Source organism: Cytobacillus mangrovibacter, assembly GCF_042865275.1.
Classification (GTDB): domain Bacteria; phylum Bacillota; class Bacilli; order Bacillales; family Cytobacillaceae; genus Cytobacillus; species Cytobacillus mangrovibacter.
Map to the genome: position 1 here is coordinate 1 of NZ_JBIACJ010000015.1, position 57671 is coordinate 57671.

General features: G+C 38.9%; 49 protein-coding genes, 10 tRNA genes and 2 rRNA genes (1 of these 61 running past the window's edge). 52 read left to right on the top strand and 9 right to left on the bottom strand.

Going from position 1 to position 57671, the window contains the following annotated elements:
• The 12 genes from ACFYKT_RS19290 to ACFYKT_RS19345 form a co-directional block, all read left to right on the top strand.
• Nucleotides 1–173: ribosomal RNA gene (locus tag ACFYKT_RS19290) — 23S ribosomal RNA — on the top strand; the annotation flags it as partial.
• Nucleotides 174–229: 56 nt separating this feature from the next.
• A 5S ribosomal RNA gene (rrf, locus tag ACFYKT_RS19295) occupies nt 230–346 on the top strand.
• 44 nt (nt 347–390) lie between these two features.
• Nucleotides 391–465: transfer RNA gene (locus ACFYKT_RS19300), tRNA-Glu, on the top strand.
• Between the two features lie 33 nt (nt 466–498).
• A tRNA-Val gene (locus ACFYKT_RS19305) sits at nt 499–574 on the top strand.
• Between the two features lie 33 nt (nt 575–607).
• A tRNA-Met gene (locus ACFYKT_RS19310) sits at nt 608–681 on the top strand.
• 11 nt (nt 682–692) lie between these two features.
• Nucleotides 693–785 (top strand) — tRNA-Ser (locus tag ACFYKT_RS19315).
• Nucleotides 786–954: 169 nt separating this feature from the next.
• Nucleotides 955–1028: transfer RNA gene (locus tag ACFYKT_RS19320), tRNA-Met, on the top strand.
• Nucleotides 1029–1031: 3 nt separating this feature from the next.
• Nucleotides 1032–1108, top strand: a tRNA-Asp gene (locus ACFYKT_RS19325).
• Nucleotides 1109–1252: 144 nt separating this feature from the next.
• Nucleotides 1253–1325, top strand: a tRNA-Phe gene (locus ACFYKT_RS19330).
• Between the two features lie 10 nt (nt 1326–1335).
• A tRNA-Trp gene (locus ACFYKT_RS19335) sits at nt 1336–1406 on the top strand.
• Nucleotides 1407–1421: 15 nt separating this feature from the next.
• Nucleotides 1422–1497: transfer RNA gene (locus ACFYKT_RS19340), tRNA-His, on the top strand.
• A 6-nt stretch (nt 1498–1503) separates the two neighbouring features.
• A tRNA-Ile gene (locus ACFYKT_RS19345) sits at nt 1504–1577 on the top strand.
• 98 nt (nt 1578–1675) lie between these two features.
• On the opposite strand, the gene ACFYKT_RS19350 is transcribed toward ACFYKT_RS19345, so the two are convergent.
• Entirely contained in the window at nt 1676–1807 is a 132-nt protein-coding gene (locus tag ACFYKT_RS19350) for a hypothetical protein (RefSeq protein WP_389222864.1), read from the bottom strand.
• A gap of 588 nt (nt 1808–2395) precedes the next feature.
• On the opposite strand from ACFYKT_RS19350, the gene ACFYKT_RS19355 reads away from it, so the two are divergent.
• A complete protein-coding gene (locus ACFYKT_RS19355) occupies nt 2396–2995 on the top strand; it encodes an undecaprenyl-diphosphatase (RefSeq protein ID WP_389222866.1) in 600 nt (199 codons plus the stop codon).
• Between the two features lie 278 nt (nt 2996–3273).
• Here the strand turns inward: ACFYKT_RS19355 and ACFYKT_RS19360 are convergent, their stop codons facing one another.
• Nucleotides 3274–5007: an ABC transporter ATP-binding protein gene (locus ACFYKT_RS19360; RefSeq protein ID WP_389222868.1), complete on the bottom strand. Its 1734-nt coding sequence runs from the start codon at nt 5005–5007 to the stop codon at nt 3274–3276.
• A 280-nt stretch (nt 5008–5287) separates the two neighbouring features.
• Here ACFYKT_RS19360 and ACFYKT_RS19365 point away from each other — a divergent pair, with 280 nt between their 5' ends.
• The 3 genes from ACFYKT_RS19365 to ACFYKT_RS19375 are packed head-to-tail and all read left to right on the top strand — an operon-like array spanning nt 5288 to nt 6558.
• Nucleotides 5288–5887, top strand: a complete 600-nt coding sequence (locus tag ACFYKT_RS19365) for a TetR/AcrR family transcriptional regulator (RefSeq protein ID WP_389222870.1) — start codon at nt 5288–5290, stop codon at nt 5885–5887.
• A gap of 30 nt (nt 5888–5917) precedes the next feature.
• A complete protein-coding gene (locus tag ACFYKT_RS19370; protein WP_389222872.1) occupies nt 5918–6244 on the top strand; it encodes a DMT family transporter in 327 nt (108 codons plus the stop codon).
• Nucleotides 6244–6558 (top strand): DMT family transporter, encoded by a 315-nt coding sequence (locus ACFYKT_RS19375; protein WP_389222874.1) that lies wholly within the window; start codon nt 6244–6246, stop codon nt 6556–6558. Before ACFYKT_RS19370 ends, ACFYKT_RS19375 begins: the two co-directional genes overlap by 1 nt.
• A gap of 106 nt (nt 6559–6664) precedes the next feature.
• Here the strand turns inward: ACFYKT_RS19375 and ACFYKT_RS19380 are convergent, their stop codons facing one another.
• On the bottom strand, nt 6665–8140 hold the full coding sequence (locus tag ACFYKT_RS19380; RefSeq protein ID WP_389222876.1) for a flavin monoamine oxidase family protein: 1476 nt from the start codon (nt 8138–8140) through the stop codon (nt 6665–6667).
• 188 nt (nt 8141–8328) lie between these two features.
• Between ACFYKT_RS19380 and ACFYKT_RS19385 the strand changes: the two genes are divergently transcribed.
• The 4 genes from ACFYKT_RS19385 to ACFYKT_RS19400 all read left to right on the top strand — a co-directional run bounded on the left by ACFYKT_RS19385 (nt 8329) and on the right by ACFYKT_RS19400 (nt 13683).
• A complete protein-coding gene (locus tag ACFYKT_RS19385; protein ID WP_389222878.1) occupies nt 8329–8799 on the top strand; it encodes a MarR family winged helix-turn-helix transcriptional regulator in 471 nt (156 codons plus the stop codon).
• Between the two features lies 1 nt (nt 8800).
• Nucleotides 8801–10525, top strand: a complete 1725-nt coding sequence (locus ACFYKT_RS19390) for an ABC transporter ATP-binding protein (protein WP_389222880.1) — start codon at nt 8801–8803, stop codon at nt 10523–10525.
• A complete protein-coding gene (locus ACFYKT_RS19395; RefSeq protein ID WP_389222882.1) occupies nt 10522–12390 on the top strand; it encodes an ABC transporter ATP-binding protein in 1869 nt (622 codons plus the stop codon). Before ACFYKT_RS19390 ends, ACFYKT_RS19395 begins: the two co-directional genes overlap by 4 nt.
• 420 nt (nt 12391–12810) lie before the next feature.
• Nucleotides 12811–13683 (top strand): putative RNA methyltransferase, encoded by an 873-nt coding sequence (locus ACFYKT_RS19400; RefSeq protein ID WP_389222884.1) that lies wholly within the window; start codon nt 12811–12813, stop codon nt 13681–13683.
• Between the two features lie 198 nt (nt 13684–13881).
• Here ACFYKT_RS19400 and ACFYKT_RS19405 read toward each other — a convergent pair whose 3' ends face one another.
• Nucleotides 13882–15168: a methyl-accepting chemotaxis protein gene (locus ACFYKT_RS19405; RefSeq protein ID WP_389222886.1), complete on the bottom strand. Its 1287-nt coding sequence runs from the start codon at nt 15166–15168 to the stop codon at nt 13882–13884.
• Nucleotides 15169–15365: 197 nt separating this feature from the next.
• On the opposite strand from ACFYKT_RS19405, the gene ACFYKT_RS19410 reads away from it, so the two are divergent.
• The 6 genes from ACFYKT_RS19410 (at nt 15366) to ACFYKT_RS19435 (ending at nt 20690) form a co-directional block, all read left to right on the top strand.
• Nucleotides 15366–15923 carry a bifunctional transcriptional activator/DNA repair enzyme AdaA gene (locus ACFYKT_RS19410; RefSeq protein ID WP_389222888.1) on the top strand — a complete coding sequence of 186 codons (558 nt, stop codon included), beginning with the start codon at nt 15366–15368 and terminating at the stop codon, nt 15921–15923.
• A 12-nt stretch (nt 15924–15935) separates the two neighbouring features.
• Nucleotides 15936–16853 carry a DNA-3-methyladenine glycosylase family protein gene (locus ACFYKT_RS19415; protein WP_389222889.1) on the top strand — a complete coding sequence of 306 codons (918 nt, stop codon included), beginning with the start codon at nt 15936–15938 and terminating at the stop codon, nt 16851–16853.
• Nucleotides 16837–17340 (top strand): methylated-DNA--[protein]-cysteine S-methyltransferase, encoded by a 504-nt coding sequence (locus ACFYKT_RS19420; protein ID WP_389222891.1) that lies wholly within the window; start codon nt 16837–16839, stop codon nt 17338–17340. The genes ACFYKT_RS19415 and ACFYKT_RS19420 overlap by 17 nt, the downstream gene beginning before the upstream one ends.
• A 267-nt stretch (nt 17341–17607) precedes the next feature.
• Nucleotides 17608–18234, top strand: coding sequence for a hypothetical protein (locus ACFYKT_RS19425; protein WP_389222893.1), 627 nt, complete (start codon nt 17608–17610; stop codon nt 18232–18234).
• Nucleotides 18235–18248: 14 nt separating this feature from the next.
• Complete coding sequence (locus ACFYKT_RS19430; protein WP_389222895.1) at nt 18249–19397, top strand: AI-2E family transporter; 1149 nt, start codon at nt 18249–18251, stop codon at nt 19395–19397.
• Nucleotides 19398–19580: 183 nt separating this feature from the next.
• Nucleotides 19581–20690: a mechanosensitive ion channel family protein gene (locus tag ACFYKT_RS19435; RefSeq protein ID WP_389222897.1), complete on the top strand. Its 1110-nt coding sequence runs from the start codon at nt 19581–19583 to the stop codon at nt 20688–20690.
• Between the two features lie 49 nt (nt 20691–20739).
• Here ACFYKT_RS19435 and helD read toward each other — a convergent pair whose 3' ends face one another.
• Complete coding sequence (gene helD / locus ACFYKT_RS19440) at nt 20740–23004, bottom strand: RNA polymerase recycling motor HelD (protein ID WP_389222899.1); 2265 nt, start codon at nt 23002–23004, stop codon at nt 20740–20742.
• Between the two features lie 192 nt (nt 23005–23196).
• A complete protein-coding gene (locus ACFYKT_RS19445) occupies nt 23197–23787 on the bottom strand; it encodes a Uma2 family endonuclease (RefSeq protein ID WP_389222901.1) in 591 nt (196 codons plus the stop codon).
• 105 nt (nt 23788–23892) lie between these two features.
• On the opposite strand from ACFYKT_RS19445, the gene ACFYKT_RS19450 reads away from it, so the two are divergent.
• From ACFYKT_RS19450 to ACFYKT_RS19470, 5 genes are all read left to right on the top strand, one after another.
• Nucleotides 23893–24333 (top strand): GntR family transcriptional regulator, encoded by a 441-nt coding sequence (locus ACFYKT_RS19450; RefSeq protein WP_389222989.1) that lies wholly within the window; start codon nt 23893–23895, stop codon nt 24331–24333.
• Nucleotides 24330–25232, top strand: coding sequence for an ATP-binding cassette domain-containing protein (locus tag ACFYKT_RS19455; RefSeq protein WP_389222903.1), 903 nt, complete (start codon nt 24330–24332; stop codon nt 25230–25232). The genes ACFYKT_RS19450 and ACFYKT_RS19455 overlap by 4 nt, the downstream gene beginning before the upstream one ends.
• Nucleotides 25213–25950: a hypothetical protein gene (locus ACFYKT_RS19460; protein WP_389222905.1), complete on the top strand. Its 738-nt coding sequence runs from the start codon at nt 25213–25215 to the stop codon at nt 25948–25950. The genes ACFYKT_RS19455 and ACFYKT_RS19460 overlap by 20 nt, the downstream gene beginning before the upstream one ends.
• Nucleotides 25947–26636 carry a hypothetical protein gene (locus tag ACFYKT_RS19465; protein WP_389222907.1) on the top strand — a complete coding sequence of 230 codons (690 nt, stop codon included), beginning with the start codon at nt 25947–25949 and terminating at the stop codon, nt 26634–26636. Before ACFYKT_RS19460 ends, ACFYKT_RS19465 begins: the two co-directional genes overlap by 4 nt.
• Nucleotides 26637–26728: 92 nt before the next feature.
• A complete protein-coding gene (locus tag ACFYKT_RS19470) occupies nt 26729–27046 on the top strand; it encodes an ArsR/SmtB family transcription factor (RefSeq protein ID WP_389222909.1) in 318 nt (105 codons plus the stop codon).
• On the opposite strand, the gene ACFYKT_RS19475 is transcribed toward ACFYKT_RS19470, so the two are convergent.
• Nucleotides 27043–27975 (bottom strand): cation diffusion facilitator family transporter, encoded by a 933-nt coding sequence (locus ACFYKT_RS19475; protein WP_389222911.1) that lies wholly within the window; start codon nt 27973–27975, stop codon nt 27043–27045. The two genes, ACFYKT_RS19470 and ACFYKT_RS19475, sit on opposite strands and share 4 nt — an antisense overlap.
• Before the next feature lie 535 nt (nt 27976–28510).
• Entirely contained in the window at nt 28511–30364 is a 1854-nt protein-coding gene (locus ACFYKT_RS19480) for an LTA synthase family protein (RefSeq protein ID WP_389222913.1), read from the bottom strand.
• 287 nt (nt 30365–30651) lie between these two features.
• On the opposite strand from ACFYKT_RS19480, the gene ACFYKT_RS19485 reads away from it, so the two are divergent.
• The 5 genes from ACFYKT_RS19485 (at nt 30652) to ACFYKT_RS19505 (ending at nt 35569) form a co-directional block, all read left to right on the top strand.
• The gene (locus tag ACFYKT_RS19485; RefSeq protein ID WP_389222915.1) at nt 30652–31563 is read left to right on the top strand and encodes a DUF4003 family protein; all 912 of its coding nucleotides are present in this window, start codon (nt 30652–30654) and stop codon (nt 31561–31563) included.
• A 205-nt stretch (nt 31564–31768) separates the two neighbouring features.
• Nucleotides 31769–32941, top strand: a complete 1173-nt coding sequence (locus tag ACFYKT_RS19490) for a carboxylate--amine ligase (RefSeq protein ID WP_389222917.1) — start codon at nt 31769–31771, stop codon at nt 32939–32941.
• 30 nt (nt 32942–32971) lie between these two features.
• Nucleotides 32972–34477, top strand: a complete 1506-nt coding sequence (locus tag ACFYKT_RS19495) for a Mur ligase family protein (protein WP_389222919.1) — start codon at nt 32972–32974, stop codon at nt 34475–34477.
• Between the two features lie 34 nt (nt 34478–34511).
• Nucleotides 34512–35228 carry an aspartate/glutamate racemase family protein gene (locus tag ACFYKT_RS19500; RefSeq protein WP_389222921.1) on the top strand — a complete coding sequence of 239 codons (717 nt, stop codon included), beginning with the start codon at nt 34512–34514 and terminating at the stop codon, nt 35226–35228.
• Nucleotides 35229–35257: 29 nt separating this feature from the next.
• The gene (locus tag ACFYKT_RS19505) at nt 35258–35569 is read left to right on the top strand and encodes a hypothetical protein (protein WP_389222923.1); all 312 of its coding nucleotides are present in this window, start codon (nt 35258–35260) and stop codon (nt 35567–35569) included.
• A gap of 500 nt (nt 35570–36069) precedes the next feature.
• Here ACFYKT_RS19505 and ACFYKT_RS19510 read toward each other — a convergent pair whose 3' ends face one another.
• Complete coding sequence (locus ACFYKT_RS19510) at nt 36070–36987, bottom strand: nuclease-related domain-containing protein (RefSeq protein WP_389222925.1); 918 nt, start codon at nt 36985–36987, stop codon at nt 36070–36072.
• Between the two features lie 321 nt (nt 36988–37308).
• On the opposite strand from ACFYKT_RS19510, the gene ACFYKT_RS19515 reads away from it, so the two are divergent.
• The 16 genes from ACFYKT_RS19515 to ACFYKT_RS19590 all read left to right on the top strand — a co-directional run.
• Nucleotides 37309–38571: a murein hydrolase activator EnvC family protein gene (locus tag ACFYKT_RS19515; protein ID WP_389222927.1), complete on the top strand. Its 1263-nt coding sequence runs from the start codon at nt 37309–37311 to the stop codon at nt 38569–38571.
• Between the two features lie 206 nt (nt 38572–38777).
• Nucleotides 38778–40280 (top strand): response regulator transcription factor, encoded by a 1503-nt coding sequence (locus ACFYKT_RS19520; RefSeq protein WP_389222929.1) that lies wholly within the window; start codon nt 38778–38780, stop codon nt 40278–40280.
• A 127-nt stretch (nt 40281–40407) separates the two neighbouring features.
• Nucleotides 40408–41430: an NAD-dependent epimerase/dehydratase family protein gene (locus ACFYKT_RS19525; protein WP_389222931.1), complete on the top strand. Its 1023-nt coding sequence runs from the start codon at nt 40408–40410 to the stop codon at nt 41428–41430.
• 207 nt (nt 41431–41637) lie between these two features.
• Nucleotides 41638–43311: a urocanate hydratase gene (gene hutU / locus ACFYKT_RS19530; RefSeq protein WP_389222933.1), complete on the top strand. Its 1674-nt coding sequence runs from the start codon at nt 41638–41640 to the stop codon at nt 43309–43311.
• A gap of 2 nt (nt 43312–43313) precedes the next feature.
• On the top strand, nt 43314–44573 hold the full coding sequence (gene hutI, locus ACFYKT_RS19535; protein WP_389222935.1) for an imidazolonepropionase: 1260 nt from the start codon (nt 43314–43316) through the stop codon (nt 44571–44573).
• A 2-nt stretch (nt 44574–44575) separates the two neighbouring features.
• The gene (locus ACFYKT_RS19540; RefSeq protein ID WP_389222937.1) at nt 44576–45544 is read left to right on the top strand and encodes an agmatinase family protein; all 969 of its coding nucleotides are present in this window, start codon (nt 44576–44578) and stop codon (nt 45542–45544) included.
• 457 nt (nt 45545–46001) lie between these two features.
• Nucleotides 46002–47729 carry a methyl-accepting chemotaxis protein gene (locus ACFYKT_RS19545; RefSeq protein WP_389222939.1) on the top strand — a complete coding sequence of 576 codons (1728 nt, stop codon included), beginning with the start codon at nt 46002–46004 and terminating at the stop codon, nt 47727–47729.
• Nucleotides 47730–48159: 430 nt separating this feature from the next.
• On the top strand, nt 48160–49482 hold the full coding sequence (locus ACFYKT_RS19550) for a D-serine ammonia-lyase (RefSeq protein ID WP_389222992.1): 1323 nt from the start codon (nt 48160–48162) through the stop codon (nt 49480–49482).
• Nucleotides 49454–50683, top strand: a complete 1230-nt coding sequence (locus tag ACFYKT_RS19555) for an alanyl-tRNA editing protein (protein WP_389222941.1) — start codon at nt 49454–49456, stop codon at nt 50681–50683. Before ACFYKT_RS19550 ends, ACFYKT_RS19555 begins: the two co-directional genes overlap by 29 nt.
• 154 nt (nt 50684–50837) lie before the next feature.
• The gene (locus tag ACFYKT_RS19560; RefSeq protein WP_389222943.1) at nt 50838–51155 is read left to right on the top strand and encodes a DUF3870 domain-containing protein; all 318 of its coding nucleotides are present in this window, start codon (nt 50838–50840) and stop codon (nt 51153–51155) included.
• A gap of 364 nt (nt 51156–51519) precedes the next feature.
• Nucleotides 51520–52344, top strand: a complete 825-nt coding sequence (locus tag ACFYKT_RS19565) for a M55 family metallopeptidase (RefSeq protein WP_389222946.1) — start codon at nt 51520–51522, stop codon at nt 52342–52344.
• 13 nt (nt 52345–52357) lie between these two features.
• Nucleotides 52358–53290, top strand: a complete 933-nt coding sequence (locus ACFYKT_RS19570) for an ABC transporter permease (protein ID WP_389222949.1) — start codon at nt 52358–52360, stop codon at nt 53288–53290.
• A complete protein-coding gene (locus ACFYKT_RS19575) occupies nt 53290–54243 on the top strand; it encodes an ABC transporter permease (protein ID WP_389222953.1) in 954 nt (317 codons plus the stop codon). The genes ACFYKT_RS19570 and ACFYKT_RS19575 overlap by 1 nt, the downstream gene beginning before the upstream one ends.
• Before the next feature lie 5 nt (nt 54244–54248).
• The gene (locus ACFYKT_RS19580) at nt 54249–55247 is read left to right on the top strand and encodes an ABC transporter ATP-binding protein (RefSeq protein ID WP_389222956.1); all 999 of its coding nucleotides are present in this window, start codon (nt 54249–54251) and stop codon (nt 55245–55247) included.
• A gap of 77 nt (nt 55248–55324) precedes the next feature.
• Nucleotides 55325–56968: a peptide ABC transporter substrate-binding protein gene (locus tag ACFYKT_RS19585; protein WP_389222959.1), complete on the top strand. Its 1644-nt coding sequence runs from the start codon at nt 55325–55327 to the stop codon at nt 56966–56968.
• Between the two features lie 223 nt (nt 56969–57191).
• Nucleotides 57192–57671, top strand: the 5' portion of a protein-coding gene (locus ACFYKT_RS19590; protein WP_389222962.1) for a S66 peptidase family protein. Its footprint extends 444 nt past the window's final position; only the first 480 of its 924 coding nucleotides appear in the window; it begins with the start codon at nt 57192–57194; its stop codon lies off the right edge, out of view.

A 57671-nucleotide genomic window follows, 5' to 3' on the forward strand; every position in this document is an offset into this window, starting at 1 on the left:
TGCGGAAGGGATAAGTGCTGAAAGCATCTAAGCATGAAGCCCCCCTCGAGATGAGATTTCCCATAGCGTCAAGCTAGTAAGACCCCTGAAAGATGATCAGGTTGATAGGTTTGAGGTGGAAGCGTGGTGACACGTGGAGCTGACAAATACTAATCGGTCGAGGACTTAACCAAAAATGATGTCTGTCTGTTATCTAGTTTTGAAGGAATAATCCTTCAACTAAAAATAGTCTGGTGACGATAGCGAGAAGGTCACACCCGTTCCCATCCCGAACACGGCAGTTAAGCTTCTCAGCGCCGATGGTAGTTAGGGGCTGTCCCCTTGTGAGAGTAGGACGCCGCCAGGCTAAGCCCCAATAGGGGCTATTATTTTGTCTAATTTTATATTATTGGCCCCTTGGTCAAGCGGTTAAGACACCGCCCTTTCACGGCGGTAACACGGGTTCGAATCCCGTAGGGGTCACCATTTGATATACTAAATATGTATATTGTGTAATTTGGAGGATTAGCTCAGCTGGGAGAGCATCTGCCTTACAAGCAGAGGGTCGGCGGTTCGATCCCGTCATCCTCCACCATTATTTAAATAAATTTAGTTCATCTTTTAATTTGGCGGCGTAGCTCAGCTGGCTAGAGCGTACGGTTCATACCCGTGAGGTCGGGGGTTCGATCCCCTCTGCCGCTATTAAATTATTCGGAGGAATACCCAAGTCCGGCTGAAGGGATCGGTCTTGAAAACCGACAGGCGGGTCATACCGCGCAGGGGTTCGAATCCCCTTTCCTCCTCCATTTTATTTTATAGAATATTATTATCGCGGGGTGGAGCACGATCGAATACGCTTCGAAGAATATTCTTCAGCGCACCGATTGAGCTACTACTTGAATAATCAACCTGAAATCGGGGCGGCTATTTAATCTGCAAGCTTTAAGCATAAGAAAAACATTTTATTATTACTATCGCGGGGTGGAGCAGCTCGGTAGCTCGTCGGGCTCATAACCCGAAGGTCGCAGGTTCAAATCCTGTCCCCGCAATTTGGTCCGGTAGTTCAGTTGGTTAGAATGCCTGCCTGTCACGCAGGAGGTCGCGGGTTCGAGTCCCGTCCGGACCGCCATTTTTTAAAACTTTATTTGGCTCAGTCGGTAGAGGATCGCTAACATCTATGACTAAGCTTCAGCGGCGATCTGCGAGGAAATTCGTGAGAATTTTTGAGCACAGGTTTTTATTGCAACCATTAATTAGGAATTTTATTATATACGGCTCAGTAGCTCAGTCGGTAGAGCAAAGGACTGAAAATCCTTGTGTCGGCGGTTCGATTCCGTCCTGAGCCATCATTAATTTAGGGGTATAGTTTAAAGGTAGAACTGAGGTCTCCAAAACCTCCAGTGTGGGTTCAATTCCTACTACCCCTGTCTAATAATAAGATGGCGATTGTGGCGAAGTGGTTAACGCATCGGATTGTGGTTCCGACATTCGTGGGTTCGATTCCCATCAGTCGCCCCATATTAGGGGCCTATAGCTCAGCTGGTTAGAGCGCACGCCTGATAAGCGTGAGGTCGATGGTTCGAGTCCATTTAGGCCCATAAGTGTAAAATGAATAATGTTTTGTTGTATAGTAATTTACTTTTATAAGATAAGGGATAACTACCCATGCAAAAAGCATGGATGGTTATCCCTGTTTTTATTTATTTCGCTTTTTACTGTCTCTTGCTGCCTTTTTTCTAGCCTTTTTACTTAGTCCCAGCTCTGCTCCAAATTCTGTATCATTTCCTCCAGTAAGTGATTGATTCTGCTTTTTCTCTCTTTTCGCCATAGTTTCCTCCTTAGTAATAAAATAGTACTTAAACTAATAGGCTGTTATGAACTTTATTTATATGTGAGAAGCAGTTCAACAAGTAGCCAATACTTATCATGCTAAATAACTAAGGATAATATTCCTATAAATATAAAGGTTTCCAATTTTGCGGGTAAGCGGTTCTAATAATGTGGAGAAAATCTTAAATACATCAATAACACTTTTGCACTGATAACTATAAAATGAGGTAGCTCATAAAGGAACCATGATTCGCTCAGAAATTTAATGGACATCCATTCCGCTATTCAGATAATATTCCCTATTATTGCGAAGTTAGCGGACACCAGTTCCGTTAATTGATCATAATTATCCTAAATTTACTATGCCGAACACTAATAGCAGAACCTGAGTCCGCAAATTCTTAGAATTAATCCTTTTTTATGAAATAGCGGAATAGAAGTCCGTTTGTCTTTCTCTTAGACTTCGGCGTACAGGACCTGATTAGCTTACAAAAGTGTAAGGTAATGTAAGGAAAACAAATTTCCTATTTACAATGCATAAGCCATAATTGTAGTATAGGGAAGGAAATAGGAGGGAAAAGAATTAATGGCTTTTTCAGAAACAAATATCGATGTATTTAGAATGGTTAATGACTTAGGGAAAGAATACACATACTTAAATCCTCCGTTTGTTTTCATTGCTGAATATACGGTATATCTTTTAGCACTGGCAACAATTATCTATTGGTTTACTCGTGGGCGCAACAATAGAATGATGGTCATAAGTGCAGTGCTTACATTTATGATAGCTGAAATATTAGGGAAACTAGCTGGAACATTTCATTCAAACTATCAGCCCTTTGTTGAATTGACGAACGTGAATCAATTAATAGAAAAGACAGTAGGGAATTCCTTTCCGAGTGACCATACGATTCTTTTCTTTTCATTTTGTATGACTTTTTGGCTTTTTAAAAGAGGGTACGGTTTGTTATGGATGATAGCAGCTATCTTAGTAGGAATTTCGAGGATGTGGGTTGGTGTGCATTATCCTGCTGATGTTGCAGTAGGGGCATTAATCAGTATAATTTCAGCAATCGCTGTTTACTATGTCGTTCCTAGGATAAGCTTCATTCAGAAATTATTGAAGTTATACGAAAAGGGTGAAGGTTATATTTTGCCTTCTAAAACGAAGTCAAAGGATCTCTAAATATATCACTGATTTGAGTAAACAAAAAGGGCTTCGAAAGTCAGGATAACTGATTTTGGGCGCTCCTTTTTCATTTTGTAATAGCGAACAAAAAATCGCCTTAGTTACTAATATAGCAATTTTTAATCAAACGTTTGATTAAAGAATTTGTCGAATGGCTATATATCAATATTCGATCGCCTAAAATAAAAATTAACTTTTTATTTTGCTATCCTGGAAAAACATTGAACTGATGATATGTAAAAAATCCCATTCCCTTATTAGGGGATGGGATTTTTTTAGGCCAATTGCTGCTCAGCATACTCACGATAGAGGGTATGTGATTGTGTTAATTCATGATGGGTTCCAGTACCAGTGACTCTTCCGTTTTCAATGAAAATAATTTGGTCTGCATCGACGATCGTTGATAATCGATGGGCGATGACAAATGTTGTCCGTCCTTCCATTAAGCGGGTTAAGGCTTGTTGGACAACACTCTCTGATTGGCTATCTAGGCTTGCGGTTGCCTCATCCATCATGAGGATCTTTGGATCTCTCAGGAAGGCGCGTGCAATAGCAATTCGCTGTCTTTGCCCGCCTGATAATTTAACTCCACGCTCACCGACCTCTGTGTCCAACCCTTTTGGGAATGTTTCAATGAATTGATCGGCATAGGCCATCTTTGCCACTTCCCACAGACGCTCGTCTGAAATATCAGCACTATTTTCTAAACCATAACTTAGATTTTCCCGAATCGTTCCAGCCATCATGGCACTTTCCTGTGACACATACCCAATTTGGCTTCTCCAAGATTCCATTGATAGCTGGCTGATGGATGTTTCGCCAATAAGGATATCGCCTGAGGTTGGCTCGTAGAATCGTTCGATTAATCCGAACATCGTTGTTTTCCCACCGCCACTTGGCCCGGCAAAAGCAATCATTTGGCCAGGCTGTGCCTCTAACGAAATGTTTTCGAGCACAGGCTCATCATCACTATAAGAAAAGGACACATTTTGAACTCGAATCTGTTGATTACTAATGTCCATTTCAATCCCGTCCTGACCTTCTTCTAATGGAAGGTCTAATATATCGATAATCCGCTCAGTGGCGCCTTTTGCCTTTTGCAATTGGGTAAAAAACATGGCAAAGGATGTGATAGGATAAATAATTTGAAAAAGGTAGAGCAAGAAGGCAACGAGTGCACCTGTTGACATTGTTCCATTTGCAACACGCATGCCCCCATATCCAATAATCATGACAATCACAATCATAACAACCGTGTACATAATTGGACCAATAAGAGCAAATATCCTTGCCTCTTTCAAGCCATAGCGAAAGAGGTTCTGAATGCCTTTCAATCCTTTTTCCTCTTCATTTTGTTCAGCTGTTGATGCCTTCATTAAGCGAATTTCACTAAGTGTTTGGGTAAGATGCCCTGTAAACGTAGCAGTATCATCCTGAAGCCCACGTGAGATTTTTGCCATTTTTTGTCCGAGTGGGATCATAATGACAATGGTGATTGGGACTGAAATTAACATAAGAAGCGTCATTTTCCAATCCATGATTAGTAAAACGACGATAGAGCCAATGATGGTAATAATTCCTGAAATAAACTGCGGAAAATGACTAGTGATCAATTCACGTACGATATTGGTATCATTGACTACACGACTCACAGTTTCACCACTTGATTGCTTGTCAAAGTAGCTTACGGGCAATCGAATGAGCTTGATCCACATGCGGTCACGGATTGTGGCCACTATCTTCTGTCCGACCATGCTTAATAGATAAATGGATAGACCATCTATCACTGCTTGGATAATAAATACTGCACCGATGGCAATCATGAGTGGAACACTTAATGAGGCAACAGAAAAGCCATCAATAAGATTTTTTGTAAGCAGGGGAATAGCAAGTCCTGCAATCGTTGTAATCAGGCTAGCCACTAAGCCAAAGGTTAGTGCAAGCTTTGGAATGTTAGAGGAGACAATCAGTGCGAAAAAGTCTTTTAAACTTGTTTGTTTTTTTTCCATAAACATAAACTCCTATCATAGAAATAATTTTTATTAATGGCTTGTTCATGAAAAAGGGCTTTGTCTTTTTTAGGCTATTAGTAAAATTGCATGAGTGAAAAAAGTTGAAAAATAATGCTGGTTGATTGGAGTGGAAAGCGAGCATCCTGGAACGGAAATCAACCTTTATCCACTAATGTTAAAAGCAACCATGTTTGCAAAATAACCTTTTTTAATATAGTTGACCAACATAAAATATATTAATATACTTGTATTAAAAAAACAAGGAGAAGTCATATGTATGCCTAAGATTGTAGATCATGACAAGCGAAAAGAATTAATTGCGGATGCGATGATGACTGTTATTAAACGTGTTGGATTGGAAAAAACAACGGTGAGAAGAATAGCTGAAGAAGTCGGATTATCAATGGGATCTGTTCAATATTATTTTCCGGCACAGCATGACCTATATATATATGCGATGGAGCTGCTGATACAAAGATTGGAGGACAGGGTAAAAAATGCAGTACAAGAGGATATAGCAGTAACGGAAGCAGTGGCTACTATACTTAAGCAGCTGATTCCTTTTCAGGATGAAGAGCATAAGTTGGAATGTGAAGTATGGCTTGCCTTTTCAGTCATGGCATTAAGGGATCCAGCATTAGAGACTTTAAGTCGTAATATGTATACATCGGTAAGAGAACTGATCAGGCAGTTGCTAACTGCTTTACTTGAAGAAAGGCTGCTTGAAGCTTCCTTTGATCTTGAGATAGGTGCGATGAGCTTACATGCATTTATTGATGGAATTACTACACAAGCGATACTTTATCAAGGATTATTTGATGAGGGGAAGATCGACGTACTGATAAAAGATTACCTACAGAACATTTGTAAAAAGTAGGATGCAAGGAATAGATAAGGAGTGTTCAAGATGAATGAATCAAAAGCATGGCTGTATGTTATCATCGGCGGTCTACTTGAAGTGGTATGGGCAAGTGGATTTAAATACGAGTCGATCCCTACCTTGATAGTTCTCATTTCAATATTGGCAAGTTTCGACTTAATTATTCGAGCGACAAAAGTGCTGCCAGTAGGCACAGTCTATGCAGTATTTGCAGGTATGGGTACTGTTGGAACAACGATTGTAGAGATAGTGCTTTCCGGAGGGGAAGTTAGCTTACTGAGAATTTTGTTAATATTGCTTTTACTGGCTTGCATTATGGGCTTGAAATTAACAAGTAAAGGAAGTGAGAACTAATGGATTGGCTATTTCTAATTTTAGCAGGCTTGTTTGAGGTTATAGGTGTCATCGGGATAAAAAGAACGGCTGAAAACAATAGTGTAGTGAACAATGTGATATTATATGCCGGCTTTATCATTAGTTTTCAGTTTCTCATGCAAGCGATGGAAACTATTCCTTTAGCAACCGCTTATGCCGTATGGACGGGAATTGGAACGGTTGGGGCTGCTGTTGTTGGAATGATTTTCTTTAAAGAATCAAAGAGCTGGCTTCGTATTTTATGTATTCTAGGAATTATATTTTCTGTGGTGGGGTTAAAGGTAGTTAACTAAATTAGAATCTTTTAAAGTAAAGTATGAACAAAGATATTTTGGTTGGTTCTAATAAATGATAGATATTGAAAAAAGCTGAGCCAAAGGTTCAGCTTTTTTGATGATTTTATGCTCGCTCATTCACTTCATATGCTGCACGTATGCCAGATTCAACAGCCCCCTCAATCCATCCATGAAAGGAGGAAGTGTGTTCACCAGCAAAGTGAAGCCTTCCCTCTGGCTGATGAATGGAATCACCAAAATCATCTATTTGACCTGGCGTAAATAAGGTAAAGCACCCAGCAGAGAATGGATTTTTACTCCAATTGAAGGAAATCCCCTGTAAATATTCTTGATAAACAATATTTCCATAAACCTTAGCCAAATCCTTGAGCGTGTAATAAATAATATTATTTTTAGACAAGCTATTCCATAGCATCGCATCATGGCCCCAGCTATAACTAGCGAGTAGGATACTAGGTCCATGTTTTCCAACACCATGACTGGGTATATAGCTAAATCGAGTTGGCAGATCTGAAATGGCATTTCCTACTTTGAGCCTCTCCCAAAACGGGCTTTTAAATTCGATGGCAATTTTAACTGATGTCACATTTTGAAGTTCGCGAATTGCCTGCCACTTTTGAAAAGAGATTGAATCGTAAGGAATAACATCAATGAACTGAAAAGCTGTAAAAGGAATAGTTGTTATGGCATAATCGCCAGAAAATGCATAAGATTCCCCGGTTATCTGATTCCTCGTCTGAAAAAGAACTTTGCTATCACTTTGAAAGATTTTTTCTATCTTTTGACCATAATAAATATCACTGTGAAGCTCAGGTAGGAAAGATAAAGGAATCTTGTCATTTCCTCCACGAATTTCATAAAACTCGATATCCTCATTAAAAATTGGAAAGATGATATCAGTTAAGATACCAACAAAGGATAATTCCTCAAATCCTTCAATACCAAGCAGTACACTAATCATTCGAATAGCATTAGTAGAAAGTGGTGGCCCTAATGGGTTGTATTTTAAATAATCCTGCATCGAATATCTGCTATATTCCTTTAATAATTCCTCCTGCTGTTCAGGGGTACTTTTATTATAAAGATCAACAAAAGGGCGGACCGCTGATAGAAATAGCTCGGTAGCTGTTTTCCCTTTTTCCGACTCTTGAACTGGAAATCCTAGAATATCGGGGTTTTTCTCATACTGTTCACGTGTTGCAAGGATATTATTAACGAAAATTAGATCATTTGGGGTTGAATTGATAAATTTGTTAGTTTGGAGTTTGAAGCGGCGAATGTATTCAAAGATGAGTAAATGGGTATTTGGAATTCTCATAGCTCCTAAATCTACGTAATTCCCTTGTGTAAAGGGCTGTCTTAAAGTAAAAACTCTTCCACCTAAACGGGTATTTCCTTCTATGATGGTGACTTTATGTCCAGCACGCTTCAATAAAGAAGCTGCCACTAATCCAGCCATTCCCGCACCTGCAATCAAGATTTTCTTTGGAGCTGTTCCACGTTTTAGCCCGTTTCTAATAATAGAAAGCATATCATCAGGGTACTTCAGTGAAGATGAATTTGTGGGAACTCTGTTCATATCCTCACCTCCTAATTTTCAAATTATGAACATAAGTAGAAAGTTATGCTTAACTGGCTGCAATAGAATGAGAAAGACTTTATTTGAACATATAACTTGACGGGATAAATAAAAAAATGTTAATTTATACTTCTGATTCAAACAGTTCGATAATGAACTGTTTGGAAATGGAGGAATGGTGAGACAAAATGATGAGTGAAAATGAAAAGTTAATTCGTTCAACACAATTATTGCGCTCCTTTTGGAGTATACAGAAGAATATTGTGCGGTTCGTGCAGAAAACAGCGGTAGAAAATGGCTTATCCGTTCCGCAATATACGATTTTGATGACAATTATCCTTCAAAAGGAAATGACACAAAAGCAAGTAGGGGAGCAAACCTTTCTGCCAAAGAGTACATTGAGCCAGGCGGTGGATGGCCTCGTTCGCTTAGGTTTACTAAACCGGCAGCAATTGGAGAGCAATCGAAGAGAGATGCAGCTGTCAATTACTAAAGAGGGAGAAGCTTTCTTAAAAAAGATGCATCTTCAGGATGGCGGCATTCATCATTTATTCCAAGCTGCTATGGAGTCGCTCTCAGACAAACAGTATGAAGATTTGCTTGAATCCCATTTGATTATTGCTACTTATTTAGAATCCCAAGCTAAGGAGGGAATGTGAATTGATAAAATTATTAAGGCATTTATCGGTTTATAAATGGCTAATTGCTGCTGTTCTGGGACTTGTCTTCATTCAATCCATGTCCGAGCTTTATTTACCTACACTGATGGCGGACATTGTAGATAAAGGTGTTGTTTTAGGAGATACATCTTATATTTGGAAAATTGGCGGATGGATGCTGCTCGTTTCAGCGCTAGGAGCGATTGCCTCTGTTGTTGCAAGCTATTATTCATCTAAAGCATCGATGGGATTAGGCCGTGATATCCGCCGGAAGGTTTTTAACCATGTTGAAAAATTTTCACTACAAGAATTTGATGAAATAGGAACAGCATCATTGATTACGCGAACCACCAATGATATTACACAAGTTCAGCAGGTTGTCATTATGATGCTTCGTATGGTCGTTAGTGCGCCTATTATGCTAGTCGGCGGGGTTATTATGGCCGTTTCAAAGGATGCGCAATTATCACTTGTGATAGTTATTACCATGCCAGTATTAATTGGATCGATTCTTTTAATCTTCTATAAAGGGATGCCTCTTTTTCAAATGGTACAAAAACGACTGGATCGGTTAAATCTTGTTTTGCGAGAAAATCTAACAGGGATCCGGGTTATACGTGCTTTTAATCGTGAACCAGAAGAAAGAGTACGACTTAAGCAAGCAAATATGGAACTGACAGATGTCTCGATCAAAGTGAATAAAGTAATGGCGTTCATGATGCCTGTCATGATGCTTGTGATGAATTTGACGGTCGTTGCGATCATTTGGTTTGGTGGAATTCGCATCGATAATGGAGCCATGCAGATTGGGGACTTGATGGCCTTTATCCAATATGTGATGCAAATTATGTTTGCACTTGTCATGGCATCTATGATGTTTGTTATGATTCCGCGGGCCGCTGTGTCTGCGAAAAGAATTAATGAAGTGCTTAATATGAAACCATCATTCCTTGATGAAGGGACACTTAAGGCAGATCGTGAACAAGGAATGCTAGAATTTGAGCATGTGACCTTTAGTTATCCAGGAGCTGAAGAACCAGCACTTGTAGATATTAGCTTTAAAGCAAAAAAAGGTGAAGTGACTGCTATTATCGGTGGAACAGGCTCAGGGAAATCGACACTTGTGAATTTGATTCCCCGTTTTTATGAAGCATCGAGCGGAGTTATTCGAGTGAATGGTGTAGACATTAGGGAAGCTGCTCAAAGCGAAGTTCGTTCAAAAATTGGTTTCGTTCCACAAAAAGCGATGCTCTTTACGGGGACGATTGCTGAGAACATTCGCTTTGGAAAACAAGATGCTACACAGGATGAAATGGAGCATGCCGCTCGAATTGCACAAGCCGAGGATTTTATTAGTCAAATGAAAGACGGTTTTGAGGCTGAAATTGAACAAGGCGGCTCTAATTTATCGGGTGGACAAAAGCAAAGATTATCGATTGCAAGAGCCCTTGTCCGAAAACCAGATTTATATATTTTTGATGATAGTTTTTCTGCACTTGATTTCAAGACAGATGCTAAGCTCCGTAAAGCGCTGAAAGAAGAAACGACTCATGCAACCATGCTTATTGTTGCCCAGCGTGTTAGTACGGTTGTGGATGCTGATCGAATTATTGTATTAGAAAATGGCCGTATTGCAGGTATGGGAACACATCAGGAGTTACTAGAGACGAATGAAGTATACCGTGAAATTGCCCTTTCACAGCTTTCAGAGGAGGAGATCGCATGAGTAAGAAGAAAAAGCCTCAAGAAAGTCAACAGACGGGCCAGGGTCCAGGTCCAGGTGGAGGAGGCGGCATGATGATGATGGGGCAAAAGGCAAAAGACTTTAAGGGTACGCTTAAACGTCTTCTGGCTTATTTGAAGCCTCGTAAGTATCAGTTGATTGCTGTTTTCTTTGCAGCCATTTTGAGTACAGTTTTTATGATTGTTGGCCCAAAAATCATGGGAACAGCCATTACTGAGTTATTTGAAGGTGCATATGGAAAGCTCCAGGGTACTCCAGGAGCTGCGATTGACTTTGCAAAAATTGGCCAAATCCTGCTTATTCTAGCTGGACTATATGTATTTAGCAGTTTATTTAGCTATTTACAGCAGTATATTATGTCAAGTGTTGCTCAAAAAACAGTGTATGATCTTCGTGAGGATGTAAATGTAAAGCTTGAGAAGCTGCCGCTTAAGTATTTTGATGGCCGTTCCAACGGAGAGACACTTAGCCGTGTAACAAATGACATTGATACAATTGGCAGTACACTTCAGCAAAGCTTGACACAGTTCATTACATCGATCGTTACAATTGTTGGGATCATCATTATGATGCTTTCAATCAGTCCAATCCTTACATTAATTGCGATTGTTAGTTTACCGATTTCCATATTTGCCATTGGGCCAATTTTGAAAAGATCACAAAAGCATTTTGCTAATCAGCAGCGAACGCTTGGCCAATTAAATGGACATATAGAAGAAATGTATACTGGCCACCAAGTTGTGAAAGCTTTCGGACATGAGAAAAAAGCTGTGGCCCAATTTGATGCAGTGAATGAAGAATTGTATGAGGCGGGAAGTAAAGCACAGTTTATATCAGGCATTATCATGCCGATTATGTTTTTTATTGGGAACTTAAGCTATGTAATCATCTGTGTGGTTGGAGGGATTTTGGTTACACAGCGAGCGATTACAATCGGTGATATCCAAGCATTTATCACTTACTCTAAGCAGTTTACACAGCCAATTACACAAACAGCTAACATCGCAAATATTATCCAATCAACTGTTGCGGCAGCTGAGCGTGTGTTTGAACTTCTGGATGAAGAAGAAGAAAAGAGTGAAGTGACGGAAGAGCATTTAACACGTGCCAAAGGGGCTGTCACTTTTGAACATGTGGACTTTGGCTATAGTGAAGAATTGTTAATTAAAGATATGAACATTCATGTTACGCCTGGGCAGACCGTAGCAATTGTCGGGCCAACTGGGGCAGGTAAAACGACAATGATTAATCTTTTAATGCGATTTTATGAACTTAATGGCGGAAAGATAAAAATAGATGGTCTTGATACAAGAAATATGTCGAGAAGGGATCTAAGAAAAAGCTTTGGGATGGTACTTCAGGATACATGGCTTTTTAATGGAACAATTAAAGAAAATATCGCTTATGGAAAAGACGGTGCAACAGATGAAGCGATTTTTGCTGCAGCTCGAGCGGCCCATGCTGATCATTTCATTCGTACACTGCCAGATGGCTATGAAACGATTTTAAATGAAGAGGCATCTAATATCTCTCAAGGACAAAAGCAGCTTCTGACGATCGCCCGAGCAATTCTTGCGGATCCTCCAATTATGATATTGGATGAGGCAACTTCAAGTGTGGACACAAGAACAGAAGTATTTATTCAGCAAGCCATGAAACGATTGTTAGAAGGACGAACAAGCTTTGTTATCGCTCACCGTCTTTCAACGATCAAAGATGCAGATTTAATACTTGTAATGGATCAAGGAAAGGTGATTGAGCAAGGCACACATGAGACCCTATTAGCGGCGAAAGGTTTCTACGCAGATCTTTATAACAGCCAGTTTTCGGAAAAAGCAGTAGGGTAGCAGTGCTAGCTTATAAGAGTACTTTGACATTTTCTATAAGCAATCCTATAATAATGAGTGTACTTATTACCTATTAGGAGGATTATTAAAAATGGTTTTTTTCATCAGATTGCGATTCCCAGCTTTGAACTCGTAATTAAATACGTTCAAAGGCTCTGCTTGTGCTTGCAGAGTAAACGGGATCAGTCTGTCCTTTTTTAATAATCTTCATTGCCATAGAATATATGTCATTTGTAGAAAGGCGGATCGTTCTGCCTTTCTTTATTTTTGTCTAATTTTCCTTCCTATGTATGTTGAATAGAAGGTTTATTTAGCAATGGCTATTTTGGCCCCTAATCCAATAAGGATGGGTTTTGTTCCCTTTACTCTCTAATCACAGGCAGTCTGCCTGTGATTTTTGATTTGGAAGGAAGAGGGAATATGACGAAAAAAACAAAAAGAGCAGCATATGTGAATGAATTTGCTTCTATATTTAGGTGTCCAATCTGTAAAGGTTCAATGAAAGTGGTCGATTTTAAGAGTCTAATATGCGTTAAAAACCATACATTTGATTTTGCGAAACAAGGTTATCTAAACTTGATGAATCATCCATCCAATACCCATTACAATAAGGAGTTGTTTGAAGCAAGACATCACATGATTACGTCAAGTCACTTATACACATTGATGCATGAGGAAATATCGAAAGTGATCAAGCGATATATGAGTGCTTCTAATGCCTCTTGCCTGATTGTTGATGCAGGATGTGGAGAAGGTTCGCATTTACAACAAATTTTGAATGGGTGTATGAGTCAGACAATAGCTGGGGTGGGGCTTGATATTTCAAAAGAAGGAATTATTAAGGCTGCTAAGAAATATGAACAGCCGATTTGGCTTGTAGGAGACTTGGCTAAATTGCCATTTCAGGATCAATCGATTCATGTCATTCTGAATATCCTTTCCCCCTCCAACTATAAGGAATTTAAAAGGGTTCTTGTTCCAGAAGGAATCGTTATTAAAGTTGTGCCAGGTCCGAACTATCTAAAGGAATTGAGAGAAGTGCTTTTTTCTAACAATGAAAAAAAGGCCTATCGAAATGAGGCAACGGTTTCCCTTTTTAAAAAGAATTTTCAGCTGCTGGATGTAATTGATTTATGTTATACAAAAAAACTCGCTAAAACAGACCTGCGGAATTTAGTGCAAATGACTCCACTTGCTTGGTCTTCAGATAAAGAAAATAAGGATGTGTATCTCAAGAGTGATACTGCAGATATTACAGTAGATTTAGCTATTTTAGTTGGAATCAATAAGTAATTAGAAGATGAGGGAGAGAATAAGTTGAATTCTCTCCCTTTGCAACTGAACTATCATGAATGAGTGTGATGAAGGACAGTTAGCAAGGGATTTACTGCAAAACGGTCTTTCATAAAGTTGTTGATGATCAAAAAAATGCACAAGCGATTTGTGAAATCACTTGTGCACGATATTTTTTATCATTTTATTAGGAGATTGTTAGTTTTCTAATTTAAATACGTTTGTTAGCTCATTCATATTTTCAGATAGTGCAACCATTTCATCTGATGTTTGATCAATTTTATGAAAGAGTGCTTCTTGTGTATTGAGTTTTTCTTTAATTTCATTTGAAACAGTTAGTCCTGATTCAATCGTTATGTTAATATCATCCAAGGTTGCTGTCATTTCTTGAAGTGAAGCTGCCTGTGAGGTAACGCCATCCGTAATATTCGTTATCATGGCAAATGTATGATCCATACTTTCTATGATCTTGTTGATATTGACTTTTGCTTGATTGGATTGAGTGACGCCAAGTTCAATTTTTTCTTCTGTTGCGGAAACAGCTGATACTACTTTTTCTGTTTTCGTATTCATTTCTTTAATAAGCTGGCCAATATCCTGTAAGGAGTTGTTCGTATCCTCGGCAAGCTTTCTTACTTCATCAGCTACAACAGAAAATCCTTTTCCTGCCTCTCCGGCTCTCGCAGCTTCGATGGCTGCATTCAATGCTAGTAGATTTGTTTGGGCTGAGATTTGAGAAATAATATGGACAATCTCGGTAATCTTGTGACCTTGTTCCTCCAGTCCAATCACTTCACTGCTGACAATTTTTGAGTTAGATTCAAGCTCATTGATGACTTCCACAATTGAATCTACAGAACTTTTCCCATTCTCAGCTGCTGAATGAACGAGCTTTGTCGATTCAGCAATTTTAGAAGCAAGTTCAGCCGTTTTTTGCGAGCTATCTGTAATGTTATTTAATGCAGTTGATGTTTGCAAAATATTTTCGGCATTTTGGTACGAGCTAGCGATAAGACTTTTTACACCTTCATTAATTTCCAGTACTTGCGCATTTGCTTGAACAATAATATGATTCAATTCTTCTGAGGAGTAAGAAACCTGATTGGAAGAGCTTTGGATGTTTGCGATTAATTTCTTTAAATTATCCTTCGCTCTTAAAAGAGAGCGTATCATCTGTCCAGCTTCCCCTTGTTGCTGTGTTTCAATCGTTGCCGTTAGGTCATTATTTGCAATGGAATCAGCAAGCACAATTCCCTTTTTCAAAGGCCGAACAAGAAGAAACTCTGAGAAGAAAGCTGCGAGAAATTCAAAAATAACAAAGATAATGATTGCTTTAATTAGCACCCCAACTGTGATAATTTGAAAAAGATTGCCATACAGCGAATGGGACAAGGTCATAATCAAAGAAACATTAGAGATAAACATAGCCAAAAAGACTAGAACCATGATACGCGTACGGATTGATATATTTTTAACTTTATTCATAAGATGATCCGCCTACCTTCGTACAATATAAGAAATATCCTAGTATAAATTTACTATAAATAAAGGAGGAAATACAATTTTAATAGAAACTAAATAGACCATAAGGGCAAGAATGAGGACGAATTTAGGATCGATTATTTGTTAAAATGGGGAACAACAAAGAATAGAGTGAATGTAGAGAAGGAGGCGGTTTATGAATGGCCAGGGTTCAAATGTCATTTGATGAAATGTGGGAGAAAATTATGGCCTGTGATCGTACATATGATGGATTATTCTATACAGCTGTGAAGACGACCAAAATCTACTGCCGCCCTTCTTGCCGGTCAAGAAAGCCGAAGAAAATAAATGTGGAATTCTACGATGACATGGCTAAAGCTGAAACTGCAGGTTACCGTGCATGTAAAAGATGTCAGCCAGAAGTTGAATTTTCCCCACATGTTGACCTTGTCCGGAATGTCATTGCCTTTTTAATCAATCACTATAAACAAAAGCTAGTGTTACAAGATATAGCGGACCATGTAGATATGAGTGCTTTTTATCTAGAAAGGGTATTTAAACAGGAAACGTCCGAAACACCGCGAACGTATTTGGAGAAGATTCGTGTGGATAAAGCAGCCTATTTGTTAAAAAGCACGGATCGAACAAATCTAGATATTTGCTATGAAGTTGGATTTCAGAGCCCGTCTAATTTCTACAAGGTGTTCCGCCGTTTGAAAAATTGCTCACCTACAGAATATCGAAACCTTGATAATTAAGGAGCAGCGACAATGAAATGGATTGATCATAAAACATTGATTGAACTCTGTCCACCTGCAGAGTTGAATTTTGCAGAGTGTTTACAGTTCTTAAATCGGTCTGACCAAGAAGTACTTCATCAAATAAGCGATAATTATTTATATAAATTGATCAAAGTAAACGATAAACGTATTTTAATTAAAATCGGCTCCACAGCTGATTCTATCCGTGTTGAATTTCCATTAATTGCTCCAACTACAAATGAGCGTGAAGAAGTTGCAGCTTATGTATGGGAATGGTTTAATTTAAATGAAGACTTGAAAACGTTTTACTTAATGGCAAGACAGGATTATGTTCTAAAGAATATAGTCGATAACTATTACGGATTACGAATGATTTGTATTCCAGATTTATTCGAAGCGCTGACATGGGCGATTATTGGCCAACAAATCAATCTAACTTTTGCCTACAAGCTAAAAAAACGTTTTGTAGAACAGTATGGTGAAAGCTTGAGTTTTGAAGGAGAAACGTTTTGGCTGTTTCCAAGCTATGAAAAAATTGCCATGATTGATGTGGAGGATTTGAGGAAGCTTCAATTCACTGCTCGGAAAGCTGAATACATGATTGGCGTTGCAAAGGCAATGACAGCTGGTGAGCTGTCGAAGGAAATGTTGCTTCAGATTCAGGACTATGAGCCGATGAAGAAAAAGCTAATGGCGATTAGAGGAATAGGAGCATGGTCGGCGGATTATGTATTGATGAAATGCTTGCAGCATCCTTTAGCCTTCCCGATAGCAGATGTTGGGCTTCATAATGCATTGAAAGTTCAATTAGGACTTGAGCGGAAGCCAGGTATTGAGGAAATTGAAGGGCTGGCCAAGAATTGGGAAGGCTGGCAAGCATACGCTACCTTTTATTTATGGAGGTCTTTATATGACAAAGCAATATAAATTAGATTATGATTCACCCATTGGTGTTTTAGAAATTATCGGAACAGATGAAGCGATTTGTTCTATTTTGTTTTCTGATCAAGAGATAGTTACAAATAGCTTTCAAGAGGATACACCTAAGGTATTAACAGACTGCTATTCGCAAATAGATAATTATTTCAAAGGTGAGCTTCAAGAATTCTCCTTTCCCTATACCTTTGAAGGAACTGACTTTCAAAAAACAGTCTGGCATGCATTAACCGATATTCCTTATGCGCAAACGGGATCATATAAAGATATCGCCGTTTCTATTGGAAATGAAAAAGCGATTAGAGCGGTAGGAAGTGCAAATGGAAAAAATAAGTTAAGCATTGTTATTCCTTGTCACCGAATCATTGGATCAAATGGGAAATTAACTGGTTATGCAGGTGGTCTATGGAGAAAGGAGTGGCTGCTTCAGCATGAAAAGGCAGTACAGGGCAAGGCAGCAGAGGTTAAGCAAGTTTAATGGAGAGTTTTCTAAAAAACACGATGAAAATTTGGGGAGATCCCAACTTTCATCGTGTTTTTTTCTTCTTTCAATAGTACAAGTGAAACTTGAAACCTTATTTGAACGTATTTAATAATAATAAGACTCTGGTCCTAGATGAAGATGGAACTAACGATTGTTCATTAATTAGAGGATTTATAGGAAGATAGAGTAAGAAGAAATGAGGCGGCGACCTGAAAAAGAGAATGCAGGTCTTGTTCTGGTTGTTAAAAAGGGGGAAATGAAATGGAAGTTTATATTATTCTGACAGATACAGGGACAGTACTTACCAAAATAATTAGAAGGTTTACGAAGCATCCATTAAACCATGCTTCCATTTCCTTTACAAAAGAATTAGATACAACCTATAGCTTTGGACGTAAGCGTGTAAACAACCCATTTATCGGTGGCTTTGTAAAGGAAAATCTGAATGGGAAGCTATTCGAAAAAGCCGAATGTGCCATTTACAAATGCTCTGTTTCAGCCGTTGAGTATGAGCAAATGTTAAAAGCGGTTCAAGAAATAGAAGTTGAGCAGCAAATGTATAAATATAATTTTATCGGTCTTTTCGGAGTCCTGTTTAATAAAGAAATAAATAGAGAAGGAGCCTTTTTTTGTTCGGAATTTGTAGCAACGATTTTAAGGAGCGGTGGAGTCGCCACAAACAGTAAACCACCTAGCCTGATGAAACCATATGACTTGGTTAATGGCGAGAAGTTTCTTTTATTATATGAGGGGCAGCTTCGTTCTTATTTAGTCCCGCAAAGTCAGTATGCAGATGAAATGGTTAATGAAACAAAAATGACGGATCAACTATTTAATTTAGGGACACTTTTTCTAAAGAAAGCGAAGTCGATTGTAAGCTATATATAAAGGAGTAATGACTATTGAAGAATACGTCTAAGATCATTGGTTATTTAGGTGGTAGAACAACACTTTACATTTTTGTGTTCTTTTTGTTAATTGGTTTAAATGTCTTCTTATTTAATCATATTTCATTTGTTTTTCAGCCAATTATTGCGTTAATTCAAACGACTGCCTTACCAATTGTTTTCTCACTAGCAGCTTATTATTTGCTTCGTCCAATTGTAAAATTCGCAGTTACTTTAGGTATAAAGAAAGTATGGGCCATTCTAGTGCTTCTTCTTTTCTTTTCGGTTGCTATTATTTTTATTTTCATCGCTATTATTCCTTTTTTCATCGATCAAGCCATTAGTTTATTTGAGTCATTTCCGACTTATTGGAGTGAATTTAATCGGGCATTTGAAAGCTGGATTCAACGCTCTTACTTTGCCCCATACTATAAGGATTTCACTGATTTTGTGAATGAATTCTTTGTTTCAACTGGAGATAATGCAACAATGCTGCTTAGTAATACGGTAGAAAGTGTGCTGCATCTAGTAAAATCAATAACGAACTTTGCACTAGCATTAATTGTTGTTCCATTTATTCTTTTCTATTTATTGTTAGAAGGAGAAAAGCTTCCAAAACTAATTTTTACGATTGTTCCTCCTAAAATTAGACCAAGCATAAAGAATATTTTTATACAAATTGATCAGCAGCTAAAAGGCTATATTCAAGGGCAAATTTTGGTCAGCTGGTGTATTGGGATCATGATGTATATTGGTTTTCTTATTATCGGAATTGATTATCCATTAATTTTGGCTCTTCTTGCATGTGTAACAAGCATTGTTCCTTATTTAGGACCAACCATTGCAATAACGCCAGCTATTATTATTGCCATTGTTACATCTCCATTTATGGTCTTGAAATTGGCTATCGTATGGACGATTGTCCAGTTAATCGAAGGGAAGCTGATCTCACCGCAAATAATGGGGAAATCACTGAAAATCCACCCAATTACTATTATTTTTATTCTCTTAACTGCGGCCAAATTATTTGGTGTAATCGGAGTCATAATCGGTATTCCTGCCTATGCGATTATACGTACGATTTTTGGTCAGATTATCTACTTATTAAAAGCCCGTTATAATCGCTATGTTAAAGAGGAAGAGAAGTATGATTTGGGAGAGTAGTTCAAGCTTTATTAAGGTACTTTATTCTATTTATAGTTAGTTAATCCAAAAGGTAGCCTTTTTAGGCTACCTTTTATGGTAGTTGACCATATAAACAGAAGTGTACTAGTTATTTTTTCGCTTTTCATATAAGCCGAGTATGCTATTATAAGAAAATAACTTTTAAGGAGGTTATTCATTTTTATGTCATGGGAATTCGTATGGTCTTATGAAAACTTAAAGGATCTGGGCATTTCAATCGGTATCTTATTACTGTTTTTAATTTTTAGGAAAATTTTTGCGAAATATGTATTTTCGCTTTTATTAAAAATAAGCAGAAAAGCACCAAGTGCATTCTTTTCACATATATTTCTAGCATTTGAAAAACCGATTCAGTGGTTGTTCATTATCATTGGGGTGTATGTAGCCTCAGGCTATTTTCCTTTTATGGAGAAAACGAATCCGCTTTTTCAAAATATAATGAGCTCTTCTGTTATTCTTATTATTACTTGGGGATTATTTAATCTGTCATCTTCCTCATCGCTTCTTTTTGCGAAGCTTAATAAAAAATTAAATACGGAAATTGATGAAATACTCATCCCGTTTTTATCAAAGGCCATTCGGGTCATTATTATTATGATTAGCTTTAGTATCATTGCACAAGAGTTTGGCTATAACATAAGCGGTCTAGTGGCTGGCTTAGGAATAGGCGGACTTGCCTTTTCACTGGCAGCAAAGGATGCTCTTGCTAATTTATTTGGTGGCGTCGTTATCATAACGGAAAAGCCCTTTTCAATTGGTGATTGGATTATGACACCGAGTGTTGAAGGAACGGTAGAAGATATTTCTTTTCGAAGTACTGTCATTCGAACATCCGCGCAGGCGCTTGTGACTGTTCCGAATGCCACATTGGCAAATGAGCCGATTACGAATTGGAGTAAAATGGGGAAGCGGCAAATTACCTTTAATTTAAAAGTGACTCTAGATACGCCGAAAGAGAAATTAGAAAATGTGGTCCAGAGAATTGAAGCTGTATTGAAAGATCATCCTGGTGTTCATCCTGACACGATTTATGTAACATTTGATAAATACATGGAGAATGGATTAGAGATTTTCTTGTATTTCTTCACAAACACGACAAATTGGGGAGAATACTTAAAGATCAAGGAATCAATTAACTTTGCAATTATGGATATCCTTGAAAGTGAAGGGGTCTATACAGCGTATGTAGCCATGCCAAGCCGAAAGCTGTTTCTTGATTCTGAAGAGGAAGAGCAAAAGAAAGTAGAGCCACAATTAAATACAGATTCATAATTCTTATGTAAGAAGCCTGCTCCAGTTTTTATCGGAGCAGGCTTTTTGTTTAAATGATAAAATCCTCTTTCTGTGTTCCATAAAAGAATAGACGATGTAATGGCCTTGTCATCGAAACATAGAGCAGCTTGATGTCTAATTCTGATTCTCGTGAGAAGGTTTCTTCCAAACAGATGATCATAACTGCATCAAATTCTAAGCCTTTTGCTAGAAAGGAGGGCACGATGACCATTTCGTCTTTTGGGATTTTTTCTTGTTCTTCAAGTAATTTTACAGGCTCATGGGAATGTTCTTTGAAAAGGTCATAAAGGAGTCGGCAGTCCTTCATTGTCTTCCCGATGACTGCGATTGTTTTATAATCTTCCTTTTTTAAACGGGCAACTTGATTTTCGATTTGTGTAACGAGCGCTTTCCCGTTCTTTCTTTTTATAAACTTTGGACTTTCTCCGTGCCGAACAACTGGTTCAACTTCAGGGAAAGAGTAGGGAAGTAGGCGCAAAAGCTCATTAGCCTTTTCCATAATTTCCACGGTTGTTCGGTAGCTTTTTTGCAGCTCCGTGTATGTCGCCCTTGGAAAAATCTCTTTCATAACACGATCCCAGGATGATAGCCCTCGATAGGAATGAATTCCTTGCGCAAGGTCACCCACAAGTGTAAACATGTCTGTATCAAGTGCCTTTTTTAAGGAAAGCAGCTCCATAAAGCTGTAATCCTGTGCTTCGTCGATGACGATATTTTTTGCTTTCAACTCTTTTGGGATGCCGAAGAGATGCACTTGTAAATATAGCATTAGTGCTAGGTCTTCTCTTTCAAAAAGCTTCTTGGATTTGAGTGCAGTGTTATATTGGCACAGGGCCACAGCTTCCTTCTCTGTCAGCTGACCTTCAGCCCATTTGCAAAGATCTGATGGATCACTGAAAAGATTTTGATAGTATTGAATGAGCGTCTTTTTCGGAAACTGTCTCATATAAGCAGGGACTGCATTTCGAATCGCTTTTTTAATTTCTGCTAGTCTAAGAGCCTTCTTATCGAGTGCATCTGATACGTATTGCCTTCTTTTCTCCGGATCATTCCCACGATAAAGCGCACGTTCGATACGTTCGTCATAATAGATTTCTATCTTTTTAATTATATTCTTCTTTTTCTTGGCCAGATCATTTTGAAGAACGGCTTTAAGTTTATCTAGTCTTCGATACAATGGGAGATAATTATAATCATCCTTAAAAAGCTGAATGAATTTCTTATGGCTGAACAGACGAAATTTATCAACAGTGAAATCCTTTGAAGGGTAAAAGGATTTGTAAATGGTCGCGATGTAATTAGACAAAATAAGTTGAAAGACAGGGGAGCCCTTTATGGAAGAGGCCCATGCAGTGAGTTTTGTTTCGTCGCTGTCAGCATTCTCGAGCAGTCGAACAAGCTTATTGTCTTCTTGGATTGTAAGCTTCTGTCCGATGCAAGCTTGAATATAGTCCTGTAAGGTCGTCTGGCGAACTCGTTCAACCCCAAGCTCTGGCAATGCTTCAGATATATAGTCAATAAACAAGCGGCTTGGCGCCAGAATCATGAGCTGCTCTGGGGCAAAGTTTTCTTTATATTGGTAGATGAAATAACTGATTCGGTGCAATGCGATGGTTGTTTTTCCGCTTCCCGCTGCACCTTGTACGATAATGGGCCGATTTAAATCAGCTCGAATAATTCGATTTTGCTCTTCCTGAATGGTGGAGATAATTTCTGTCAGACGATTGCTTGAGCTTTTGGCTAGAGATTCTTGCAACAATTCGTCCGTTGTTGTTAAATCAATATCGCGAATTTCTTCAAGCTGTCCGTTCTCAATCATGAATTGCCGCTTCAGTGAGAGATAGCCATTATAGCTTTCTTCATATGATTCGTAATGGACCTCCCCAAGTCTGCCTTCATAGTAGAGATTGGCAACCGGTGATCGCCAGTCAACGATGATTTGTTCTTGATTTTCTCGTGAGTAAAGCGAGGTTTTACCAATGTATAAACTTTCTTTCTCTTCCAGTCCTTCTCTTAAGAGATCGAGTCTCGCAAAATAAGGCTTTTTTCTGGCAATCTTTAAATTTTTCAATTCATCACGTGACATTTCGAAAAAACGGGCATTTGTTAAAAGGGATAAATAACTCATACTTGATTCGAGCCAGTCAATATCATGGAAGGCTTCCTTCATGTTTTCCTGAAATTGATCTTTACTCGACTCAGCTGTTTTAATGACCACATCAATATACTTTTTCGTAAAGTCCAAATGTTGAATTTCCTGTTGAAAATCGGGGTGCTGTTGTTCAGATGACATATAAATCTCCTTTCCATTTACCAATTCAGCCGCAATGGAGAAAAACATAGGAGCGTGAGTGACAAGAAATTTATATTATCAGAAAAATTAACCAGTTGCAATGAAATAGGGATCTGAAATACCTAAGAAAAATAAAAAACTTCGCCCATTGCAGAGGCGAAGGTGAAAGTCTATTAGCAATAGCATAGTTAATTAATCCGAAAGATCTGGAATTTTGTCCATAATTGCAGCCATGGTAAAGGAAACGCAAGGGATGTTTGGAGAGGTAACTAATTCGTTATTTTGAAAGATATCGATAAGTTCATATCGCTTCTCATGCAACACATATTGTTCAAGGACACCAGTGTCAGGGTCAACAATCCAAAATTCAGGAATACCAAAATGTGCATACGATTTTATTTTGTCAATCTTATCTCGCTTTAGCGATGATGGGGAAAGAATCTCTACAACAAGATCTGGCGCTCCTTCAATCCCGCGTTTACTTATAATTTCCATACGCTTTCGGTGAATAAGTACAAGGTCTGGTTGTCGTACCTCGGCTGGTGACAAAATGACGTCGACTGGTGCATGTAAAATAAAATAATCTAATTCACAGCTTCGACTTAAATTTATTAGAATCTCGAAGCTAACAATCTGATGTGTAACCAATGGAGCTGGGCTCATCAATTCAAGTTGACCACCTGCTAATTCATATCGATTGCCATCATCAATTGCCGCATAGTCGTCGTATGTAAGGCCGACTTCTTTTACTCTATCCGCATTTATCTTCCTTCCTTCTGCCATCTTTATCCCTCCGTACTTCATCCTTTATTAGACTTATTATAGCAGATTAAGTGTCAAAAAAATCCCAACAAAATGACATATTATAGATAATTCAACTTGAATAATTTGGTTTTTAATTATATACTACATTACAACAGTAATGCACTATGTGTAAAGGAGGCGGAGCTAATTCTTAATACGGATGGAACGAAGCCTATTTATGTACAAATTGCAGAATGGCTAGAAACGGAGATCATGAATGGCCATTTTGAAAGAGATCAAAAGGTGTACTCTCAATACCAATTAGCAGAGATGTATACGATTAATCCAGCAACAGCTGCTAAAGGGCTTAACCTACTTGTTGATGAAGATATCCTGTATAAGAAGCGGGGGCTTGGCATGTTTGTTTCAACAAATGCGAAAGAAATGATTATGAATAAGCGAAAGAACCAGACATTGAAGCGATTGGTGCATGAAATCGTGTTGGAAGCTAATCGTTTGCAGATGAGCGACATGGAGTTAATCGAAATGATAAAAGTAGTTCAAAATGAGGAGGGTGGGCGATGAAGGTCATTGAATGCAACAATGTGACAAAAACGTACTTGAGAAGAAATGTATTAAATCAGCTTTCCTTTACGATTGGGGAAAACAAGATTACCGGATTAATCGGTAGGAATGGTGTTGGGAAGACGACATTGTTGAAAATCATTGCTGGTTTTATTAAAGAAACCTCTGGAGATGTGAAAGTGTTTTCCGAACAACCCTTTAATAGCCTGAATGTCTCAGTTAACACGATCTTTGTTGATGATCAAATGAGCTTCCCGCCTGCTTTGCAGTTATATGAATTATTAGAAGTGGCAGAGAGCTTCTACCCGAATTGGGATATGGAATTGGCGAAGCGCTTGTTTAATTATTTCGGATTCGATCCAAAGCACTACCATCATCGGCTATCCAAAGGGAAGACGAGTACGTTTAATATGATTGTCGGCTTGGCCGCCCATTGCCCTTTAACTATATTTGATGAACCGACCACTGGTATGGATGCTGCAGTAAGAAAGGATTTCTACCGTGCACTGCTTAAGGACTATTTAGCATTCCCACGCACAATTATTTTGTCTAGTCACCATTTAGATGAAATAGAAGATTTACTAGAAGATGTCCTGCTTATAAAGGATGGGAGAAAACATCTGCATGTACCGATGGAGGAGCTTAAGGAATGGGCAGTTGGCTTAAAAGGAAGAGCGGAAATCGTTAAAGAGTGGACAGAGAGCAAGGAAATTCTTTATCAAAATCACATAGGCAAAGATACAATGTATGCTGTCGTGAAAAATGACTTTAATGAAACATTACGCCAAAAGGCAAGTCTTGCAGGCTTGGAAATAAGTGCGGTTCCTGTTAGCGATCTTTGTGTCTACTTAACTAGTGAATCGAAAGGGGGGATTGACGATGTCTTTAACAACCGCTAATTTACTAGACATTATAAAAAAACAGTACTTTTTCAAGCTTAAAGCAAATATTGATTCCTTTAGCTCCCTTATTTGGATTCAAATATTAGGGGTGCTCTTTTCTTTAGGTGGTGTAGGCTCAGTCGGATCCTTTTCAGATTATCTTCATGTCGAGGTCAAATACTATTCTGCCAATTTAGTTATTGCTTTTACAATGATCTGGGCTTTTGTAACTGCGATTACAATCACAACAAAGCCTTATAGAAATCATGACTTTTCATTCGTGACGAATCGGCTAAGCAGCAGCATCGCAAATATTCTTTTTTTACTAACAGCAAGTATCATTGGTGGAGTTACTGCGATGTTGGCAAGCAATCTGCTAAAAATTATCGCTTATTTTCTGTTTAATGAACAGCTTTTTACTATTCAAAGTGGGGTAGGGGAGTTTGCGATTGGGATAAGTGTTACCGTTTTATACCTCTTCTGCATTAGTGCGCTCGGCTATTTCATTGGCACGACCGTTCAAATAAGCAAGCTGTTTATCTTCGTTTTTCCTGCTCTATTTTTCGGCTCTGTATTTTTTGAAGCAGCGGTGGAAGGGGAATTTCTGAATAAGTTCTTTAAATTCTATTTTTTTGAGCCATCACTCCTTTTGTGTATTGTGAAAATTGCTTTGACAACAAGCTTACTATTTCTAGCTGCTATTAGTGTTTTACAGCGAATGGAGGTTAGGAGATGATTCTGCTTTCGCTATTTCCAATATTAATTATTATTGCCATAATTATCGCCATTCCATTCTTTATGAAGAAAGCGCGGCCTGTCACTATAAAAATTACACATTGGTTATTGCTCATTTATGTAGGGGTACTGCTTCTAGCAACAGCTGTTGCTCCATTCATTATTGGTGAGGATTTATCAAACAGAGAATTCCTGCGTGAAAAAGATATTGAACAAGAGAGGCGTGCTTTTTCTCAGGCGCTTCGTGAGGGGAACATTGAATCAATTGACGAGGGATTCTTAGTAAATGAGATAACCTATAATTATCAAAATTCAACACTGAAAATTGAAAGGACTAATGGATACGGCCCTCAAGTGTTTGTAGAAAGGAAGGATAGTAATGATGGTAAGATTGAAGCCTTCATATACACGAATCGATTTTTTATTGACGGTCTCAATTTTACTGACAAGCTTGGTGAACCATTTCAAAGTAAATTAACGCAAGATACTTTGACAATCCATTCACCAGAACAAACTAATATTAAGGTTTCGATGATTAAGAACGAATTTACCATCAATCAATTTACAAAAGGAAGTAATGAAAATAGCATGATTCAAAATGGTATATCAGCCCTCTATTTACGAATTCCCCAGAACCTTCAATTAATTGAAGGAACAGATGTGTATCTGGAGTATGTGAGGAAGTAGATAGGCAAAAGAAGAAAAATCATCAGTTTTAACGAGCCTGTGATTTTTCTTCTTTTCATCTATTGCTATAATGAGGATGGAGGTTGATTCAATTGGAAAAAGACCAGCATTTTAATTTTAATGAACTTGATGAAGAAACGCTTTTTATCGTTTCCCAAACATTTAAAGCCTTGTCAGACCCAACACGGATACGTATTTTGCATTTGCTATTTGATGGAGAGCATTCAGTGAATGATATTGCCGAGCGCCTTTCTTTGCTACAATCAACGGTGTCCCACCAGCTTCGCTTTTTGAAAAATTTGCGATTAGTTAAATTTAGGCGAGAAGGAACATCCTTATACTATTCCTGTGATGATGAGCATGTCATGGATATATTAAAACAAACAATTGAGCATGCGAATCATCATTAATTACAGCTTCCATGATGATTCGGGCAGCCATGCTCAGCTTTTTCAACTTGAATGGTACTGTGTTCAATTTCAAAATCATTATGGAGAATGGATTGGGCATGATGCAGAATAGAATCGTGAGCACCATCACCGGCAAAGACAATATGGCAGCTAAGCATCGGCATCCCTGAAGTGATAGACCAGATATGCATATCATGCACTTCTGAAACCGATGGAATGTTTAAAAGCGCTGTCTTTACCTTATCCATTTCAAGATGTGCTGGTGTTCCTTCCATTAAAATATGGAAGGATTCCTTCGTGACTCTTATCCCGCTAATGATGATTAGAATGGCTACAATTACACTAGCGATTGGGTCAGCAATCCCCCAGCCAAAGAAAATCATCAGCAGGGCTGCAATGATCGCCCCTACAGATCCCAGCATGTCACCAATTACATGAAGGAAGGCACTGCGAACATTTAAGTTTTCATCCTTATCCCCACGCATTAAGATCCATGCAGCAACGATATTTACAAGCAATCCAATTGTTGAAATGGCTAGCATTCCTCCACTAAGCACTTCAGGTGGATTCCAAAAACGGTGGTATGCTTCATAGAAAATATAAAGCGAAATCAAGATGAGAGTAATCCCATTTAGTGCGGCAGCAATGATTTCAAATCTTTTATATCCGTATGTTTTTGAAGCAGATGCTTTTCTTTCGCCAAGCTTTATTGCAAACAAGCTTAACCCTAGTGCTGCAGCATCACTAAGCATATGGCCAGCATCTGAAAGCAGGGCCAAGCTATTTGTCAAAACCCCGCCAATCACCTCTACAATCATGAATGCTGCAATCAGTATGAATGACAGAAATAAAGCCTTCTTATTATTTGAATTTCCATGGGAGTGAGAGTGCCCATGCCCATGGGAATGTCCATGATGATGATGCCCCATAACCATCCCTCCTTTTTATATATGAATATATGCTCATATATATTATGTTTTATAACTGGAAAAAGTTCAAGAGAAAAAGTAAAAAAAGGCATAATATTTAGCCTTCAACTAAAGTTGGGTGAATTATTCATTAGGGGTAAACATTATTGTTTCTTTGCGAACATCCAAAGTAAGAAAAACTTTGTAAATCTAAGATAGAGCACTTAATTAACAAAAAAAGGGAGAGTAGGGTTCATAAATCCAAGATAGGACACTTAATTAGTAAAAAAAGGGAAAGTAGGGTTCGTAAATCCAAGATGGAACACTTAATTGGTAGAAAGAGGTAAAAGGGGATTCGTAAATCCAAGATAGAGCACTTAATTAACAAAAAGAGGAAAAAAGGGGATCGTAAGTCCGAGATAAAACAATAATTTACAAAAAGGGGAAAATACGGTCCCTTTAATCGAGGTAGAGTACTAACAAGATGGAATTTCAGCCGCAATATTTTTCACAAAAAAAGAAGGCACTTTATTCTGTGCCCTCCTTGAGATTAGTTCTACTCCGTCTTGATCATCTCATTTCGAAGATAATCGGAATACTGCAGGATTTGCAAAGTATTCTCAACGTTTTTTTGCATGTTTTTTGTGTTCTTGGTTTTTTTCATTGTTTCTCGATTATACAATAAAGCGGGCAGCTTAGCGCTTGGTGCTGTGTACAAAGTGTTATTGCTAATAAATGATCCGCCTGGCATGTAATAGCGCATGCCAAGAAGGTTCTTTTCATATTGGAATAGATTATGACCAATCATTTGTGCATCATGCTCGATGCCAAGCAAATTCAATAAGGTAGGCATCAGGTCAATTTGGCCGCCAAGCTGGGAATACGTTTCACCATTAAATATTCCAGGTGCATGAAATAGAACTGGAACAACGAAGCGGTCATGCAGATTATAATCATGGCCAAGCATTTCCTTTAGCAGTTCGTAATCATGATCTGTAACAGGTGCCCCATGCAATCCAGAATGATCTCCATAGATAAGGATAATTGATTCATCATATATCCCCAGCTTTTTTAATGATTGAATGAATTGCCCAATCTGTTCATCTGTATACCGGACAGACTGAAGATAATTTCCTACATATGTATCCTTATAGGAATCTGGCAAGTTAAGAAATTCATATTCATCCGGCATTTCGAAAGGGGTATGGCTTGTTAACGTAATAATATTGGAATACATGCGTGAATGCTTTTTTAGTTGCTCTTGTAATTCACTCTCTACAAAGTTAAATAGCACCTCATCAGCTGGTCCGAAGCCGATTTCCTTTTCACTTGGAATTTCATTGCTTGTATAGACATACTCGAAACCAAGCGCAGGGTATAATTTGTCTCGACTCCAATAGGTGATATCGTCTGCATGATAGGTAGCGGTTCCGTAGTCATGCTTATTCAATGTGCGAACAAGAGATGGAATTTCACTATCATCAATGACATTGACGGTCGGGTCCATTCCTTCTGGGTAAAGAGAGGTATGCATGAGCCACTCAGCATCCGACGTATTACCAGCACCGATTTGCTGATAGACGTTATCGAAATAGGCACTATCTTTTAAAAGCGCATTTAAATTCGGTGTGATTTCTTGTCCTTTAATCGTTTTGTTAATGGTGAATTCCTGCAATGACTCCACTTGAATTGTGAAAACATGCCGATCCTTGGCTAGGCCAAATGTGCGATGAGCTGAAAATGGAATATGCACATTTCCCTTTAATTTCTCTAATTCCGCGTCTGATAATTGATCATTTTTGGCTAATGCTGTTCCAAAACCACGTTCATAGAACTGTACGAATTGTGATTGGATATAGCCGTGTTTTTTTGCGAAATAGGAAACATCAATTAATGGATAGAAAAAGGCAACAATCGTTGTCACTAGTCCAATGCAGCTAAATGCAATAGCTGATTTTTTTAACAGACGGAAAGTGAGTGGTTTTGATGTTCTAGAAAAATACCATATAAGCGGCAGGATGAGCACGACATCTAAGAAAAATAAATAATCAAATGGGCTGCCAAGAAGTGCGACTGTGCCACCAACTGAGTTCGATTGATAAATTTGCTTCACATCATAATAAGAAGGAACAGTAGAGAAATATCTTGTGTAGTACATGATGACGATAAACAGTGCGGACAAGCATAGACTAAATAGCCATACAGACAGCCACTTTCTCTTTTTGAGCAGGAGCATAAGTCCCGTTAGCATAAGTGCCCACATAGGAAATTCGATAAAAAGGATATGGAAAATCGACTTGTTATCGAAAATGACTATTTGAAAGGCAGCTATTTTTACAAATAAAACGATCATAATAAGTGCGTACGGATGGGAAACATATTTTATAAGATTCATACTCCACTTTTTCATATAGAAAAGCACCTCTAACCAAAGATTTCCTTTTTACATTATCAGATTTTCTTTCGATTCTGCAAACAAAAAGTATACCTTTAACTAAGTCTATTTGCCATAATAATTATTCATACTTGAGAAATAATGGATTCTTATATAATGACGTTTCTATTAAGCAGAAAGATTCAGATAATGGAAACCTTTTTGCTCTTTAGTTCGTAAATAATCATACATGAGCATCTGCTCACAACCAAGAATGTAAAATGTTGGTCGAATAAATAATGAGAGTGGAGGAGTGATTCTAGATGGAGAAAAGATTACTTGAAGACAATGTTGAAGTGCTGCGGCAGGCAACAGGCAGCTGGATGGACCGTAGGCTTGTGCTTATGACAGCTGCCCAATTTGCTGCGAAAGGACAAAAGGTTGATGGCCAGGCTTTTTTAAAAGTATCAGATCTCGTGAAAAAAAGTGCTTCCATGTTCTCCCCGCTAAGAGGCATCTATTTTCCAATGACGGGTTTGATCATGGCAAAGGATAGTCATCCTGAAATAGAGATAAATCGTTTGCATCATAATTATAAAACATTGCGAATGGCCAATATGCGTTCGTCTGCATTCACATACATAGCCGCATTTTTATTAGAGGATCATATGGAGGTCAGCAGAATTAGTGCAGTTTATGAAGAAATGAAAAGGCATCACCGTTTCCTTACCTCTTATGATGATTATCCGGCAGCAGTAATTATAGCGAAAAGGGACGGAAGGGTTAATGAGCTAATTGAGATCTCCGAGCGGTATTATCGCGGGCTGAATGAAAATGGATTATGGAAGGGAAATGATCTGCAATTCTTAGCTAATATGCTTGTTATGAGTGGAGATTTTCAGCATGATTTAGTTAATAATGTTCTTTATACGAAAGATGAACTGACCAGACAGGGGCTTAAGGTGAAAGCGATGCACTATCCAGCTCTCGGTGTTATTGCCCTTACAGGAAAGATAAAAGAAGCAACAGCCCTCGCTGCACAACTAGCAGAAATGAAAGTTTTCAAATGGTATAAGGATATGGCCATTATAATCGCAGCAACCTTCGTTTCACAGGAATATATTGACACATCCGCAGGACTGACAACTGCCATCCAAGCGATGATCCAAGCACAGCAAGCATCAGCAGCTGCGACAACTGCGGCGATTGCAGCAGCGTCTTCATCGGGAAGTTAGGGTACATCTATATGGGTGTGCTCTTTTTAAATTGACCGAAAATGTAGTCAATTCCCTTCCATAAGATAGATGTTTGCAAAACCATAAAATACCTGTGCTATTTGTTCGAATTTCCTCATTATCTCTTGCAAGGTCACGTATTTCTGTGTCAATATCTATATATTGAAGAATGTCGTTATAATAGATATTCGGGGAGATGAATAGGTTGAATAAAGCAGTTATTTTAGGGTGTAATTATTATATTGGTTTGAGTACTATTAGATGTTTAGGTGTGAATGGAATACATACAGTTGCAGTGGATTATGCTGGAGCTGATACATATGGGGCAGAATCGAAGTATTGTTCGGAGCGGTTAGTTTCTCCTCATTATAAAAAAGAAACGGAAGCATTTGTACAATTTTTAATAGAATATGCGAGCGAACAAAATGAAAAGCCAGTTCTTATTCCTTGTCATGATTCGTATGTTGAAGTAATTGATGAGTATTTAGATGAACTGAAGGAGTGTTATTTAATTCCTCAAACGAAGAAGGGCCTTTATTCGCAAGTGATGAATAAGGAGGCTCTACATGCATTGGCAGTGGAGAAAGGGATGCTTGTCCCAGAAACAGTTCGTGTCAATGAAGAGAACTTTTTTGAGAAAATCGATACGATCATCAAATATCCGTGCATTGTGAAGCCGACTGATTCCCCTACATTTGTAGCTACTTTTAGGAAAAAGATTTTTAAGGTTCATAATAAAGAGGAATTAGAAGAAGCTTTAGCAAAAGCGGAAAAGGCTGGCTTAGAAGTAATTGTTCAGCGGATTATTCCTGGGTTTGATGATCATATGTATACATTTGATGCTTATTTAAACCAAGATTCAAAGGTGACTCATTGGGTAACCTGTCAAAAACATCGTCAATATCCAATTAACTTCGGTGCCTCTGTCTATACAGAGCAAAAATATGTTCCAGAGCTTTATGAGATTGGGGCGAAATTTTTTGAGGAAATCGGGTACAAAGGGTTTGCGGAAATAGAGTTTAAGAAGGATGCAGATACTGGGAAGTATTACTTAATCGAAATCAATGCGAGAATTACGAACCTTAATAATTTATTGTATAAGGTCGGTGTGAATTTCCCTTATATTACTTATCGGGAATTAACTGGTTCTCCTCTTCCGCCAAAAGCAGTGAAAGAAGATAAAAATCGCGTATTTTGGTACGCTTATGAGGATATGTTAGCGATAAAGGGTTATATTCGAACGGGTCAACTGACAAAAGGCGAAGTGTTTAAATCGCTATTCAAGAAAAAGGCTTATGCCATCTGGGATTGGCAAGATCCGAAGCCTGGTATGATCTTTTTTAAGAAAACGGCTGGGAAAATGCTTAAAAGAAAATAATCGATAGATGCAGAAAAGAGGTAGTAAATAATGCTGTTAGAGGAACTTCTACGTTCGATAAAGGTTGAGCGTGTTCATAATGATAAAGATATGAAGATTAGCGGTGTTTCCTACCATTCACAAAAGGTTGCCAATGGACATCTTTTCGTTTGTGTCCGCGGATATAAAACAGATGGACATAAATACCTTGCACAAGCAGTAGCCAATGGAGCAGTAGCAGCTGTAGTTGAAGAAGTGCAAGAAGGGTTTGATATCCCGCAATTTGTGGTAAAGAACAGCAGAATCGCTCTTGCCCAGTTAGGAGATGCATTCTATGATCATCCTTCAAAGAAAATGAAGATGATCGGCGTTACTGCAACGAATGGGAAAACAACTACGTCTTATATGATAAATGCCATTCTTGAAAATGAAGGTTTTAAAACTGGATTAATCGGGACGGTCTCTATAAAAATTGATGATATGACAATCCCGGCTGAGCTGACAACGCCAGAATCATTGGATTTACAATATTACTTAGGCGAAATGGCAGAAAAGAATGTCTCCCATGTATGTATGGAGGTATCATCAGCTGCTTTAGAAACTCATCGAGTAGAAACGGTTGATTACGATATTGTGACGTTAAACAATGTCAGCCGTGAGCATATTGATTCGCATGGATCATTTGAACAGTATTTCGAAGCGAAATCAAGTTTGATTAGAAATGCAAGTGCAAGAAGTATTGCTGTTTTAAATCTAGATGATCCATATTCCGCATCACTCGTTAATCAAACAAAGGCAGAGGTCATTACATTTGGTGTGGAAAGTAAAGAAGGGCATATTCATTGTAAAAACTTAGATTTAACAACAGGAAGAGCTAAATTCACAGTCGAAATTTTGAAGGCGTTCAAAGCGAATGGCGCTGAATATATTCCTGGAGAATTTGACATTGAACTATCTGTTCCTGGTCTTCATTCTGTGTACAATTCAATGGTTGCCATTACTGTAGCATTGCTTTCTGGTGTAGCTGTGTCAACGATCCAGTATACATTGAAAAATTTTGCTGGTGTAGAAAGACGATTTGAATTTATTTATGAAGAAGATATTAAGATTATTGATGATCATTTTGCTAATACAGGAAATATCAATGTAACTCTGCAAACATTAAAATATATGGATTACAAGAAGCTTCATATAGTATATGCCATTCGTGGCGAACGCGGACCAACAGTTAACCGGGAAAATGCGGAAGCAATTGCTGAGTGGGCTCCGAAGCTTGGTTTGAAAGAGATCATTGCGACGAAGAGTGTTTCTCATGTGACTGCTAAGGATAAGGTGACAGATGAGGAACAGCGTGTCTTTGAAGAAGTTATGGCTGAAGCGCGTATCCAAGTTGATTTATATGAAGAATTACCAGATGCGATTGCCCGTGCATTAGGGAAGGCGGAAGAAGGAGATTTAGTTCTTCTGGCTGGCTGTCAAGGAATGGATCATGGAGCCGAGATTGCTTTACAATTGCTTCGGGAAAAAAATGAACTTCGTATCGAAATACTTGAATAGATAATTAAAAATTGTGAATTGAGAAGGTTGAATAATGGGAAAGAAAAGCTTAGGTGTAATCGGTGGAATGGGACCGATGGCCACATCTGTCTTTTTCGAAAAGGTTATTGAAAATACGGTTGCTGGTGCTGATCAGGACCATATTAATATGATTATTCTTAATCATGCTACATTGCCTGATCGAACAAGTGTGATTTTGAATAAAACGGAAGATACCTTTTTACATGCGGTTGAAAAGGATTTAAAACTGCTTGAATCAGCGGGTGTAGCCAATATTGCCATTCCTTGTAATACTTCACATTATTTCTATGATAAGATGCAGGAAATGACTGGAGTCAACATAATTCATATGATTGATGAGACATGTAAAACAATTCATCAAACATATGGAGAGCAGAGCAAAGTAGGTATCCTAGCAACAAACGGCACAGTAAGCAGCGGCATATATGAAAAGGGCTGTAATGCCTACAATATGCAGTTGTATAAGCCGAACAAGGTCTATCAGGATCAAATTATGAATACAATTTATAATGTAAAAAGTGACTTGGCCATTGATGTGAATATAATTGAACAAATCATAAAGGACTTAGTTCATAATGAAGGCTGCAGTTGTGTGATCCTAGCATGTACAGAGCTGTCATGTTTGAAATTAAGCGATGATGTCACTTCATACTGTGTGGATGCAATGGATGTCCTAGTTGAAAGGTCGATTGAGTATTCTGGCGGGATTGTGAAAAAGGTGAACAGCTGAATTTGTGTATTTTGAGGGAGGGGTATATTTTGAAGCTGAATGAAGTAGAGAAATTCGAGGAGTTTTTATCAGAGTCTTTCGGTGATGGCGTACACATTAGGGAATTACGCTTATCTAATGAAGAAACAGAATATATTAAAAAGATATATCCAAAAGCTATTTTTAATAAAAGCTTCCAAAAGAAAACAACAGACGGAAAAAGCTGGTACAAAGTAACACTCCTACCCCCAACCAAGATAGACAATCAGGATGAAATGATAGCAATCAAACAAGAAAACTTAAAGCTAAAACAGGAAATAGAAGTACTTAGACGAACGATGAAGATTGATTCAACTAAATAATACGGGAACAATCCGCCGCTTAGCTGATGCTGGGCGGCTTGTTTTTTTGGAAAGAGAAAGCGGGTAAATGTAAAAACTGCTCACGTAAAAATGGGATAGTGCTCAATAATGGTTATAACTGTAAAGAGCGGTCACATAAAAATGGGATAGAACTCAATAATGGTAATACCTGTAAAAGGTGGTCACGTAAAAGAAGGATAGAGCTTAATTATGGTTATAACTGTAAAAGGCGGTCACGTAAAAGAAGGATAGAGCTTAATTATGGTTATAATTGTAAAAAGCGGTCACATAAAAGAAGGATAGAGCTTAATTATGGTTATAACTGTAAAAGGCGGTCACATAAAAGAAGGATAGAGCTTAATTATGGTTATAACTGTAAAAAGCGGTCACATAAAAGAAGGATAGAGCTTAATTATGGTTATAACTGTAAAAGGCGGTCACATAAAAGAAGGATAGAACTCAATAATGGTTATTACTGTAAAAGGGAGGCACGTAAAATCCTATGACTCTACATAATAAGAAGATTTACCATATCCAATGCAAGTATAGCGTTCAGACAGAACTTTTCGAATAACTTTCTTAGATGTAATTACTTCGCACCATTCAAAAATAGCATTAGTAGTTACTTTTTTATTTGGGAAAAGGAGTATAAATTCTTCCACACTTCGAATAATAGCTGCTCTGGCATCTTCCCTACATGAGCACCTTGTGCATTCTAATATATGATGACCGATAAATTGCAAATCACATGAATGACAGGAGTTACAGAGGATTCCCTTCTTTAGCTGGTCATAGGTATAATCAGGCACTCTTGTGTATGGTGATTTCTCTAAATGAATGGACATTAATTTTTGTGCAATTTGAAGGCTTTTCTTATTTGAAGGTTTAACAGGCAGCTTTTTCGAAAATCGTTTAAGTTGAGTGGGGAAAATAATCGATGGGTTAATTGGGGCTAGATAGAGATGGAAATTATGGTTAATGAAGATTACATAGGGTTCTACATGCACATGAATTCCAAGGCTTTGTAATAATTGCCTAAGCAGCGATTTACTTCGTTCCAACTGGAGTAATGGGTTCTTAATTTCCTTCTTTGTGAGCGTATACCATCTTCCCTTTTCATCGATAAAAAAATCCCCTTCGTAGTTTTTTACCTCAAAAAAATAAAGTGACTCATCGGCTAGTAGTAACGTATCGATTTGAAAAGTAGTGTTATTGTATTCAAGCAATACATCATTTAGAATTACCCAATTCTCTGAATCTGGTAAATTCATCAGCCATGCATCAAACTGCTGCTCCCCTTCAAATCCTTTTTCAAGGCTCCAGCAATATTTTACTTCTTCATCTGATAAATCCATGCGCATATTTAAACTTCTATAAAGCTTTAATTCTTCTGATGGTTTACGAGTTTTCATAATCATTAGCAATACCCTCCAATCTAAGATTCATTCTATGAAAAATTTCCTATATTTACAAGTGATGGAATCCTTTGAAATATAAATGTAATAATTTTCGTGATTATATTTATAGATGACAATGCTATAATATAAAATATGTGAATAAGCAACAAAAAATGACTAAACCTGTGCAATTTTTCCTGCTATAAATACATCATTCTACAATCTATCAGACAAATTATCTATCAATTTCTGCTATAACTAGACAAAAGCGGACTAGCCTTTTATACATAATAATAGAATCTAATGGAGTCTAAAGGACATAGAGAGGAGACATGAACCAAATTGAAAAGAAAAATTCTCACTCTAGGAATCGGATTAGTATTAGGCTGCAGTAGTTTATTAATGCCTATCTCAAGTACTGCATATGCTGTCACAAATAAGCAGCTAGAGAATAAAAAGAAGGAAATACAAGAAAAACGTTCAAATGTTCAATCAGAGATTGATCAGAAGAAAGATGACCTTGTGCAAATTGGGGAAGAGAAATCAGCTGTTGAGAAAGAACTGGATAAATTAGAATTGGCTATTGCAGATACAAAGAATAAAATTCAAGAAAAAGAAGCGCAAATTGTAGATGCAAAAGAGGAAATTAAGAAGCTCCAGCAAGAAATTGCTGTTCTTAAGGAACAGATTAAAAAAAGAGATGAGCTGTTGAAGGATCGGGTTCGTTCCATCCAAGAAAATGGTGGAGTCATTAACTACCTAGATGTGTTATTAGGTGCGCAAAGCTTTGGTGACTTTATTAACCGTGTGAGTGCGGTAACGTCATTTATGGAAGCTGATAGAGACTTGCTTCGAATGCATCAGGAGGATAAAGCACTCCTTGATCAAAAAGAAGTAGAGGCTAAGAATAAATTAGAAGAACTAAATAATAAGTTAGCTGATTTAGAAAGTATGAAAAAGAAGCATGAGAGCCAAATGCTTGAAAGAAGCAAACTATTAAAAGAACTGGAAAAAGAAGAACAACATATGCATGATGAACTTCTTGAATTTGAAGATGAAGCAGCCATTCTTGCGGCGCAGGATAAGGCAATTAAACGTGAAATTGAGGCATGGAATAAGAAACAGCGTGAACTAGAGGAACAAAGGAAGAAGCAAGCTAGTCAAGGGAACAAGGTTGGTTCTGCTCCAGCAATTACAAATGGAGTATTTATGAACCCGGCAACAGGCAGATTGACATCCCATTATGGACAAAGATGGGGAAGATTGCATTCGGGTATAGATATTGGTAAAGGTGGCAGAACGGAAGCTGTTCCAATTGTTGCTGCCGCATCAGGAATAGTGATCAAAGCGAATTTTGATCGCAGTTATGGAAATGTCGTCATGATTACTCATGTCATTGATGGACAAGTTATGACAACCGTTTATGGTCATATGGAGTATCTTTCTGTATCCAATGGACAAAGTGTTGAAAAGGGTCAACAATTAGGTGTTATGGGCAATACTGGTAATTCAACTGGCCCGCATTTGCACTTTGAAATCCATCACGGACCATGGAATGGCAGCAGATCAAACTCTGTTAATCCTCTTAAATATGTAAACTATTAATTTATTAAAAAGGCGCTCACCAGCTGGTGTAGTGCTTTTTTAAATTTGGTATTCTCTATATAAGGTACATGCTTTTTAATCAAACGATTGATTAGTAAAAATGCGAACATAGCTATTAATCAAACGTTTGATTAGTTAAAAACTGCGAACATACGCCTTAATCAAACGATTGATTAGTTATGCTGATCTGTAGAGGTGAGATAAATTTGAATATTCATGTGATGGCAAAAGATAAGTTAGAGGCTCAAGGAATTCGATGGGTAATTGAATCACATCTGCCTGGCATCCGATTAACCGTATGGGATTCGATAGAGGCATTTTCAGATGTTTTGCAAAATGATCGGCCAGACCTTGTCATTCTGGATATGGACAGTTGGATGCCGGGCAATGAGGGATTTTGTGAGCTGCTTCAGCGGCATAAAATACGCTGGTTAGGTCTATCCTCGGAGCGAATTTTTCAAACGGCCTATCGCGCACTCCGGTTTCGTGCTGAAGATGTCATATTCCGTCCGATATCACCTGATGATTTGAAGAAACATATTCAGCAAATTCGCTATCAAACTCGAAATGTACAACAATTATACTCAAATCAGGCCGGAGACCAAGTAGATACTTATACAATTGATTACCCTGATTTAGTTTTGTTAGATAAGAATAGATCCAATCCAATCACGATGGTTGCTTTTTTGACACCGAATGCTGAAACGCTGCCGCTTATCTATGATGCATTACAACGGTACTCTTTTCCTGACAAACATAGGCTTTTTGCATTATCGGATTTTATATTATGTGTACAGGAAAATGAAAAGATTGAGTCGATTAGGGAAGTCTATCACTCTTTTCTATCGAGGTGGAAAGAGCGGATAGATGAACCGCTTGCCATTGTCATTAATATTGATTCTTCAAGAGGATCATTAAAGAAAACGTATCAGCAAACAAGGCAATTAACAAAAGTAGTCTTTTTTGAGGGCTATGATATTGTATTAGAGGAAAATAAACAAATGGAGCCTTTAGAAATGGATCCATTTCTTACGCCACTTGAGCAGCGCCAGTGGATTGAAATGCTTGAAACAAGGAATACAAAGGCGATAAGAGAGTGGGTTGAGCGCGAATTTCTAACTTATGAACGCCCATATCCAGATCCTGAAATGGTCCGAATTCGATTAACGAGTGTGCTTGCACAAATTCGCAGACATATGAAATCATATAATCTTCTAAGTGTATCCCTTGAAGCTAGCTATCATGAGGTGTTCAAGCAAATTATACATCAGTCCGTTATTTATCAAATTGTTCAGGAGCTTCTAACGTTTATCCAGAACTTGCTTCTGCTGGTTCAGGAGCAAGTTCAAGATGGCTCTTTGACACTTGTAGAAAAAGTACAAGAAATGATTGAATCGAATTATTGGGATGCTGGCTGGAATTTAGCTGCATGTGCAGAAGGGCTGCGCATGAACAAAAGCACACTTAGCAGGCGGTTTTCAACGGAATCTGGCCAAAGCTTCCGCACCTATCTTCATCAAGTAAGGATTCGTGAAGCCAAGCGGCTCCTGCAAGAAACAGATCTTTCGTTAGATGAGGTGTCCCGATTAATAGGCTATGCTCATCAAACGTATTTTAACGCTAAATTCAAACAGCTTGAAGGCTGCACACCCTCCGCTTATCGAACCGGAATTGAACGTGGTAAATCAAATATAAGAAAGAGATTGTAAGATTAGTAAAGAATAGCCGTGAATCCTCACGGCTATTTTTTGTGAGAAGGTAAAAAAATGATGTAAAACGAATATAAATAGTAAGCAGCTCGGATTACATATTATTTTTTTACCAGGAGGTATGAAAATGAAATTATTAATTCTTGGAGGAACTAGGTTTCTAGGTCGTTATCTTGTGGAATCAGCTCTTGAACAGGGGCATGAGGTTACACTTTTTAACAGAGGCAAGGGGAATCCTCATCTTTTCCCTGATGTGGAGACGCTGATTGGTAATAGAAACGGACAATTATCAGCACTAGAAGGGAAAAAGTGGGATGCAGTTATTGATACTTGTGGATTTGTTCCACGTATTGTTAAAGAGTCAGCAGAAAGATTGGCAGATGCAGTAGAGCATTATACCTTTATTTCAAGTGGGTCTGTCTATTCCGATTTAACGAAAATCGGTATTAATGAAAATCACTCCGTTCATACAATCACAGATGAAAAAGCAGAAGAAATAACAAAAGGGACTGCGGGGCCAATATATAATGAATATTATGGTCCATTAAAATATTTGTGTGAGCAGGCTGCGGAAGCAGCAATGCCTAATCGTACATTATCGATTCGTGCGGGGCTAATTGTAGGTCCCCATGATTACTCTGATCGTTTTTCTTATTGGGTTCAACGTGTAGCAAAGGGGAAAGAGGTTCTAGCTCCTGGTAATCCGGATGCACAAATTCAATTTATTGATGTCCGTGATTTAGCAAAGTGGATTATTAAAATGGTTGAGGGTAGAAAAATCGGTGTATTTAATGCAGCTGGACCAGAAGAAAAATTAACAATGAGGGATTTCCTTGATCAGTGCAAGGTGGCGAGTAATAGTAATGCTATTTTTACATGGGTACAGGAGGATTTCCTGAATGACAATCATGTAAGCTATTGGTCAGAAATGCCTTTATGGATTCCAGAATTTTTAAATGAACCAGGCTTTCTAGCAGTTAGCACTCAGAAAGCTCGTAATGAAGGTTTAATATACCGTTCATTGATCGACACCATCCGTGATACGTTAGACTGGGAATTCAGTCGTCCAGTGGGTATTGAACGGAAAGCAGGAATGAAATTCGAAAAAGAAATGGAACTATTAAAGCTTTGGCACGAAAAGATGTCTTGAAGTAGAATGAGCACTAGATGAGCTGTGGTTAAACAGCTCATTTTTTGTTTAGAGCAGTAATACACATTGAAATACATGAACTCATTTATAAAAACGGTTAGTTTAACAAAATAAAATGAAATAATTTATAAAAATAAAACCAATTTATAAATAATTATCCGAAATTTCATTATAAAATAAAAATATAGAAAAGGGGAGGTAATGAGGATGAAAACGATTTCAAGTGAGAAGGTTGTACGTTACCGTGGAACAGAGCTAAATACAAAAGGATGGCTGCAAGAAGCTGCACTTCGTATGTTAATGAATAATCTTGATGCAGATGTGGCTGAACGCCCTGAAGATCTTGTTGTGTACGGTGGAATCGGTAAGGCAGCAAGGAACTGGGAGTGCTTTGATGCGATTGTAAAATCATTGAAGGAACTTGAAGATGATGAGACATTGCTTGTGCAATCAGGAAAACCGGTAGCAGTTTTTAAATCACATGCAGATGCACCTAGAGTCTTGCTTGCAAATTCTAATATCGTCCCTGCATACGCCAATTGGGAAACCTTCCATGAACTCGACAAAAAAGGACTTATGATGTACGGACAAATGACGGCTGGAAGCTGGATCTACATTGGCTCTCAAGGAATTGTTCAAGGAACGTATGAAACATTCGCTGAATTAGCGAAGCAGCATTTTGGCGGCACACTTAGAAATACAATTACTGTCACAGCAGGGCTTGGTGGCATGGGTGGTGCTCAACCGCTTTCCGTAACAATGAATGGTGGAGTATGTATCGGTATTGATGTGGATGAAACGCGTATCGATCGCCGAATTGAAACTCGTTATACCGATGTGAAAACAGATTCTCTTGATGAAGCAATCCGCTTGGCACAAGAAGCGAAACAATCGGGTAAAGCATTATCTATTGGTCTAATTGGCAATGCGTCTGACATTCTTCCTGAAATGATTGCCCGAAACTTTATTCCGGACGTCTTAACAGACCAAACTTCTGCACATGACCCGCTGAATGGCTATGTGCCTTCGAAAATGTCACTTGAGGAAGCGGCAGAGTTAAGGAAAAATGATGCTGAAGAATATGTGAAACTTTCAAAGGCTTCCATGGCAAAGCATGTTCAGGCAATGCTAGAAATGATGGAAAAGGGATCTGTCACATTTGATTACGGCAACAATATCCGTCAGGTTGCGAAGGATGAAGGAGTAGAAAATGCATTTGACTTCCCTGGATTTGTCCCTGCATATATTCGCCCACAGTTCTGTGAAGGGAAAGGTCCTTTCCGTTGGGTAGCTTTATCAGGTGATCCAGAGGATATTTATAAAACAGATGAAGTGATCCTACGTGAATTTAGCGATAACGAGCATTTATGCAACTGGATTCGCATGGCTCAGGAAAAAATTGAGTTCCAAGGGCTGCCTTCTCGTATTTGCTGGCTTGGTTACGGCGAACGTGCACGCTTCGGAAAAATTATTAATGACATGGTTGCTAAAGGGGAATTGAAGGCACCGATTGTCATTGGTCGTGATCACTTGGATTCAGGCTCTGTGGCTTCACCAAATAGAGAAACAGAAGCAATGAAGGACGGTTCAGATGTAGTGGCAGACTGGCCAATCTTGAATGCAATGATTAATGCAGTTGGTGGAGCAACTTGGGTATCTGTGCATCATGGTGGCGGAGTAGGTATGGGTTATTCGATGCATGCAGGAATGGTCATTGTTGCAGACGGAACGAAAGAAGCAGAAGCACGAATTGAGCGTGTACTGACAACAGATCCAGGAATGGGCATTGTTCGCCATGTGGATGCTGGCTATGAATTGGCAGAGAAAACCGCTCGTGAAAAAGGGGTTAACATCCCGATGCTGAATAAAGGGAATGAGTAAAGATGAAGAAACCAATTTGGATTAAGCATATATCGCAACTAGCTACCCTTGATTCTAATATCAAGGGTCCGCGTTCAAAGGAAGCGATGTCAGAGCTTGGATTAATTGAAGACGGCAGCTTATGGCTAGAAGACGGCAAGATTCAAGCTGTTGGGACAACGGTAGAGCTAGCAAAGCGGTATGCTGATAAGACACAGGAAGCAGAAATCGTTGATGCAACAGGACATTTAGTAACACCTGGATTGGTTGATCCTCATACACATGTTGTTTACGGGGGAAGCCGTGAACGTGAATTCGAAATGCGCCTTGAGGGTGCGACATATATGGACATTATGAACGCGGGCGGCGGGATCCATGCGACGACCCGTATGACTCGCGAAGCAACAGAGGAAGAGCTATTTGAACAAACAACTCGCAGACTGGATTCCTTTCTTCAGCATGGTGTAACAACAGTAGAAGGGAAAAGCGGCTATGGCATGAATTTGGAAACAGAGCTGAAGCAGTTGCGGATGATGAAGCGATTGCAGGAAGCCCATGCCATCGACCTTGTTCCAACCTTTATGGGGGCACATGCGGTCCCACCGGAGTATAAAGGAAGAGAAGATGAGTTTGTTGACCATATCATTCAGGATATGCTTCCGATTGTTGCCGAGGAAAAATTGGCTGAGTTTAACGATGTTTTTTGTGAAATCGGTGTATATACGCCAGAGCAGACGGAACGAATTCTAGAAGCAGGCAAGAAGCTTGGTTTGACGCCAAAGATTCATGCAGATGAAATTGAGCCATATGGTGGAGCGGAATTAGCTGCAAAGGTCGGAGCAATTTCAGCCGAACATTTATTAAAGGCTTCAGATGAAGGAATTCAAGCAATGGCGAAGTCTGGAACAATCGCTTGCTTGCTGCCTGCAACTGCCCTTTATTTACGAGAAGGTGCGGCGGCTGGCAGAAAAATGATTGATGAAGGTGTTGCAGTAGCTATTTCGACAGACTGCAATCCAGGTTCTTCGCCGACAACATCGATGCCACTTGTTATGAATTTAGCTTGTATTTCCATGCGCCTTACTCCAGCAGAAGCCTTAACGGCAGCAACGTATAATGCTGCTTGTGCGATTAATCGCCACAACTTAGTGGGCTCACTTGAGGTTGGGAAACAAGCCGATATTGTTCTATGGAATGTAAAGAACTATCAAGAGCTGCAATATTTATTCGGTGTTAATCATGTCAAAGCCGTTTGGAAAAAAGGCGTCCAGGTGGTGGGCTAACAATGAAAAAGAACTGTCTCCAAAAACCAGAATGGTCATGGAATAGAACTCATAGTGAACCAACTTATGTACATCAATGGGTACAATCATTAGATGAAATGAAAAATGCTCCGGATCTGATCCTTTACGGAGCACCGATTTCTCGTTCATCAATTAGTGTTTCTGGTGCATCTCTTTACCCAACTGAATTTCGCCGGATGTGGAAGGGATTTGCGACATACAACTTAGATGAAGATGTAGACCTTGCATCCTTCCAAGTAGCAGATGCAGGGGATGTAATGATGCACACGACTGATATTCTTCTCTCCCATCAGCACATTCAGGAGGCAACAGAAGCCTTAGTTACCGACTATCCGAGCACAGCAACTTGTATGATTGGCGGTGACCATTCAACGACTGCTTGTGCAGTTCGCGGAGTTAAGAATGCGAACCCTAATGAAACAATTGGGATTTTACAGCTCGATACACATTTAGATGTCAGAGACCCAGCTGAATTAGGGCCAGCAAATGGAACACCGATCAGACAGCTAATCGGTGGAAAAGTCGTTAAGGGAGAGCATGTGATAAACATTGGTTTGCACGGGTATTTCAATGCCAAGCCCTTAATTGATTATGCGAAAGAGCACCGGATTCAAATGGTTACCTTAAAAAAGGCACGTCAGCAAGGCATCATTGAAACAATTAAGGAAGCATTGAGCCATCTAGCAAGCCAAGTTGACTGCATTTATGTCACCGTTGATATGGATGTGCTTGATATATCTGTTGCCCCAGGAGTACCAGCGTCTACTCCAGGGGGCTTAACGGCAACAGAATTATTCGATGCCTTATTAGAAATTGGAAAAAGCTCAGCTGTCCGCCATATTGATTTTGTTTGCCTCGACCCAAGCAAAGATACAGCCGTAGCCGAGACCGTCAAAACAGGTGTTTACGCTTGGCTGCAATTTGTTACTGGTCGTGTCTGTCAAAAATAACTCAAAAGAACACAAGGCTAACCAAAGCCTTGTGTTTTTTTATATGTTATTTATCTAAAATTTCGTTATTTTTGACTAAGTTGTGTTAGTAAAAAAGATAGTTGATTGGAGTGGAAGGCGTGAGACTCCTGCGGGACGTTTGGGACAGCTGAGGCCCCACAGGCGCATAGCGCCGAGGAGGCTCAGCGCCCACCCCGCGGAAAGCGAACACCTGGAGCAGAAATCAACTTCTACAAATGCATTTTAAAAGCAACGGTGTTTGCAAAAACATCCTAGATTATAAATTATATAAGGAAAGTAAGACACGAGGCCTATCATAGCCTCGTGTTTTTTCTTGATTTGTAACTAAGATTTTGACAAAATCCGATAAAAATATACAAATTTTTAAAATATAAGTGATATTTGTAACAGTTTAAGTAAATTGAATCGTTTATAATCATTTCAGGAAATTTTTACTATGATTAAAGTAGAAAAGAGGGTTACATTGAAAAGATCGATTCTTTCAAGGTTGATTGCGCTGGTGTCTGTTGTTATTTTTATCAGTTTGGCGGTCATTTCGTTTGCGAATTATTGGATGACATATTTGAAAGTTAAGGAATCAGCTGGAATTGAACTTTTTGGTTGTGCGAATATCACTACTGGTCTTTTAACAAGTGATGATATTGACAGTCTGAAGTCACTCACATCTTCACAGGCAAAAGAGCTTGGTATAAAAATGGACTGGACTACTGCCCATAAGCCAATTTTTGAAAATCAATATCTTATGTCAATTGAAGGAAAGGTTCTTGTCCCAGATGAAAATTCTGAAAAACAAGGAATTAGTATAGGGGACACAACACCTGTGGATCAAGAGCTATTAAATAAACTACTTGAAACAAAAGCCCCCGTTTTTTCTGATGTATATGACTATGCAGGAATGAAACGTTTGACTGGGTATGCGCCAATTTTCAAAAGTCATGAAAACCATGGTGAGGTTGTAGCAATAAGTGCAATTGATTTCAATGCAGAGATTCTAACTGAAAGAACATGGAGTATGGTATCTTCTACCATTATCGTTGGAATTCTTTCATTGCTGACTGCAGGAATCATTATCATATTGTACGTAAGAAAAACGATCCTACCATTAAGACATCTGACAGAATACACAAAGCAAATTGCAGCAGGTGATTTAAGTAAGGAAGCTGCTACAATCAAGGCTACAGGGGAAATACAAATTCTTAACGAAAACTTTAATGTAATGGTAGAAAATTTAAAAAGTGCTCTCCTTCAAACAGCGTCAACCTCTAAAGAAGTAGCTGCATCGACCGAAGAGCTATCCGTCAATACCTCAGAGGTAGCAGATATTGTTGAAGAAACTTCTGCCACCTTTCAAAATGTTGCTGAGTCAGCTAATCATCAAGCAACAGAAGCAGAACACATCCAGAGAATCTTCCAGAAAATTACTGACCAAACGAACAATATTACTGAAAGAGTACAAAGTACTGCTAAGAATTCATTTGAGGTTTCAAGCCTTGCCATAAATGGCAGTGTGATTATTGAAGAATCTATTGAACAAATGGATCATATCCGTTCAAGCTCAGAGGATGTATCCGTAACAATGCATGAGCTTAAAGAAAGATCAACGAGAGTGAAGGATATTTTAAATATTATTATGAATGTTTCTAAGCAGACTAATTTACTTGCCTTAAATGCATCAATTGAAAGTGCAAGGGCTGGTGAGCACGGCAAGGGATTTGCGGTTGTTGCTGAAGAGATACGAACCTTGGCGGAAGAAACATCTAAAAGTATTGAAAGTATCAAATCGATTGTTTTCGAGATTGAAAGCAAAACAACTGAAGCAGTAAATCTTACTGAACAAGGAAACAAAGTTGTCCAAACTGGAATCGAAAAAGTGCGAAATGCAGGCAGTGCTTTTAATGAAATAAAAGAATCAACAAAAGGTTTAAGTGAAGAGGTTGAACGAATTCTCGCCTCAACTGTTGGAATTCAGAATGATGTTGAATCTGTAAATACACAAATATTTAATATTGCCTCGATCTCGAAGGAAATCTCGACACAGATGAGGGATGTAGCTGTAACATCTGAACAACAAACAGGCTCAATGGAAGAGATCACTGCAGCCATTCAAGTGCTGCTACATACAGCAAATGAGATGGAAGAATTAGCAAACCGTTTTAAGATTTAATCAAATAAAAAGAAAAGCAAGCATGTTGATGGAATACTCACTTGCTTGTTTTTTTGTTTATAGCCTGTCCCCTCTTGAATAATCATGACTTTTCAGGCAAATTGGATTTAATAGTTTTATTATTTGGCTCTTTTCTAAAAGATTGTTGTTTTTTGAATAAATGTTGTGAGTGAAAATCGTAGACAAATATGGCTAGTTGATTGTAGCGGAAGGCGCGAGACTCCTGCGGGAAGTGTGGGACAGGTGAGACCCCGCAGACGCTTTAAGCGTTGAGGAGGCTCAGCGCCCACCCTGCGGAAAGCGAGCGTCCTGGAGCGGAAATCAACTTCTACGAAATCGTGTTAAAAGCAATAATGTTTGCGAAAATAGCCTATTATTTTTTGAAATAGAGGTGGTTGAGGTGTCAGGTGAAGTTATTTTTGGAAAAGCAATGGCTGAATGGAAGAAGGACCTCCCGCTAATACATGAAGTAACAAGTCAAAAGGAAGCTTTTTGGATAAATCCTATGTATGAATCACAATCTGAATCAACAACATTAACATGTGAGGATGCAATGGATGCAGAAGCCCGACTTGCACGGTTTGCCCCGTATATTGCAAAGGTATTTCCAGAAACAGCGGGAGCAAATGGATTGATTGAATCCCCACTGCTTACGATTCCCAAAATGCAAAGAAGCCTTGAACAACTCTATCAATTTGAGCTGCAAGGCCGCTTATTATTAAAATGCGATAGTCATTTGCCGATTTCGGGGTCGATCAAAGCAAGGGGAGGAATATATGAGGTATTAAAATATGCGGAAGAACTAGCCTTAAAGAATGATATGATTTCTGAGGACGATGACTATTCTCTATTAGCCGAGCAAAGGTTTCAAGATTTCTTTTCCCGTTACTCGATTGCAGTCGGATCAACAGGGAATTTAGGCTTAAGCATTGGCATTATGGGTGCAAAGCTTGGCTTTAACGTGTATGTGCATATGTCTTCAGATGCCAAGCGATGGAAAAAGGATTTACTGCGGGAAAAGGGAGTAACGGTTGTCGAGCATGCTGCTGATTTCAGTAAGGCAGTTGCTCAAGGAAGGAAGCAAGCAGATCAAGATCCTACTATGTATTTCGTGGATGATGAAAGCTCTAAGCATCTTTTTCTAGGCTACTCTGTTGCTGCTTTTCGACTCAAGAAACAGCTGGAAGAAATGAATATTCAAGTAAATGAGGATAATCCACTTTTCGTTTATCTTCCTTGTGGTGTTGGTGGTGGACCTGGGGGTGTAACATTCGGGTTGAAACAAGTATTTAAAAATCATGTGCACTGCTTTTTTGCCGAGCCTACCCACTCGCCATGTATGCTTCTAGGCTTAATGACTGGATTACATGATCAAGTTTCTGTCCAGGATTTTGGCTTAGATAATCGGACTGAAGCAGACGGATTGGCAGTAGGACGCCCATCAGGGTTTGTTGGAAAGTTACTTGAAAAAGATATTAGTGGAATCTATACGGTAGAGGATGAAAAATTATTTGCGCTCCTGACTATACTAGCTGATACGGAAGGAATCAGTCTTGAGCCATCCGCCCTCGCTGGATTTCCAGGAATGATGCATATCTTAAAATCAGCTATGGGTAAAGATTTTATAAACAAGTTTCAGCTTAATTCTAAGCTAAAAAATGCAACTCACATTGTTTGGGGTACAGGAGGAAGCATGGTACCTGGAAGCGAAAGGAAGAACTATTATGAGCGAGGTAAATCCATTGGAAAATAAACTATTTTATCAGGATCCATACTTAAAAACATTCGAAACCAAACTGCAAGACCAACAAAAGGACGAACAAGGAAGATACTATGCAGTCTTGAAGGAGACCACTTTTTATCCAACGGGTGGAGGCCAGCCACATGACACGGGCTCACTAAATGGTGTAAAGGTTATCGATGTAGAGGAAGTAGATGGGGAGATTCGCCATTATTTAGAGCAGCCGTTGGAGAGTATAGAAGAAATAGAGGGTGAGATTAATTGGGAAAGAAGATTTGATCATATGCAGCAGCATGCTGGCCAACATATCCTATCGGCAGCATTTGAGGAGCAATTTGGGTTTGCAACAGTTGGTTTTCATTTAGGAAGTGAGTATTTAACTATTGACTTGGATATTGAGGAGCTAACAGAGCAGCAAGCGAAAGAAGCGGAAGATTTGGCTAATCAAGTGATTTTGGAGAATCGCTCCATTGAAGCGAAATGGGTTACGACAGATGAGTTATCATTTTACCGCCTCAGGAAGAAGCTCTCTGTGACTGAGAATATCCGTCTTGTGATCATTCCTGACTTTGATTACAACGGGTGTGGTGGAACCCATCCACATACAACCGGGGAAGTAAGAGCGATCAAAATTTTAGATTGGGAAAAACAAAGAAAAAATATACGGGTGCAATTTATATGTGGGGATCGTGTACTTGCCCAGTTTAATCAAAAACAGAAAGAAATCAAAAATTTAACAAGCATATTAAATGCACCAGAACAGAATCTGGCCACTACAGCGAAAAAACTGACAGATAGTAGAAAAGAGCTTGAAAAGGTAATAGATGAATTGAGGGATGGGCTTTTAGCATATGAGGCAAAAGATCATCTTAGTAATGCAAAATCAACAGATAGTGGGTTAATTATAAGTAGAATCTTTGAAAATAGAACGATACAGGAATTACAAAAATTAGCACGATTGATTACTGCTCAATCTGATGAGGCAGTCTTGCTCTTCGTAAATGAAGCAGAGGATAAGCTGCAATTTGTTTGTGCAAGAGGCAAGCATCCATCTATTAGCATGAAGCAATTAACGAACGGGCTTCTTCTATTGATAGATGGAAAAGGCGGTGGCAATGATGTATTTGCTCAAGGGGGAGGAACAGCCAGCGTAACAGGTGAGCAGCTACTTCTACAGGGATTAGAGGAAATTCAAAAGCTAACATCATTATAGAGTTAATAAAATATTTTGAAAAGTCACACAAAGTAGTTGTCAAGGTTATCCCTATTGTATTACAATTCTATTAAGGGCTACGCATTACAATGAATGTTTAGGCTAATCGCATAAACACCTCATGTAATATCCTTGCTCTGCAGGAGGCATGTTCATGTTTCAGCAAGGTACTGTGTATATAATTGGGGATAGTAAGACTTCTTCTAATAATCCAATCATGCAGCAATTTAATGCTTTTTTCGTTGGACTTGTCATTGATAGAGAAACGGACAAAATTATTGATGCAGAATGCTCATCTACGATTAATCTAACAACCCGTTTTGTTCAATCCTTATTCGTTGGAAAGTCCATTTTGGAAGTGGATAGAGTTAGTGAGGAAATTGAACAACGTTACTTTGGTTCATCACAAAAAGCATTAATGGTCGCTTTTAAAAATGCACATATCAAATATTTACAAATAAAAAATAAATAAGTTAGCTGCTTTTTCTGTTCTGCGCAGATTAAATCCAGCTGTTAGAGATTATGTGATCTTTCTCTGACAGCTGGATTTTTTTATTGAATTTTTTTAATAAGTTGTATGAATGAGAACTATCTACAAAAAAAGTCAGTTGATTGGAGCGGAAGGTGCGAGACTCCAGCGGGAGTAGTGGGACAGGTGAGACCCCGCAGGAGCGTATGCGACGAGGAGGCTCACCGCCCACCCCGCGGAAAGCGAGCAGCCTGGAGCGGAAATCAACATCTACTAACTACATTCTCATTATTCACTAGATTCCTAATCAAAATATAGGAATAGATTCTAGGAAAATAGTATATGAAATACATAGGGAGGAATTTATATGAAGCTATATGTATCAGTTGATATGGAAGGAATTACAGGACTAGCTGATCACACACATGTGGACTCTTCTAAGCATAACTACGAACGAAGCCGCCTAATTATGACAGAAGAGACTAATCATGTAGTTGCAACCGCTTTCAATGAAGGGTGCCAAGAAGTGCTTGTGAATGACAGCCATTCAAAAATGAACAATCTATTAATTGAAAAGCTTCATCCTGAGGCGAAGGTAATTGTTGGGGATGTGAAACCCTATTCTATGGTCCAGGGGCTGGATTCCACTTACACTGGAGCGATGTTTATTGGCTATCATGCAAGAGCCTCTATGTTAGGTGTTATGTCCCATTCGATGATCTTTGGAGTTCGCAATATGTATATCAATGATGTGGCTATTGGTGAGATGGGGTTCAACGCCTATGTTGCAGGCTTCCACGGAGTGCCGGTTCTGCTCGTTGCTGGAGATGATCGAGCTGCATTGGAAGCGGAGCAGCTGATTCCGAATGTAACAACTGCGATTGTCAAGGAAACAATTACCCGTTCTGCAGTCAAATCACTAACACCTGCCAAAGCGGGAGAGCTTCTAAAGGAGAAAACAGCCGCCGCATTAAAAAACAAACATCTTGTAAAACCTCTTGTTCCACCAGATCAACCAACACTAAGAATTGAATTTGCCAACTATGGGCAGGCAGAATGGGCTCATTTAATGCCTGGCACAGAGATTGAAGCGAATACAACGATTGTACGCTATCAGGCAAAGGACATTCTTGAAGCTTATCGAGCAATGCTAGTGATGATTGAATTAGCAATGAGAACATCATTTTGTTAGGAAGTGTAATCGGATGACTGCTTATATTATCAAACGCCTCATTGCCATGCTTGTAACCCTTTGGCTCATTATCACATTAACCTTTTTCCTTATGCACTCCATACCAGGCTCCCCTTTTAACGAGGAGCGAGCGACAAATGAAACAGTTCAGAAGAACTTGGAGAAATTCTATCATCTTGATGAACCACTTTATATTCAGTATGGGATGTACCTAAAATCAGTCGTCACCTTTGATTTTGGACCATCTATCAAAAAGTCATCGCAAACAGTTAACGAAATGCTTGGAAGGGGCTTTCCGGTTTCATTTGAATTGGGGATTGTTACTTTAATTGTCGCCGTCATTTCAGGAATTACACTTGGAATTATTGCAGCTCTAAGGCATAACGGAATTATTGATTATCTCGCAATGACAATAGCGGTACTGGGAATCTCCATTCCAAACTTTGTTATGGCGACCCTGCTCATTCAGCAGCTTGCGGTTAATTTAGGAATACTCCCAGTTGCCACATGGGTAAGTCCTAAGCATATGATTCTGCCTACTTTAGCGCTCGCAACTGGCCCTATGGCAATCATTGCAAGACTAACGCGTTCTAGTATGCTTGAGGTCCTTACTCAGGATTATATTAGAACAGCAAAGGCAAAAGGCTTGTCCCCTGTAAAAATAATCTTTAAGCATGCGCTGCGCAATGCACTTTTACCTGTTGTTACGGTGTTGGGCTCTCTTGCAGCAAGTATATTAACAGGGACTTTTGTAATTGAGAAGATCTTTGCGATTCCAGGAATGGGCAAGTATTTTGTAGAGAGTATCAACCAGCGTGATTACCCGGTTATTATGGGGACAACTGTTTTTTATAGTGCCATTCTGATCATGATGCTGTTTTTAGTTGATATTGCTTATGGCGTACTTGACCCCCGTATTAAATTGCATAAAAAGGAGGGGAGCTAATGGAGTTAAGAAAATCGCATGAACATCCTATCGCACCCAATATTCCCGACGAATGGTTTGTTCCAAAGGGAAAAGATATGGATGAAGCAGAGGCTGTTGTCAGACCAAGCTTGTCTTATTGGCAGGATGCATGGCGCCGGCTTTTGAAAAATAAACTAGCAATGGCAGGATTGATTTTCCTTATTATTCTTATCTTTATGGCTATCTTTGGACCTGTGATCTCCCCTCATGATTTTTCAGAGCAAAAGCTAGTTAATCAAAATCAGCCTCCTTCAAGTACCCATTGGTTTGGGACGGATGAATTAGGGAGGGATGTGTTTTCAAGGACTTGGCTAGGAGCCCGAATCTCTCTATTTGTTGGGGGAGTGGCAGCCTTGATTGATTTTGTCATTGGCGTTATTTACGGTGGGATAGCTGGATATAAAGGCGGTAAAGCGGATAATGCGATGATGAGATTTGTTGAAATCTTATATGGGCTCCCGTATTTACTCGTTGTTATTTTAATAAGTGTGGTTATGGGACCTGGTCTATTCACAATTATATTTGCCTTATCTGTTACGGGGTGGGTAGGAATGGCTCGGATTGTCCGGGGACAGGTTCTTCAAATAAAAAACTATGAGTTTGTGCTTGCATCAAAGTCATTTGGTGCCAGAACTTCGCGAATTATTAAGAAAAACTTACTTCCAAATACGATGGGCCCGATTATTGTACAAATGACTTTGACGGTTCCTTCAGCCATCTTCGCAGAAGCATTTTTAAGCTTTCTTGGTTTAGGAATTCAGCCGCCATTTGCTAGTTGGGGATCCATGGCAAGTGATGGATTGTCTTCGATTCTAACAGGTCATTGGTGGAGGCTGTTTTTTCCAGCATTCTTCATTTCATTGACGATGTTTTCATTTAATGTACTTGGGGATGGGCTGCAGGATGCACTTGATCCAAGGTTGAGGAGGTAAGCATCATGGAAAAGGTTCTTGAAATAAAGGATCTCCATGTTTCTTTTAAAACGTATGGAGGGGAGGTCCAAGCAGTTCGAGGAGTGTCCTTTGATTTATATAAAGGAGAAACCTTAGCAATCGTTGGTGAGTCAGGATGTGGAAAAAGCGTAACCGCACAAAGTATTATGCGTCTGATCCCAAACCCGCCAGGAAGGATTACTAATGGTTCTGTTCTTTTTAAAGGAATCAATTTAACAATGATGAAGGAGCCGGAAATGCGAAGAATTCGCGGGGCAGATATATCAATGATTTTTCAGGATCCGATGACAGCTTTGAACCCTACGATAACAATTGGTGAGCAGATTATCGAAGGCATCCTTCAGCATAAACAGGTTTCAAGGCAGGAAGCGAAAAAGACAGCACTTGAAATGCTTAATCTTGTAGGCATCCCTAATCCAGTTGAACGATTAAAGCATTATCCGCACCAATTTAGCGGAGGAATGAGGCAGCGGATTGTCATTGCGATGGCACTCGTTTGCCAGCCAGAAGTACTGATAGCGGATGAACCTACTACGGCTTTAGATGTCACCATTCAAGCGCAAATTCTAGATCTATTTAAAGATATACAAAAGAAAATAGGTGTTTCGATTATTCTAATTACCCATGATTTAGGTGTGGTCGCCCAAGTAGCCGATCGAGTTGTCGTTATGTATGCAGGTAAAATAGCCGAAGCAGGATCAAGGAAGGAAATTTTTTATAACCCTCAGCATCCATATACAAAGGGATTATTAAACTCAGTTCCACGTCTTGATTTAGAGGAATCTGAACTTATACCGATTGGGGGTTCCCCGCCAGATTTATTCTCACCCCCAACAGGATGTCCGTTCACTGCCAGATGTGCTTATGCCATGGAAGTTTGCGACCGGAGTTATCCATTTAAGACCCATCTAAGCAAAGAGCATCATGTGGATTGTTGGCTTCAGGATGAGCGCGCCATAAAGATGCTTGCTAGTACCAGGTAATTTGTTCTTTTTTTCAGCCATCATCATATAGCTGAAATGAGAAATACTAGAAACATATAAAAAGAGGGGGAAGTGACATGAAGAAGTTTGTATCTCTGTTGTTAACAGGCCTATTGATATTTGTGCTGGCTGCCTGTACAGCAAATCAAGAAACGACAAAAGAGCCACAGCCAAAAAACAATGACGAAGGTACGAAGGAAGAAGATGTGGAAAGTGAAAAGATTCTGTACTTGAATAATGGGCTCGAACCAACTTCATTTGACCCACCAATTGGTTTTGATGCGGTTTCATGGAGTGGGCTAAATAACTTAATGGAGGGTTTAACCCGTTTAGGTGCTGATCACGAGCCTGAAGCAGCGACAGCAGAGAAATGGGATGTGTCTGCAGATGGCAAAGTTTATACATTCCATATCCGGGAAAATGCAAAGTGGTCCAATGGAGATGATGTAACAGCAGGTGATTTCGTATTTGCTTGGAAACGTCTATTAGACCCTGAAACTGGATCTCCTGCTTCCTTCCTTGGTTATTTTATAGAAGGAGCAGAGGCATTTAATAATGGAGAAGGTTCAGCTGATGATGTGAAGGTTAAAGCTGTTGATGAGAAAACATTTGAAGTAACATTAACTAGCCCGCAAGCATACTTTCTAAGTGTCATTACTAATCCAGCTTTCTTTCCAATTAATGAGAAGGTTGCAACAGAGAACCCACAATGGTTTGCTGAAGCGGAAAGTTTCGTAGGTAATGGTCCTTTCAATCTAGCAGAATGGGAGCATGATAGCCACTTTTTAATGGAAAAGAATGACCAATACTGGGATGCAGGAACAGTGAAATTAGATAAAGTCCATTGGGCGATCATTGATGACACAAATACAGAATACCAAATGTATCAAACAGGAAGTCTGGATGTATCAGATGTTCCAGCTGATTTAAGTGAACAGCTTTTCTCAGAAGGGAAGGCAGAGGTTGGCGATCAAGCAGGGGATTACTTCTACCGCTTTAACTTGACGATGGAACCATTCCAAAACTTAAACATCCGTAAGGCATTTGCGATGGCTGTTGATCAACAGCAAATGGTTGATTTTGTGACAAAGAATAAAGAAAAGCCAGCATATGGATTTGTTGCTTACGGATTTAACGATCCACAAGGAAATGACTTCCGGGAAACAAACGGAGACCTTTTGAAGACAGATCCAGAAGAAGCAAAAGCACTTCTTGCAAAGGGTATGGAGGAAGAAGGCTATGAAACACTTCCAGAAGTTACATTAACTTATAGCACGAGTGATACGCATAAGAAGATTGCTGAAGCACTTCAACAGATGTTTAAGGATAATTTAGGTGTAGAAGTGAAGCTGGCAAACATGGAATGGAATGTATTTGCTGAAGAGCAAACAGCATTGAAATTCCAGCTTTCAAGAAGCTCTTTCTTAGCAGATTATGCAGATCCAATTAACTTCCTAGAAAACTTCCAGACAGGTCTTTCGATGAACCGTACAGGCTGGAGCAATGCAGAATATGATCAATTAATTAAAGATGCAAAAAATGAAGCAGATGAAGAAAAGCGCTATGAAATGATGTATAAAGCTGAGAAAATCCTTTTTGAAGAAATGCCGATTATCCCTATTCATTTCTATAATCAGGTCTATTTGCAAAATGAGGCTGTTACTGGCATCGTTCGCCATCCAGTTGGATATCTAGAATTGAAATGGGCAGATAAAAATTAACTATAAGAGGATGTTCAAAAAGTCCGGGAAAAATAGCTGTCGAATTTCTGCGTCAGTTTGCTTATCCGCTCCTCACGTACCAAAAACGTACGCTCCGGTGCTCTAAGCTAAACTTCCTTGAACTTCTCGGCTCTTTTTGTCCTCCTTTTTGAACACTCACTAAAAGAGGGATGTTCGCTTGAACATCCCTTTTTTACAAAAATAATCAAAGGGATGTGACAGCATGGGAGTAAAACCACAGCGGCTAAGAAAAGGGGATACTATTGGGATTATTGCACCAGCAAGCCCGCCTAATCAAGAGAATCTGCAGCGTTCGTTTTTATTTCTGGAAGAATTAGGGCTTAAGGTGAAACTGGGCAAACATCTTTATGACCAATATGGTTATTTGGCTGGGGAAGATAAAGATCGATTAGCAGATTTACATAAGATGTTTATGGATCGTGAGGTGAAGGCAGTTATCTGTGCAGGCGGCGGATACGGAACAGGGCGAATCGCTTCACAAATAGATTACTCATTGATCAAAAATAACCCCAAAATATTCTGGGGATACAGTGATATTACCTTTTTGCATACGGCCATTCGGCAGCAATCAGATCTCGTGACCTTCCATGGTCCAATGCTCGCTTCAGATATCGGAAAAGTGGATGTAGATCCCTTGTCGAAGGAGTATTTCAAGCAATTATTTGAACCTACTTCCATTCAA

Bases quoted from the DNA above. Each gene is read 5' to 3' on its own strand.
- ACFYKT_RS19475 (WP_389222911.1), bottom strand. From the start codon at position 27,975: ATGGGGCATCATCATCATGGACATTCCCATGGGCATGGGCACTCTCAC.
- ACFYKT_RS19480 (WP_389222913.1), bottom strand. From the start codon at position 30,364: ATGAAAAAGTGGAGTATGAATCTTATAAAATATGTTTCCCATCCGTAC.
- ACFYKT_RS19365 (WP_389222870.1), top strand. From the start codon at position 5,288: ATGCCTAAGATTGTAGATCATGACAAGCGAAAAGAATTAATTGCGGAT.
- ACFYKT_RS19460 (WP_389222905.1), top strand. From the start codon at position 25,213: ATGTCTTTAACAACCGCTAATTTACTAGACATTATAAAAAAACAGTAC.
- ACFYKT_RS19500 (WP_389222921.1), top strand. From the start codon at position 34,512: ATGGGAAAGAAAAGCTTAGGTGTAATCGGTGGAATGGGACCGATGGCC.
- ACFYKT_RS19435 (WP_389222897.1), top strand. From the start codon at position 19,581: ATGTCATGGGAATTCGTATGGTCTTATGAAAACTTAAAGGATCTGGGC.
- hutU (WP_389222933.1), top strand. From the start codon at position 41,638: ATGAAAACGATTTCAAGTGAGAAGGTTGTACGTTACCGTGGAACAGAG.
- ACFYKT_RS19550 (WP_389222992.1), top strand. From the start codon at position 48,160: ATGGCTGAATGGAAGAAGGACCTCCCGCTAATACATGAAGTAACAAGT.
- ACFYKT_RS19350 (WP_389222864.1), bottom strand. From the start codon at position 1,807: ATGGCGAAAAGAGAGAAAAAGCAGAATCAATCACTTACTGGAGGAAAT.
- ACFYKT_RS19455 (WP_389222903.1), top strand. From the start codon at position 24,330: ATGAAGGTCATTGAATGCAACAATGTGACAAAAACGTACTTGAGAAGA.
- ACFYKT_RS19585 (WP_389222959.1), top strand. From the start codon at position 55,325: ATGAAGAAGTTTGTATCTCTGTTGTTAACAGGCCTATTGATATTTGTG.
- ACFYKT_RS19370 (WP_389222872.1), top strand. From the start codon at position 5,918: ATGAATGAATCAAAAGCATGGCTGTATGTTATCATCGGCGGTCTACTT.
- ACFYKT_RS19495 (WP_389222919.1), top strand. From the start codon at position 32,972: ATGCTGTTAGAGGAACTTCTACGTTCGATAAAGGTTGAGCGTGTTCAT.
- hutI (WP_389222935.1), top strand. From the start codon at position 43,314: ATGAAGAAACCAATTTGGATTAAGCATATATCGCAACTAGCTACCCTT.
- ACFYKT_RS19485 (WP_389222915.1), top strand. From the start codon at position 30,652: ATGGAGAAAAGATTACTTGAAGACAATGTTGAAGTGCTGCGGCAGGCA.
- ACFYKT_RS19445 (WP_389222901.1), bottom strand. From the start codon at position 23,787: ATGGCAGAAGGAAGGAAGATAAATGCGGATAGAGTAAAAGAAGTCGGC.
- ACFYKT_RS19380 (WP_389222876.1), bottom strand. From the start codon at position 8,140: ATGAACAGAGTTCCCACAAATTCATCTTCACTGAAGTACCCTGATGAT.
- ACFYKT_RS19465 (WP_389222907.1), top strand. From the start codon at position 25,947: ATGATTCTGCTTTCGCTATTTCCAATATTAATTATTATTGCCATAATT.
- ACFYKT_RS19425 (WP_389222893.1), top strand. From the start codon at position 17,608: ATGGAAGTTTATATTATTCTGACAGATACAGGGACAGTACTTACCAAA.
- ACFYKT_RS19360 (WP_389222868.1), bottom strand. From the start codon at position 5,007: ATGGAAAAAAAACAAACAAGTTTAAAAGACTTTTTCGCACTGATTGTC.
- helD (WP_389222899.1), bottom strand. From the start codon at position 23,004: ATGTCATCTGAACAACAGCACCCCGATTTTCAACAGGAAATTCAACAT.
- ACFYKT_RS19525 (WP_389222931.1), top strand. From the start codon at position 40,408: ATGAAATTATTAATTCTTGGAGGAACTAGGTTTCTAGGTCGTTATCTT.
- ACFYKT_RS19565 (WP_389222946.1), top strand. From the start codon at position 51,520: ATGAAGCTATATGTATCAGTTGATATGGAAGGAATTACAGGACTAGCT.
- ACFYKT_RS19385 (WP_389222878.1), top strand. From the start codon at position 8,329: ATGATGAGTGAAAATGAAAAGTTAATTCGTTCAACACAATTATTGCGC.
- ACFYKT_RS19510 (WP_389222925.1), bottom strand. From the start codon at position 36,987: ATGATTATGAAAACTCGTAAACCATCAGAAGAATTAAAGCTTTATAGA.
- ACFYKT_RS19570 (WP_389222949.1), top strand. From the start codon at position 52,358: ATGACTGCTTATATTATCAAACGCCTCATTGCCATGCTTGTAACCCTT.
- ACFYKT_RS19580 (WP_389222956.1), top strand. From the start codon at position 54,249: ATGGAAAAGGTTCTTGAAATAAAGGATCTCCATGTTTCTTTTAAAACG.
- ACFYKT_RS19545 (WP_389222939.1), top strand. From the start codon at position 46,002: ATGATTAAAGTAGAAAAGAGGGTTACATTGAAAAGATCGATTCTTTCA.
- ACFYKT_RS19375 (WP_389222874.1), top strand. From the start codon at position 6,244: ATGGATTGGCTATTTCTAATTTTAGCAGGCTTGTTTGAGGTTATAGGT.
- ACFYKT_RS19400 (WP_389222884.1), top strand. From the start codon at position 12,811: ATGACGAAAAAAACAAAAAGAGCAGCATATGTGAATGAATTTGCTTCT.
- ACFYKT_RS19540 (WP_389222937.1), top strand. From the start codon at position 44,576: ATGAAAAAGAACTGTCTCCAAAAACCAGAATGGTCATGGAATAGAACT.
- ACFYKT_RS19560 (WP_389222943.1), top strand. From the start codon at position 50,838: ATGTTTCAGCAAGGTACTGTGTATATAATTGGGGATAGTAAGACTTCT.
- ACFYKT_RS19575 (WP_389222953.1), top strand. From the start codon at position 53,290: ATGGAGTTAAGAAAATCGCATGAACATCCTATCGCACCCAATATTCCC.
- ACFYKT_RS19420 (WP_389222891.1), top strand. From the start codon at position 16,837: ATGACAAAGCAATATAAATTAGATTATGATTCACCCATTGGTGTTTTA.
- ACFYKT_RS19355 (WP_389222866.1), top strand. From the start codon at position 2,396: ATGGCTTTTTCAGAAACAAATATCGATGTATTTAGAATGGTTAATGAC.
- ACFYKT_RS19555 (WP_389222941.1), top strand. From the start codon at position 49,454: ATGAGCGAGGTAAATCCATTGGAAAATAAACTATTTTATCAGGATCCA.
- ACFYKT_RS19405 (WP_389222886.1), bottom strand. From the start codon at position 15,168: ATGAATAAAGTTAAAAATATATCAATCCGTACGCGTATCATGGTTCTA.
- ACFYKT_RS19410 (WP_389222888.1), top strand. From the start codon at position 15,366: ATGGCCAGGGTTCAAATGTCATTTGATGAAATGTGGGAGAAAATTATG.
- ACFYKT_RS19415 (WP_389222889.1), top strand. From the start codon at position 15,936: ATGAAATGGATTGATCATAAAACATTGATTGAACTCTGTCCACCTGCA.
- ACFYKT_RS19395 (WP_389222882.1), top strand. From the start codon at position 10,522: ATGAGTAAGAAGAAAAAGCCTCAAGAAAGTCAACAGACGGGCCAGGGT.